45 protein-coding genes, 1 tRNA gene and 6 pseudogenes (1 of these 52 cut by a window edge) are annotated in these 57,270 nt (G+C 70.7%); 29 read left to right on the top strand and 23 right to left on the bottom strand.

The features are described from left to right. Positions 1-299: 299 nt before the first annotated feature. The 5 genes and pseudogenes from ACFVV1_RS34570 to ACFVV1_RS34590 form a co-directional block, all read right to left on the bottom strand. On the bottom strand, positions 300-1,076 hold the full coding sequence (locus tag ACFVV1_RS34570; RefSeq protein WP_389997723.1) for a GNAT family N-acetyltransferase: 777 nt from the start codon (positions 1,074-1,076) through the stop codon (positions 300-302). Between the two features lie 119 nt (positions 1,077-1,195). After that, positions 1,196-1,393: a hypothetical protein gene (locus tag ACFVV1_RS34575; RefSeq protein WP_389997887.1), complete on the bottom strand. Its 198-nt coding sequence runs from the start codon at positions 1,391-1,393 to the stop codon at positions 1,196-1,198. Between the two features lie 81 nt (positions 1,394-1,474). Then, positions 1,475-1,808 (bottom strand): annotated as a pseudogene (locus tag ACFVV1_RS34580) (recombinase family protein); the annotation flags it as partial. 4 nt (positions 1,809-1,812) lie between these two features. Continuing rightward, positions 1,813-2,787: pseudogene (locus ACFVV1_RS34585) on the bottom strand (Tn3 family transposase). Between the two features lie 74 nt (positions 2,788-2,861). Beyond that, positions 2,862-3,098, bottom strand: coding sequence for a hypothetical protein (locus ACFVV1_RS34590; RefSeq protein ID WP_389997726.1), 237 nt, complete (start codon positions 3,096-3,098; stop codon positions 2,862-2,864). A 226-nt stretch (positions 3,099-3,324) separates the two neighbouring features. On the opposite strand from ACFVV1_RS34590, the pseudogene ACFVV1_RS34595 reads away from it, so the two are divergent. The 4 genes and pseudogenes from ACFVV1_RS34595 to ACFVV1_RS34610 form a co-directional block, all read left to right on the top strand. Then, positions 3,325-3,495: pseudogene (locus ACFVV1_RS34595) on the top strand (globin); the annotation flags it as partial. A gap of 159 nt (positions 3,496-3,654) precedes the next feature. Continuing rightward, positions 3,655-6,957 (top strand): FtsX-like permease family protein, encoded by a 3,303-nt coding sequence (locus ACFVV1_RS34600; RefSeq protein ID WP_389997729.1) that lies wholly within the window; start codon positions 3,655-3,657, stop codon positions 6,955-6,957. Between the two features lies 1 nt (position 6,958). Continuing rightward, the gene (locus tag ACFVV1_RS34605; protein ID WP_389997731.1) at positions 6,959-9,718 is read left to right on the top strand and encodes an FtsX-like permease family protein; all 2,760 of its coding nucleotides are present in this window, start codon (positions 6,959-6,961) and stop codon (positions 9,716-9,718) included. A gap of 247 nt (positions 9,719-9,965) precedes the next feature. After that, entirely contained in the window at positions 9,966-10,922 is a 957-nt protein-coding gene (locus ACFVV1_RS34610) for an ABC transporter ATP-binding protein (RefSeq protein WP_389997734.1), read from the top strand. A gap of 54 nt (positions 10,923-10,976) precedes the next feature. Here ACFVV1_RS34610 and ACFVV1_RS34615 read toward each other — a convergent pair. Both ACFVV1_RS34615 and ACFVV1_RS34620 read right to left on the bottom strand, forming a co-directional pair. Beyond that, positions 10,977-11,338 (bottom strand): annotated as a pseudogene (locus ACFVV1_RS34615) (response regulator transcription factor); the annotation flags it as partial. A gap of 59 nt (positions 11,339-11,397) precedes the next feature. After that, positions 11,398-12,099 (bottom strand): ABC transporter ATP-binding protein, encoded by a 702-nt coding sequence (locus ACFVV1_RS34620; RefSeq protein WP_389997737.1) that lies wholly within the window; start codon positions 12,097-12,099, stop codon positions 11,398-11,400. 744 nt (positions 12,100-12,843) lie between these two features. Here ACFVV1_RS34620 and ACFVV1_RS34625 point away from each other — a divergent pair. The 4 genes from ACFVV1_RS34625 to ACFVV1_RS34640 are packed head-to-tail and all read left to right on the top strand — an operon-like array spanning position 12,844 to position 16,296. Further along, positions 12,844-13,182 (top strand): antibiotic biosynthesis monooxygenase family protein, encoded by a 339-nt coding sequence (locus ACFVV1_RS34625; protein WP_389997740.1) that lies wholly within the window; start codon positions 12,844-12,846, stop codon positions 13,180-13,182. Continuing rightward, complete coding sequence (locus ACFVV1_RS34630) at positions 13,179-14,066, top strand: NAD(P)-dependent oxidoreductase (protein ID WP_389997743.1); 888 nt, start codon at positions 13,179-13,181, stop codon at positions 14,064-14,066. Before ACFVV1_RS34625 ends, ACFVV1_RS34630 begins: the two co-directional genes overlap by 4 nt. Further along, a complete protein-coding gene (locus ACFVV1_RS34635; RefSeq protein ID WP_389997746.1) occupies positions 14,063-15,055 on the top strand; it encodes an amidohydrolase family protein in 993 nt (330 codons plus the stop codon). Before ACFVV1_RS34630 ends, ACFVV1_RS34635 begins: the two co-directional genes overlap by 4 nt. Beyond that, positions 15,052-16,296: a cytochrome P450 gene (locus ACFVV1_RS34640; protein WP_389997749.1), complete on the top strand. Its 1,245-nt coding sequence runs from the start codon at positions 15,052-15,054 to the stop codon at positions 16,294-16,296. Before ACFVV1_RS34635 ends, ACFVV1_RS34640 begins: the two co-directional genes overlap by 4 nt. A 137-nt stretch (positions 16,297-16,433) precedes the next feature. Here ACFVV1_RS34640 and ACFVV1_RS34645 read toward each other — a convergent pair whose 3' ends face one another. Both ACFVV1_RS34645 and ACFVV1_RS34650 read right to left on the bottom strand, forming a co-directional pair. Beyond that, entirely contained in the window at positions 16,434-17,201 is a 768-nt protein-coding gene (locus ACFVV1_RS34645; protein WP_389997752.1) for an SDR family NAD(P)-dependent oxidoreductase, read from the bottom strand. Between the two features lie 403 nt (positions 17,202-17,604). Continuing rightward, on the bottom strand, positions 17,605-19,065 hold the full coding sequence (locus ACFVV1_RS34650; protein WP_389997755.1) for a multicopper oxidase family protein: 1,461 nt from the start codon (positions 19,063-19,065) through the stop codon (positions 17,605-17,607). Positions 19,066-19,978: 913 nt separating this feature from the next. Between ACFVV1_RS34650 and ACFVV1_RS34655 the strand changes: the two genes are divergently transcribed. Further along, positions 19,979-20,425: a Crp/Fnr family transcriptional regulator gene (locus tag ACFVV1_RS34655; RefSeq protein ID WP_389997758.1), complete on the top strand. Its 447-nt coding sequence runs from the start codon at positions 19,979-19,981 to the stop codon at positions 20,423-20,425. Between the two features lie 111 nt (positions 20,426-20,536). Here the strand turns inward: ACFVV1_RS34655 and ACFVV1_RS34660 are convergent, their stop codons facing one another. Together ACFVV1_RS34660 and ACFVV1_RS34665 are read right to left on the bottom strand one after the other, a co-directional pair. Beyond that, entirely contained in the window at positions 20,537-21,310 is a 774-nt protein-coding gene (locus ACFVV1_RS34660; RefSeq protein ID WP_389997761.1) for a VOC family protein, read from the bottom strand. 61 nt (positions 21,311-21,371) lie between these two features. Next, complete coding sequence (locus ACFVV1_RS34665; RefSeq protein ID WP_389997764.1) at positions 21,372-21,935, bottom strand: hemerythrin domain-containing protein; 564 nt, start codon at positions 21,933-21,935, stop codon at positions 21,372-21,374. A gap of 401 nt (positions 21,936-22,336) precedes the next feature. Between ACFVV1_RS34665 and dnaK the strand changes: the two genes are divergently transcribed. From dnaK to ACFVV1_RS34685, 4 genes are all read left to right on the top strand, one after another. Next, positions 22,337-24,208: a molecular chaperone DnaK gene (dnaK, locus tag ACFVV1_RS34670; RefSeq protein WP_389997767.1), complete on the top strand. Its 1,872-nt coding sequence runs from the start codon at positions 22,337-22,339 to the stop codon at positions 24,206-24,208. A 161-nt stretch (positions 24,209-24,369) separates the two neighbouring features. Then, positions 24,370-24,810 carry a nucleotide exchange factor GrpE gene (grpE, locus tag ACFVV1_RS34675; RefSeq protein ID WP_389997770.1) on the top strand — a complete coding sequence of 147 codons (441 nt, stop codon included), beginning with the start codon at positions 24,370-24,372 and terminating at the stop codon, positions 24,808-24,810. Between the two features lie 34 nt (positions 24,811-24,844). Beyond that, the gene (locus ACFVV1_RS34680; protein ID WP_389997773.1) at positions 24,845-26,920 is read left to right on the top strand and encodes a SpoIIE family protein phosphatase; all 2,076 of its coding nucleotides are present in this window, start codon (positions 24,845-24,847) and stop codon (positions 26,918-26,920) included. Between the two features lie 219 nt (positions 26,921-27,139). Continuing rightward, on the top strand, positions 27,140-28,756 hold the full coding sequence (locus ACFVV1_RS34685; RefSeq protein ID WP_389997776.1) for a chitobiase/beta-hexosaminidase C-terminal domain-containing protein: 1,617 nt from the start codon (positions 27,140-27,142) through the stop codon (positions 28,754-28,756). A 91-nt stretch (positions 28,757-28,847) separates the two neighbouring features. On the opposite strand, the gene ACFVV1_RS34690 is transcribed toward ACFVV1_RS34685, so the two are convergent. Further along, entirely contained in the window at positions 28,848-29,375 is a 528-nt protein-coding gene (locus tag ACFVV1_RS34690) for a DoxX family protein (RefSeq protein WP_389997779.1), read from the bottom strand. A gap of 265 nt (positions 29,376-29,640) precedes the next feature. On the opposite strand from ACFVV1_RS34690, the gene ACFVV1_RS34695 reads away from it, so the two are divergent. Together ACFVV1_RS34695 and ACFVV1_RS34700 are read left to right on the top strand one after the other, a co-directional pair. Next, positions 29,641-31,656 (top strand): FAD-dependent oxidoreductase, encoded by a 2,016-nt coding sequence (locus ACFVV1_RS34695; protein ID WP_389997782.1) that lies wholly within the window; start codon positions 29,641-29,643, stop codon positions 31,654-31,656. 90 nt (positions 31,657-31,746) lie between these two features. Beyond that, entirely contained in the window at positions 31,747-32,307 is a 561-nt protein-coding gene (locus tag ACFVV1_RS34700; RefSeq protein WP_389997785.1) for a PadR family transcriptional regulator, read from the top strand. Positions 32,308-32,483: 176 nt separating this feature from the next. Here the strand turns inward: ACFVV1_RS34700 and ACFVV1_RS34705 are convergent, their stop codons facing one another. The 3 genes from ACFVV1_RS34705 to ACFVV1_RS34715 form a co-directional block, all read right to left on the bottom strand. Continuing rightward, complete coding sequence (locus tag ACFVV1_RS34705) at positions 32,484-33,671, bottom strand: pyridoxal-phosphate dependent enzyme (protein WP_389997883.1); 1,188 nt, start codon at positions 33,669-33,671, stop codon at positions 32,484-32,486. A gap of 213 nt (positions 33,672-33,884) precedes the next feature. Further along, complete coding sequence (locus tag ACFVV1_RS34710; RefSeq protein ID WP_389997788.1) at positions 33,885-34,850, bottom strand: DMT family transporter; 966 nt, start codon at positions 34,848-34,850, stop codon at positions 33,885-33,887. Beyond that, positions 34,847-35,728, bottom strand: coding sequence for a phosphatase PAP2 family protein (locus tag ACFVV1_RS34715; RefSeq protein WP_389997791.1), 882 nt, complete (start codon positions 35,726-35,728; stop codon positions 34,847-34,849). The genes ACFVV1_RS34710 and ACFVV1_RS34715 overlap by 4 nt, the downstream gene beginning before the upstream one ends. Before the next feature lie 162 nt (positions 35,729-35,890). On the opposite strand from ACFVV1_RS34715, the gene ACFVV1_RS34720 reads away from it, so the two are divergent. From ACFVV1_RS34720 to ACFVV1_RS34740, 5 genes and pseudogenes are all read left to right on the top strand, one after another. After that, entirely contained in the window at positions 35,891-36,514 is a 624-nt protein-coding gene (locus ACFVV1_RS34720; RefSeq protein WP_389997794.1) for a TetR/AcrR family transcriptional regulator, read from the top strand. Between the two features lie 446 nt (positions 36,515-36,960). Next, positions 36,961-37,974: an SPFH domain-containing protein gene (locus ACFVV1_RS34725; RefSeq protein ID WP_389997797.1), complete on the top strand. Its 1,014-nt coding sequence runs from the start codon at positions 36,961-36,963 to the stop codon at positions 37,972-37,974. Beyond that, positions 37,971-38,873: a hypothetical protein gene (locus tag ACFVV1_RS34730; protein WP_389997800.1), complete on the top strand. Its 903-nt coding sequence runs from the start codon at positions 37,971-37,973 to the stop codon at positions 38,871-38,873. Before ACFVV1_RS34725 ends, ACFVV1_RS34730 begins: the two co-directional genes overlap by 4 nt. A 174-nt stretch (positions 38,874-39,047) precedes the next feature. Next, positions 39,048-39,248 (top strand): annotated as a pseudogene (locus ACFVV1_RS34735) (NUDIX domain-containing protein); the annotation flags it as partial. Positions 39,249-39,447: 199 nt separating this feature from the next. Beyond that, entirely contained in the window at positions 39,448-40,098 is a 651-nt protein-coding gene (locus tag ACFVV1_RS34740; RefSeq protein ID WP_389997803.1) for a formylglycine-generating enzyme family protein, read from the top strand. A 46-nt stretch (positions 40,099-40,144) separates the two neighbouring features. On the opposite strand, the gene ACFVV1_RS34745 is transcribed toward ACFVV1_RS34740, so the two are convergent. The 3 genes from ACFVV1_RS34745 to ACFVV1_RS34755 form a co-directional block, all read right to left on the bottom strand. Further along, positions 40,145-41,374 carry a cytochrome P450 gene (locus ACFVV1_RS34745; RefSeq protein ID WP_389997806.1) on the bottom strand — a complete coding sequence of 410 codons (1,230 nt, stop codon included), beginning with the start codon at positions 41,372-41,374 and terminating at the stop codon, positions 40,145-40,147. Positions 41,375-41,598: 224 nt separating this feature from the next. Continuing rightward, positions 41,599-41,757 (bottom strand): hypothetical protein, encoded by a 159-nt coding sequence (locus ACFVV1_RS34750; RefSeq protein ID WP_389997809.1) that lies wholly within the window; start codon positions 41,755-41,757, stop codon positions 41,599-41,601. Between the two features lie 318 nt (positions 41,758-42,075). Further along, positions 42,076-42,657, bottom strand: coding sequence for a TetR/AcrR family transcriptional regulator (locus ACFVV1_RS34755; RefSeq protein WP_389997812.1), 582 nt, complete (start codon positions 42,655-42,657; stop codon positions 42,076-42,078). A gap of 107 nt (positions 42,658-42,764) precedes the next feature. Between ACFVV1_RS34755 and ACFVV1_RS34760 the strand changes: the two genes are divergently transcribed. Further along, positions 42,765-43,625: an enoyl-CoA hydratase/isomerase family protein gene (locus ACFVV1_RS34760; RefSeq protein WP_389997815.1), complete on the top strand. Its 861-nt coding sequence runs from the start codon at positions 42,765-42,767 to the stop codon at positions 43,623-43,625. Between the two features lie 7 nt (positions 43,626-43,632). Here ACFVV1_RS34760 and ACFVV1_RS34765 read toward each other — a convergent pair. Then, positions 43,633-44,197: pseudogene (locus tag ACFVV1_RS34765) on the bottom strand (hypothetical protein). Positions 44,198-44,459: 262 nt separating this feature from the next. Between ACFVV1_RS34765 and ACFVV1_RS34770 the strand changes: the two are divergent. After that, complete coding sequence (locus ACFVV1_RS34770) at positions 44,460-46,697, top strand: MMPL family transporter (RefSeq protein WP_389997818.1); 2,238 nt, start codon at positions 44,460-44,462, stop codon at positions 46,695-46,697. 152 nt (positions 46,698-46,849) lie between these two features. Here ACFVV1_RS34770 and ACFVV1_RS34775 read toward each other — a convergent pair whose 3' ends face one another. Beyond that, positions 46,850-47,773 carry an SDR family NAD(P)-dependent oxidoreductase gene (locus ACFVV1_RS34775; protein WP_389997821.1) on the bottom strand — a complete coding sequence of 308 codons (924 nt, stop codon included), beginning with the start codon at positions 47,771-47,773 and terminating at the stop codon, positions 46,850-46,852. 148 nt (positions 47,774-47,921) lie between these two features. Between ACFVV1_RS34775 and ACFVV1_RS34780 the strand changes: the two genes are divergently transcribed. Beyond that, positions 47,922-48,788 (top strand): helix-turn-helix transcriptional regulator, encoded by an 867-nt coding sequence (locus ACFVV1_RS34780; RefSeq protein ID WP_389997824.1) that lies wholly within the window; start codon positions 47,922-47,924, stop codon positions 48,786-48,788. Positions 48,789-49,016: 228 nt separating this feature from the next. Here ACFVV1_RS34780 and ACFVV1_RS34785 read toward each other — a convergent pair. Further along, positions 49,017-49,090: transfer RNA gene (locus ACFVV1_RS34785), tRNA-Pro, on the bottom strand. Positions 49,091-49,140: 50 nt separating this feature from the next. Then, entirely contained in the window at positions 49,141-51,774 is a 2,634-nt protein-coding gene (locus ACFVV1_RS34790) for an ATP-binding protein (RefSeq protein ID WP_389997827.1), read from the bottom strand. 108 nt (positions 51,775-51,882) lie between these two features. Here ACFVV1_RS34790 and ACFVV1_RS34795 point away from each other — a divergent pair, with 108 nt between their 5' ends. Beyond that, complete coding sequence (locus ACFVV1_RS34795; protein ID WP_389997830.1) at positions 51,883-52,449, top strand: DUF309 domain-containing protein; 567 nt, start codon at positions 51,883-51,885, stop codon at positions 52,447-52,449. A 70-nt stretch (positions 52,450-52,519) separates the two neighbouring features. Then, positions 52,520-53,275, top strand: coding sequence for a precorrin-6A synthase (deacetylating) (cobF, locus tag ACFVV1_RS34800; protein ID WP_389997833.1), 756 nt, complete (start codon positions 52,520-52,522; stop codon positions 53,273-53,275). On the opposite strand, the gene ACFVV1_RS34805 is transcribed toward cobF, so the two are convergent. After that, positions 53,244-54,038 (bottom strand): cobalt-precorrin-6A reductase, encoded by a 795-nt coding sequence (locus tag ACFVV1_RS34805; RefSeq protein ID WP_389997836.1) that lies wholly within the window; start codon positions 54,036-54,038, stop codon positions 53,244-53,246. The two genes, cobF and ACFVV1_RS34805, sit on opposite strands and share 32 nt — an antisense overlap. Before the next feature lie 104 nt (positions 54,039-54,142). Between ACFVV1_RS34805 and ACFVV1_RS34810 the strand changes: the two genes are divergently transcribed. The 4 genes from ACFVV1_RS34810 to ACFVV1_RS34825 all read left to right on the top strand — a co-directional run. Then, entirely contained in the window at positions 54,143-54,589 is a 447-nt protein-coding gene (locus tag ACFVV1_RS34810; RefSeq protein WP_389997839.1) for a hypothetical protein, read from the top strand. A gap of 523 nt (positions 54,590-55,112) precedes the next feature. After that, positions 55,113-56,279, top strand: coding sequence for a substrate-binding domain-containing protein (locus ACFVV1_RS34815; RefSeq protein WP_389997841.1), 1,167 nt, complete (start codon positions 55,113-55,115; stop codon positions 56,277-56,279). Between the two features lie 129 nt (positions 56,280-56,408). Then, a complete protein-coding gene (locus ACFVV1_RS34820; RefSeq protein WP_389997844.1) occupies positions 56,409-56,729 on the top strand; it encodes a hypothetical protein in 321 nt (106 codons plus the stop codon). Between the two features lie 67 nt (positions 56,730-56,796). Next, positions 56,797-57,270: the 5' end (the start) of a hydroxyacid dehydrogenase gene (locus tag ACFVV1_RS34825; protein WP_389997847.1), read on the top strand. 567 nt of this gene lie beyond the right edge of the window; 474 of the gene's 1,041 nt are visible here — the first part of the coding sequence; its start codon is at positions 56,797-56,799; its stop codon lies beyond the right edge, outside the window.

Raw genomic sequence — 57,270 nt, forward strand, 5'->3', positions numbered from 1 at the left:
GGCCTAACCCCTACCAACGGGCGGTCGGGGTGGGGGCCCCTGGGGGCCCGCCGATAGGGGCGCCACCACTGGTCCCCACAGCCGGTCCCACTTGCCTCACGTGCCTGAAGCCGCTGTATCCGGCCTGACCTGCGCGCAGTGGGTTCGAACCCTAGATAAAGCCGGCGGCCCAGGTATACCCCGAGGTCGTCGAGCGGGCTCACGCCGACTTTGCCGCCCGCCAGGCCCAGGAGGTTCCTCACCCTGCCCGGCCGAAGTGCTCCAGCCCGCGAGCGAGAAGCGTTGAGCAGAGGTACCGGCTACGGCTTGTACACGTACGGGGTCGTGGTGCTCAGAGCGGCAAAGCCGAGCCGCTGCAGGATCGGGCGGCTCTGGTCGGAGGCGTCCACCTGCAGGTAGCGGTAGCCGTGCTCGGCGGCGATCTCGGCGCGGTGCGCAACCAGCGCCCGGTAGATCCCCCGGCCGCGCCAAGCGGGTACGGTGCCGCCGCCCCAGAGGCTGGCGAACTCGGTGCCCGGGTGTAGTTCCATCCGCGCCCCGCAGACCGGCATGTCGCCGGCCATCGCGACGACCATGCTGACCGTCCCCGGGCTCTCGGCCACGATGTCGAGCAGGCTCGGCCGCAGCCAGTCCGCAGTCGTCTCGAACGCCCCCTCGTGCGCGGACAGCATGAGCTCCACGTCGGCCGGGGTGGTCACCGGGTGCAGCCGGACACCCTCGGGCAGTCCGCCGCCATCGGGCAGGTCGGCGATCCGGGCGATCATCAGGGCCTCGCCGGGCTCAGCATCGAACCCGGCCGCCAGCAGCAGCTCGCCGAGATCCTCCGGCTGGTCGTGCGAGTAGAGCTTCCACTCGAACTCACGGCCCAGCCCGGTGAAGTACTGCACCTGCTCGGCGATCGCCGGCCGCGCCGTGGCCTGGTCCAGGCCGGACCAGACGACCGCGCTCCAGCCGCCCTCGACGCCTATCTGCCGCACCACCTTGCCGACCCGCTCGACCCGGGCGCCGGGCGCGTCGGCGAGGGTATCCCGCCGCATCTGACGGTCGAAGAGGGCGAGTACTTCAGAAGTATCCATCCGCGCATTTCAGCACGGGCGAGAGGGCTCACCAAGCGGATTCCCACCCACCTGGAGGGGGGAGCCGGATCAGCGGCCGCAAGAACAACGGATATCGCTGACCTGGGGCGATGCCGTGGTTACTTTGCCGACTGCGCCGGGCGGGGCAGTGCGGCTGCCCCTGTCGGCTCGGCGAGCGCGAGTCGTCCACCCTTCAGCTCGGGCACGTACTTGTAGATCGTGTTGCGTAAGACGCCGAGGAACTTGGCGATCGAGGAGACGGTGTTCTCCGGGCGAGTGAGCAGGTCGCGGGCGTGGCATACCTGTTCCTCGGTCATGGCCGGCGGGCGCCCGAGCCGGGCACCGCGGGCGCGGGCGGCGTCCAGGCCCTCGTCAGTGCCCTGCACGATGAGTTCGCGGATGAACTCGGCGAGGGCGGCGAAGACGTGGAAGACCAGGCGCCCGCCGGGCGTGGTGGTGTCGAGCGCCTCGTGGAGTGAGGTGAAGCCGATGCCGGCGCAGGCCGGAGACGATGGCGATGAGGTCCTGGATGGAAGGGCCGAGCCGGTCGAGCGACGGGACGACGAGGGTGTCCCCGGGCCGGAGGTGGTCGAGCGCGGCCCGCAGTTCTTCGCGTTCGGCGTTCTTGCCGGACTTCTTGTCGGCGAAGATCCGGAGGCATCCCGTTTCGGCGAGTACGTGGATCTTTCGGTCGAGCAACTGCCCCTTTGTGGACACGCATGCGCATCCCACAAGATCACCGGTCCGTTGGGCCGGGACGGGGGCGAGAAGGTCGGCGGTGTCGTCGTCCAGAGGCGCCGTTGGAGGACTCCATGACGTTCAGGCCCTCCTCGATCTCCCGCTGGAGGTCCCGCAGCCGCAGGTAGCGGGCCACGAAGATGGTCTTCTGCGCACGGCCGACCTCCAGCATCGCCGCATAGGTGGGGTGGGAGGCGTTGCGGGTGAAGCGCCGCAGGATCGCCTCGGTGGACGCGGTCCGGGTACGGATCGCGGTCGCGTACTTGATCATCTGGTCGTACTGCTGGGTGATGAGTTCCCAGCGGATCGGGCGGGTCAGCGCCGGGGTCAGCTGCGGGTAGGCGTCCGGTTCGCCGGCCACCGGCCGGTACAGCTTCACTTTGTTGATCCGCTTGATACGCGGCAGCAGGTCGAAGTTCAGCAGCCTCGTGATGCCGAACCCGATTTCCGACTGGCCATGGCTGTCTGTTTAGTTGGCCTCGACGTCCATGGTGGTGCCGTGCCGCATGGCGCCCTCGATCATCGCGGCGACCTCGGAGGCGGTGCAGTTGATCAGCTGTGAGTGGATGGCCAGGGACTTCTTCTCCACGTGCCAGTAGATGAGCACCCCGCGGCCGCCGTAGCGCGAGTGCCACTCGGTGAACAGGTTCTGGTCGTAGGCGCGCACATGGGTGGAGTCGGAGGCGACCGCGGTCGAGCCCTGGCCCCACAGCTCGGTGCTGCGGGCGGCGAAGGTGGCGTTCGCGATGTGCACGGCGATGGCGCGGGCGGCCTCGGCGGACAAATACCGTCGGCGCACGTACCGCAGCTCGTCCTCGGTGTGCCCGTGGCCGCCGGACGCCACCGCCTTGATCCCGGTGTTCGTGCCGTACGCGTAGATAACCAGCAGCAGGCGTTCGGCCAGCACCTCCGCCGAGAGGCTGCCGCCGCCGGAGACGGAGGTGACCGCGTCCAGACAGCCGGTCCGCAGCACCGCTTCCCGCCCATCGCCTTGTGGACCGGCACCGTCTCGCCCAGCGGGTAGTACGTCGCGTTCCCGGCGTTCGCCTACCGGGCCACCAGCGCCAGGGCCTCGATCACGGGCCGGTGGGCGTGGTTGCTGGAGCGGAACTCCAGCATGTCCAGCAACTTGATCAACCCGCGCCGGTAGTGGTCGGTGTACGACGCCTTCAACGTGGTCTGCACGGTGCGCCGGTAGACCGGACCGCGGGTCTTGAACTCGTGCACCAGCTCCCGCAGCGTCGCCTCGCCCCCGGACACCGCCGGGAAGAGCCCGCCGCTCATGGCGGATTTACGCTGATCGCTTGCTGAGTTTCCTGACAAGTCACCGGTCAGATATCGAAGACTCTTCATGGGCCTTCCACCTCACCCGGGACCGACAAGTGTGAGGAATCCTCGGCGTGGGCGACCCCGCCGGCGACGTACGACTGCTGTGGGTGCGCGACATCCTGGGCGTCACCGGCCCGAAGCGGGGCTGCGGCATCAACGTCTGCAAGGCGTGCACGAGTGCCATCCCCGGCTGCGCATGCGGCACGCCCCCTTCGTGGTCGACCGGGCCGCGCACGACCCGTGGCTGCGGCACGCGCAGGTCGCCGTCAAGGAGCTCGGCCTGTCCGAGGAGCACGATGCGACGCTGTGGAACTACCTGACGTACGCGGCGGCGTCGTTGATCAACGCGCCGGAGTTTGCGCTCCACCGCCCGGATTCCGTTCATAGAACGCCGATTTCCGGTCACAATCCGATCAAGCCCCTTCAGCATCACTTACCCCGCCACATCCGGTCTGACAACATCATCGGGAGATCTGGGCAACGGTGACAACAGAGGCTTGGGGGAAGCCGAGTGACGACGCACGGGGGGCGTTTCGGGGGGCGTTCGGGGCGCGCCACGCTCGTCCTGGCGCGGGCGCAGGCGCATCGCCTGCTGATCACCGCTGCGCTCGTCACCGTCCTGCTGACCACGTCCGTACTGGCGGCCCTGGCCGCCTACTCGACCGCGATCGGCGACGCGGCCCTGCGCCACTCGCTGGCCGAGCCGCGCAACGCCGCCGATGCCGCGCTGGTCGTCAAGGCCGAGGTGGCGGCCGATCGTCGCCGGGCCACCGACACCGCCGTACGCGACGCAGCGCGCCGTACCTTCGACGGGCTGCCGGTGACCGTGCGGACGCTGGTGCGCTCCGGCCCGTACGCCCTGCCCGCAACCACCCGGGCCGCGGCCACCCGGCCCGGCGACAAGCCCGACCTCACGCACTTCGCGGCGCTCGACTCCACGCAGGTGCGGCTCAGCAAGGGGCGCCTGCCACGCGCGGGCGCGCCGGACGTCGAGGTGGCGATGCCCGAGACCGCCGCGCGGCGGCTGCGACTGGCGCCGGGCGCCCGCCTCACCGTCACCGACCGGCTCGACGGGCCGCCCGTGCGGATCCTCGTCACCGGCGTGTACCGGCCCGCTGAGCCGGCCTCCCCCTACTGGCTGCTGGACGAACTGGGCGGTCGGGGCGTACGGACGTCCGCCTTCACCACCTACGGCCCCCTGCTGACGACGCCCTCCGTCGTCACCGGCGGCCGGGTGAGCGACGGAGGGTCGGCGTGGCTCGCCTCCGCCGACTTCGCCCGCCTCACCGCCGACCGCATCGGCGCCCTGCGCACCTCCGCGCGCACCGGGCCGGCCGCCCTGCTCAAACTGTCCACCGGGGACGACAGCAAGGGCGGTACGGTCGGCGGGACGACCGCTCGCACCGCCCTCCCCGAGGTCCTCGACCGGGTCGAGCGCTCCCTGCTCGTCTCCCGCTCCACCCTCCTGATCGTCGCCCTCCAGCTCGCCCTGCTCGCGACCTGCGCGCTGCTGCTCGTGGCCCGGCTGCTCGCCGCCGAACGCACCGGCGAGACCCAGCTGCTGCGCGCCCGCGGCGCCTCCCGCGCCGCCCTCGCCGGCCTCGCCGCCCGGGAGGCGCTGCTGCTGGCCGGGCCCGCGCTGCTGATCGCCCCGCTGCTGGCAGGCCCGCTGGTCCGGCTGCTGGCCGGGCAGGGGGCGCTGGCCCGGCTCGGGCTGGAGCTGGAGGTGCCGGCCGGCGGACGGCTCGGGGTGTGGCTGACGGCGGCCGGCGTGGCGCTGGGGTGCGCGCTGGCGGTGACCCTGCCGGCGGTCGCGTCGGCCGGGTTCCGCACGTCCCGCGCCCGCGCCCTGCCCGCTCCGCTGCGGGCCGGGGCGGACCTGGGGCTGGTGGCGGTGGCCGGGGTCGCCTACTGGCAGCTGGCCCGCCGCACGTCGGGCGCGGTGAGCGCGGACACGACCGGCGCCCTGGGCGTCGACCCGCTGCTGGTCGCCGCGCCTGCCCTCGCGCTGCTGGCCGGCGCGGTCCTGACACTGCGTCTGCTGCCGTCGGCCGCCCGGCTCGCCGAGCGCCGGGCGACGGGCGGGCGCGGGCTGGCCGCGGCGCTGGCCGGCTGGCAGCTCAGCCGCCGCCCGGGGCGCGGTGCCGGTCCCGTACTGCTGCTCGTCCTGGCCGTCGCGCTCGGCGTACTGGCGATCGGCCAGGGCTCCTCCTGGGAGCGCTCGCAGGACGACCAGGCCGACTTCGCGGCGGGCGCGCCGGTGCGGGTCCTGGGCGCCGGCGGCGGCGAGCTCGGCCGCACGCAGGATTACGCGGCCGTGCCCCACGTGCGCGAGGCCGTCCCCGCCGTACGGACGACCCTGTCGCTGTCCGGCGGCCGCACGGCGACGGTGCTGACGCTGGACAGCGCGCACGCGGCGGACACCGTCCTGCTGCGCCCCGACCTGGCGCCCGCCCCGATGAAGCAGCTGCTGGCGGGGCTTGGTCCGTCGGGTGGGTCGGCGGGCGCGCGCGTGCCCGCCGGGGCGACCCGGCTGACGCTGACGGCGACCCTGCTCAGTTCGGTGCGGGGCACAAAGAGCGCGGCGACCGTGACCCAGACGCTGGAGGACGATCACGGCGTCCCCTACCCGTTGCCGTCCGGCGACCTCCCCGCCGACGGGCGCCCGCACACGCTGTCCATCGAACTGCCGAGTGACCACGGACCGTTGACGTTCACCGGGGTACAACTCGTGCTGCCCGTGCCGTCCTACCACGCCGAACAGCACACCCTGACCCTTGACGCCCTGACCGCGACAACCGCCGCCGGCACGGCAGAGCGAGTGCCCCTGCCGGCGTCCTGGACGGCGGTCTCCGGCACCAACGGGCAGGGCTCGGCCAACCCCAGAACCTCGCCGACCCGCGCGCGCGTCCGCCCCGCCACGCACCCGACCGTGGTGTACGGCACGGGCTACGTCTCATCCGACCAGCCCTGGCTCAGCCCGTCGATGACGCTGCGCATGCAGGTGACACAGCCCAAGACCACCGCGGTGGCCGCCCTCGTCACCGACCGCTTCCTCGCCTCCGTCGGCGCCCGCCCCGGTCAGACGATGGACATCGCCTTCGAGGGGCGGAACGTGCCCGTGCGGATCGTGCGCGCCGTACGGCAGCTGCCGACGGCCCAGGGCGGGGAGGGCGACGGCGGCGGCGTGCTCCTCGATCTGCACGCCGTGAACCGGGTCCTCCAGGCGCGCTACGGGGCCGCCCTCGCGCCCACCGAGTGGTGGCTGCGGCCGGACTCGCCCTCGAACAGCGCGGCTGTCGCCACCGCTCTGCGCGCCCGGCCCGACCTCGATCCCTGGCAGATCGTCGTGCGCGACGAGATCGCCGCCGAGCTGCGCGACGACCCGTTCGGGGCGGGCCCGGAGGCCGCGTTCACCGCGGCGGCCGGGGCGGCGGCGGTGCTGGCCGCGCTCGGGTTCGCGGTGAGCGCGGCCGGGGCGCTGCGGGAGCGGAACGCCGAGTTCGCGATCCTGCGTGCCCTGGGCGCCCCACGCCGCCGGCTGGCCCGTGCCGTCGCCGCCGAGCACGGCGTCCTGGTCGCGCTGGCGCTGGCCGTGGGCACGGGCCTGGGCATCGCCCTGACCCGCGCGGTGCTGCCGCTCATCGTCCTGACCGGCGAGGCCACCCGCCCGGTGCCGGATCTGCTGGTGGAACTGCCGCCGCTGCGGGTGGCCGCCCTGCTGACGGCCGTGGCCGCCGTCCCGGTCGTCGTCGTGGCGCTGCTGGCGGTGCGACAGGCCGATCCGGTACAGGTGTTGCGGGAGGGGGAGTGACATGGTGATCCCGTTCAGACGTGTGGAACGTGCCGCCGCCCCCTGGGTCCGGACCCGTCTGCGGTCGGCCCCCGGTGCCGCTCTCGCCTTCGCGCTGCTGGTGGCGGTGACCGCCTGCCTGGCCGCCGCGTTCCCGCGCGCGCTGGAGCGGTACGAGGACGCGGGCCTGCGCCGCTCCGTCGAACAGGTGCCCCACTTCCGGAGCGTCGTCGGTCTGTCCGCCCCGGCGACCCTGCCGGACCTGCCGCGGGACCAGCGCGAGCAAGCACTGCGCCCCGCCACCGTGAAGCGCCAGTACGACAGCATCCTCGGCACGGTCCGACGCCCCTTCGTCCCCGACCCCGGCCAGTCGTCGTACGGCGTGACCACTTCCGTCAACCAGGCGGTACTCGAACCCTGGCTGCCCCGGCCGAGCGGGCTGCCCGCCCGGGTCGCCCTCGTCGCTCAGGCAGGCCTGGCCGACCACGCCCGGCTGAGCGAGGGCCGTCTGCCACGCGCGTCCGGCACGGTCACCGCGACGACGCCCGAGGTGGAGGCGGCGGTCAGCGCGGAGACCGCCAAGAGCCTGCGCATCAAGGTGGGGTCGGTCCTGCACGTCCCCGGCGCGGGTCGGGACGCGCTCGCCATCCGGGTCACCGGCATCATCGCCCCGCGCGACCGGGACGGCGCCTACTGGGCGACGGACACCCTGCTTCGCACGCCCGCGCTGATGCGGGTCTCGCCCACCGACCCGGACTCGCCCCGGTACTGGCTCGGCGCCCTGCTGCTGCCATCCGAGGCCGCCCCCGCGCTCCTGGGCATCGAGGGACTGCCCTACCGCTACTGGCGGCTGGCCCCCGACACGAACACCCTGCACCACCGTGACCTGGGCGCGCTCAAGTCCGCGCTCGCCGCCCTGGAGTCGGGCCCCGACCTCCAGCAGGTGCGCACGGCCGTCGACCCCCTCACGGACGCCCAAACCGACCTCGACGACGTGCTCGCCTCCTACTCCCGCCTGCACTCCGGCGTCTCTGCGCCGATCTCGGTCGCGGCGTTCGGCAGCGGTACGGTCGCCGCCATCGTCCTGGCGATGGCGGGCGGCCTGACCGCCGAGCGCCGCCGCACCGAACTGGCCCTGCTGCGCGCCCGCGGCGCCTCGCTGCCGGGCCTCGCCGCCCGCCTGCTCGCGGAGACGGCGGTGGTCGCCGTCCCGGCCGGGGCGCTCGGCCTGGCCGTGGCAGTGTGGGTCCTCCCCGGCACCCGGGCCCTGCCCGCCGTACTGGCCGCCCTCGCGGTCACGGTCGTCGCCTGCGCCGCCCTCCCCCTGCGCGCGGCGGCCGCCCACCGGTTCGTCCGCATCCCCGCGCTCCGCCAGGACGTGACGTCCGTACGACCGTCCCGGCGACGTACGGTCGCGGAGCTGACGCTGGTGGCGGTGGCCGCCGGCGCGGTGGTGACCCTGCGCCGGCAGGGCACGTCCGGCGGGTCCGGCGATCAGCTGATCTCGGCGGCGCCCGTGCTGGTGGGGGTGATCGCCGCACTGCTGCTGGTCCGCCTCTACCCCCTTCCCCTGCGTGGCATGGCCGGCCCGGCCGGGCGGCTGCGCGGTGTGGTGAGCCATCTCTCCCTGGCCCGGGCCGGTCGCAGTTCCGCGTCCGCGGTACTGCCGCTGCTCGCCCTGCTCACCGCCCTCACCACGGCCTCGTTCGGCGGCTCGGTCCTGGCGGGCATCGCCGAAGCCCGGGACCACTCGGCGCTCCTCGCCGTCGGGGCCGACGCCCGGCTGGAGTCGATGGCGGATTCCCTGCCCGCGGGGCTCACCGACCGGGTGCGCCGGGTCTCCGGCGTGCGGGACGTGGCAGCGGTGAGCGTCGCGTACCGGGCGAAGCCGAACGACGGGCGCCAGGAGGTGCCGCTGGTGGGAGTGGATCCCGGCGGCTACGCGGAGCTGACGAGGCGGACGGGGCTCGGTGCCTTCTCCGAAGGAGTGCTGAAGAAGGGCCGGGGCGGCCTGGGGACCGGCGCCGTGCTGCCCGCCGTGGCCTCCCCGGGCGTGGCGGACGCCCACGGCTCGGCTCCGTTCCCCGTCAGCATGGAGGACGGCAGCAGTGTCACCGTCCGCATCGTCCTCGTCCGGGACGTCACTCCGGCCGTGATGAGCGCCGACTTCCTGGTGGTGGACCGCGCCGGCCTCGGCGCCACGGCGGCCAGGCCGACGACGCTGCTGGTGACGGGCCCGGAAGCTCACGGCCGTGCCCTGCGCAAGGCGGCCGGGGACGCGGTGTCGGTCCGCCTCCGCGCCGACGAGAGAGCCCGGTACGTCGACTCCCCCCTCCAGTCCGGCGTGGAGCACCTCTACACGGCGGCGGTGGCGGCAGGCGCCGGCTACGCCGTGCTCGCGCTGCTCCTGTCACTCCTGCGCGCCGCTCCCGAGCGCATCGCGCTGCTCGCCCGCCTCCGCACCATGGGCCTCACCCGTCCGCAGGGCCGCCGCCTGCTCGTCCTGGAGTCCCTGCCCCAGGCCGTGCTCGCCGCAGCGGGCGGCGTCCTGACCGGCTGGGCCGCGATCCGCCTGCTTTCCCCCGGCATGGACCTGACCGCAGTGGCCCTACCGCCCTCGGTCGCTCCCCTGGAGCGGACCCCGCTGCACACCGACGCCTGGTCGCTGACGGTGCCGGCGCTGGCCGTGGTGGCGCTGACGGTGGGAATCGCCGGCGTACAGGCGTGGTGGGCGGGGAGGAGAGGAGCGGTGCGGGAGTTGAGAGCAGGTGACACGAAGTGAGAAGGGCAGCGCACCCCGTCCCCGGCAGCCAAGGCGCCAGACCCCGGGGGCTCCGGCGCCTCCGGTCACGGCACCAGTCCCCAGGGGCTCCGGTGGCTCCGGCCCCTGACCCCGGCGGACTCGGCGGCCCCGGCCCCGGGCTTCGGCGGCCTCGGCGGCCCCTGCCCCACCCTGGCGGCCTCGCCCGCACGCGGCAGCCCCGGCGCGCACCCGGCCGGCCGCGGCCCCCCATTGACCAAGGAGCCCGATGACGACGAATCCCACCCTCGCCGAACTGGCCGACAAGGCGACCGCCACCCGCGCTCGGCCCGCCTACGGCCACGACGCCCTCATCACCTGCGACCGTCTGGTCCGTATCTTCTCGGCGGACGGCGTGGAGGTGCAGGCCCTGCAGGGCCTCGACCTGCTCGTCCGCGAGGGCGAACTCATGGCCCTGGTGGGCGCTTCGGGCAGCGGCAAGTCCACCCTGATGAACATCCTGGCCGGCCTGGACACCCCCTCCGCCGGGGCGGCCCAGGTGGCCGGCCACAACCTGCTGGCCATGACCGCGAAGGACCGCCTGCACTACCGGCGCAAGGTGGTCGGCTTTATCTGGCAGCAGACCTCCCGCAACCTGCTGCCGTATCTCACCGCGGCCCAGAACGTCGCCCTGCCCCTCCAGCTGGCGGGCGGGCGACGCCGCTCCCGGGCCCGCGCCGGACGTGCCCTGGAACTGATGGAGTTGCTCCAGGTCGCCGACTGCCGGGACCGCCGCCCGCATGAGATGTCCGGCGGTCAGCAGCAGCGGGTCGCGATCGCCGTGGCCCTCGCCTGCGACCCGGCGGTGCTGTTCGCCGACGAACCCACCGGCGAGCTCGACTCCCACACCGCCCAGCAGATCTTCGCCGCCTTCCGCACGGCGAACGAGGAGCTGGGCACCACAATCGTCATCGTCACCCACGACCGCGCCGTGGCCACCGAGGTCCGCCGCACGGTCGCCATTCGCGACGGCCGCACCTCCACGGAGGTCCTGCGCCGCAGCGAGGTCGACGAGACCACTGGCCACGAGACGCTGGTGGCCCGCGAGTACGCAATGCTCGACCGGGCCGGCCGCCTCCAGCTGCCCGCCGAGTACACGAGGGCGCTGGGCATGCGCGACCGGGTGGCGCTGGATCTGGAGGAGGACCACATCACCGTATGGCCGGACGACAGCAGGCACAGCTGATCGCCGGCCGTGACCGAACAGCAGGTGCGCGGGCCGCTCGCCACATCAACGCGCCTCGGCAGCCAGGTCGACGGTGAACCCGTCGGTCTCGACCAGCACGTCGTCCTCTCCGCCGCCGGCCGGCTCGGCCCGGTGCACGGCGGCCCGCAGGCGGTCCGGCAGCTCGTCCATGCCGAACGACTTGGTGACGTAGTCGTCGGCGCCCGCGCCCAGCGCCTCCACCTTCTCGTCCGAGGAGTGTCCGGCAGCCCCAGGTCGAGGACGACCACGTCCGGGTGGCGGGCGGCCGCGAGCCGGAGCGCGTCGGCACCGTCGTGCGCAACGTCCGCCTCGAACTTTCGCTCCTTGCCCCCAACTGTCTTCCGGTCCCCGCTGCTTACATGGCATCGACCTTGCGGCCAACGATCCCGACCTATGTGACGAGGAGCAGGTCGGGGGACGTCTTTGACGCAATCCTGACAGGCGACGGCTTGGCCTACTCCCCCGTCTCGTCCCGTATCTCCCCGTCGCGCAGTTCCAGCACCCGGTCGGCCAGGTCGAGCAGCGTCGCGTCATGCGTGGCCACCAGGGCGGTGACCTGTTCGCTGCGAACGACCGCCCGCAGCAGTTCCATCACGGCATGGCCGGTTTCCGCGTCCAGCTGGCCGGTGGGCTCGTCGGCAATCAGCAACAAGGGATTGTTGGCCAGGGCACGGGCGATGGCGACCCGCTGCTGCTGGCCGCCGGAGAGCTCGCCGGGCCGCTGGGCCGCGTGGTCGGCGAGGCCCACCAGGGACAGCAGCAGCTCGACTCGCTCCTCGCGCTCCCGTACGTCGGCCCGGCGCATGCGCATCGGCACGCCCACGTTCTCCGCGGCCGTCAGGATCGGGATGAGGCCGAAGGACTGGAAGACGAAGCCGATCCGGTCCCGGCGCAGCGCCAGCAGGCCGTCCTCGCCGAGCTCCGACAGGTCCAGGCCGTCCACGGTGACCCGGCCCCGGTCCGGTGCATCGAGCCCACCGACGACGTTCAGCAGGGTGGTCTTCCCGGAGCCCGAGCGCCCTTTGAGCGCAACGAGTTCACCGCGGGGGATGTCGAAGGAGACGCCTCGCAGGGCATGGACGGCGGCGGCTCCCTGACCGTACGACTTGTGGACGTTCTCGACGCGCACCATGGTCCCCGCGACAACCTGGCTCATGTGTCCTCCCTTGATCACCCGTGGGCCGGTCGCCAGTATCGCGGCTTTCCGCCCGGCCCTCAATGCTTCTACGGCCCTTCACTCGACGCGGGAACCGATCTCCGCCGGGAGATGCATCGGCCGGGGCCACGGAGTTCCGTCGGTGCTCCATGTCCTCCCAACGGCATAGATGGACGGCTTCGTGGAGATCGAGCAGGAGACCGAGAAGCTACTTGGTGTCGTGCCGGCGGTGAATCTGCCGACAGCCGGCGACTACCAGGGGGCCTGGAAGGCCCGCGAGTGGCGGCGCCTGGAGCCGAACGGCCAGGAATCAGGCGGGGCCCGGACGGTGCGTCCGGGCCCCGCACCGCGTCAGTATTCCGCTGACGAGAGTGGTTCAGCGTCCGAAGGAGGGACCTGAGCGGTCCTGGGTCGGCGGCTGGTACCGGTACTCGCTCTGTGCGCGCCGGGCGTTCTCCCGGACGTGGCGCCCCGGCCCCGGACTGCCGCTCTCCGGGACGAGCCGGCGTCGCAGCAGCGTGGCCGCATCCGATTGCCGAGGGGCAGCCGGTTCCCCGTCGATGTGATGTGAGGCATCCAGGACCACGCCCGAGCAGGCCCTTCGGTCCTCACCCGACCGGGCCACGAATCGCGGGGGCTCCCTCTCTCTCCGTTGGGCTGTCTCCCACACGGAGTTGCGGACCCACGGGCGCCATGAGTTTGTGGGAGTCGTGCTCTGCCAGATTTCGACTTTCAGGAGGAGACATGCGCACTGCGCAGAACGGCGACCCGGCCGACAGGCTGTCCGTGGTGTACACGGTCCGCGTCGTCGAGGGCGGTGAGCAGGGCTTTCTGGACGCGTACGAGCGGATAAGGGAGTCCGTCGCCAGCGTCCCCGGACACATCATCGACCGGCTGGGAGAACCCATCGACGACTCCCGGCAGTGGGTGATCGCCAGCGAGTGGGAGACGCCCGAGCACTTCTTCGCCTGGCAACAGGGTGAGGACCACCGACAACTGCTGGCTCCGCTGCGCGACTGGGTCGACCAGACCCAGTCGCTGCGGTACCGGGTCATTCAGGAGACCGTGGGGGCGCCGTCATGACGCACCCCACCACAGGACCGGTCGCCGTCCTCGGTCTCGGCACGATGGGCACCGGCCTGGCCACTCGCCTTCTCGACCAGGGCGTTCAGGTACGTGTCTGGAACCGCACCGCGGAGCGGACTGAGCCGCTCGCCCGGGCCGGCGCCGTCGCCGCCGCGCATCCGGCCGATGCCGTCGAGGGTACGAGCGCCGCCATCTGTACCGTGACCGACGGCGAAGCCCTTGCCGCCGTGCTGCACGGACCGGACGGGATCCTGACCGGGGGCTCGTACCCCGGCGCCCTGGTCTGCGCCAGCACGGTCTCCCCCGAAGAGGTCGTCCGCCTCACCGGCGACGCGCACTCCGTTCTGGACGTCGGCATGCTGGGCAACCGGGAGCACGCCCGCAGCGGTGACCTGCGGCTGTTCGTCGGCGGCGAGGAGCGCGTCTTCACCGCGGGGCGGCCGCTGCTCGAACTACTGGGCAAGGAGGTCGTCCACCTCGGCGAACTCGGTTCCGGCATGCGGATGAAGCTGCTCCTCAACCTGCTGATGGGGATCGAGGTGCAGGCGCTGGCCGAGGCCGTCGAGTTGGCGGCCGCCACCGGACTCGACCGGAAGCTCGTCCTCGGCACGATCGCGGGCAGCGGCTTCGCCTCGCCCGTCATGGCGTTCAAGTCCAAGCGGCTGGCGGCCGGGCGCTTCGACAAGCCCGACTTCCGGCTGAGACTGATGGCCAAGGACCTCCTGCTCGCCGCGGACCAGGCGGCGGCAGCCGGGCTGCGACTTCCTCTCGTCGCCGCAGCCGCGCAGACCCACGTCCGCGCCACCGACCAGGGACACGGCGACGAGGACTGCGTCGCGGTCGCCCACGCACTCACACCGAACCCGGGAACTCACACGTGATCATCGACATCCACGGACATCTGTCCCCACCGGAGGCCGCCCGACGCTTCCCCATGCCTCCCAGTCTCACCGACGTCGACGGAATGCTCGCCGCCCGCGCTCAGGCCGGGATCGACCTCACCATCATCGGCAGTCCGGTCGGCGCCGGCGCCATGGCGCGAGTCCCGGGCGTCGACAACTACGCGCAACCGCGTGACCGGCTCCGAGGCTTCCATGCCTGGATGTCGGGGCTGATCTCCTCTTTCCCGGACCAGCTGCGCGGGTACGTGTACGCCAACCCGTTCGGCGACGACGACCACCTGGAAGGGGTCCGGGAGACGCTGGCGGACCCCGCCTTCGTCGGCCTGATCACCACCTCCAGCGTCCACGGCGAACTGCTCGGCTCTCCGCGGGCCGACTCCTTCTTCGCGCTGGCGGCCGAGGCGGGAGTGCCGGTTCTGGTGCACGCCCCGGCCGAACCGATCGGCACGGACCGGGTCGACGACCTCGGCTTCGTCGAGCAGATCGGCCGGTTCGGCGACGTCACCATGGGCATGGCCATGATCGCGTTCGCGGGATGGCTGGACAAGTATCCCGGCCTGCGACTGATCGGTGCGACGGGCGGCGGCGCGCTGGCGCTCCTGCCGGAACGCCTGCAGACGGCGGCACGTCCCCGGCACTGGGGCGGGGGCCCGCCGTCGGCACCGTCCTCGGCTCCGTCGCCGTCCTCCGTCCCGGCGTCGTCCTCCGGACGGGCGGTGGCCGACCCGGCCGGGGCGCTGCAGCGCATGTACGTCGACACCAGCACGTTCAGCCCGGCGCACCTGGGCCTCAACACGGAGGTGCTGGGGCCGGAGCGGATGCTGTTCGGCACTGACTCGCCGCCGATGTCCGTGCCCCTGGAGGAATTCATGCACATGATCGAGAAGCTGCCGATCGACAAGGCCTCCCAGCAGCTCATCCTCGGCGGCAACGCCGAGACCCTCTTCGACCTCAGGAGCCGTCCGTGACCACAGTGGACGATCCGGTCGCCACAGCCGAGCGGTGCACCCCCGAGTTCCGACGGAACCCGCACCCGGTCTACGCGAACCTCAGGGACACGGCACCCGTCTGCCCCATGCGGCCGCCGCACGGCATCGACACGTACCTGATCACGCGGTACCAGGACGCGAGGACGGCCCTGACGGACCCGCGGCTGAGCAAGGACATGTACGGGGCCATGGATGCCTACCGAAGGATCTTCGGTGACTCGTCCGTGGCTCTGGACGATCACATGCTCAACTCCGACCCGCCCAAGCACACCCGGCTGCGCAAGTTCGTCGGCTCCACGTTCACCCCGCGTCGCGTGGAGTCGTTGCGGCCGCAGATCCAGGACATCGTCGAGACACTGCTGGACGGCTGCGCAACCCGGGAACCGGTGGACTTGCTGTCCGCGTTCGCATTCCCGCTGCCGATCACCGTGATCTGTGAACTGCTCGGTGTGCCGCCGGACGAACGGTCGGTGCTGCAGGGCCTGTCCACCACCGTGGCGCACACAGGCTTCAGCAAGGAATCCAAGCAGGCCCAGCAGAGGGCCGAGGAGGACCTGCACACGTACTTCGCGGATCTCCTCGCGCGCAAGCGCAGCCGCCCGGGAGAGGACCTGCTCAGCGCGCTCATCGCAGCCCGGGACGACAACGGCGGGCTCACCGAGCAGGAGCTGGTCTCGACGGCGTTTCTGCTGATGTTCGCGGGTCACAAGACGACCGCCTACCTCATCGGTAACGCGGTACACCATCTCCTCACCCACCCTGCGCAGCTTCGTGCCGTGCGGGAGAACCCGGAGCTGATCGGGCGGGCGGTGGAAGAGCTGCTGCGTTACGACGGCTCGGTGGAGAGCGCGACGTTCCGTTTCGCGACCGAGGACGTACAGATCGCCGGGACGCTGATTCCGAGGGGATCCCTGGTTCAGATCGCGCTCAGTTCGGCCAACCGCGACCCGCGGAAATTCGACGCTCCGGACGAGTTCGATGTGACGCGGCCGGCGAACGCGCAAAGTGCCCATCTGGGGTTCGGGTACGGCATCCACTACTGCCTGGGAGCACCTCTGGCCAGACTGGAGACGCAACTCGCTCTCACCGGTCTGTTCAGTCGTTTCCCGAAGGTGGCTTCGGCCGACCCCGCGCGTGAGGCCCCCTGGATGGAGGTTCCGTTCCCGGCCTTCCGCGGCCTCGCGGAGCTGCCCGTCGTGCTGGAGCCTGCCGTGCCGTGACCGACAGCGGGAGAGCGTCGTCCCCGGGCGTCCGGGCCGCTCCGGACGCCCGGGGACGGCCAGGACCCCCGGCAAGACGTTGTGATGCCACCCCGACCACCTGATACTCCCTGGCGCCGGCCCTGCCCTCCCTGAGTTCAGAACCAGCCGCCGTCGGCCTGGATGGTCCGGCCGGTGATGAACGAGGCATCGTCCGATACCAGGAACGAGACCACCGCGGCGATTTCGGAGGGCTGGGCCATCCGCCCGAGCGAACTGGCGGTGCGAATGAGGTCGTGGAAATCAGTGTCGACGTCGGGATGGACGTAGTGGGAAGCCGCGTGAGCGGACATGTCGGTGACGGTTCCCCCGGGCGCGATGGCGTTGATGGTGATGCCGCGCCGGCCGAGTTCGGGGCTGAGGTTGAGCGCGATGCATTCGACGGCGGCCTTACTCGACGCATAAAGGGCGTGGTAGAAAACCGCCTTGTGGGCACTCTGCGATGACGTCAGTACGATCCTCCCTCCCTCGCCCATATGCCGTACCGCGTTCTGCACGGCGAAGAACTGGGCTCGTGTGTTGATGGCGAAGACACGGTCGAAGTCGGCGGGGGTGACATCGTCCAGCTTGCCGAAGTACTCAATTCCGGCGTTGCTGGCGAGAATGTCCAGTCCACCAAGAGCCTCGGCGGCCTGATCGGCCAGCCGACGGATCTCGTCCGGATCGCTGACGTCCGCCTTGATCGCGACCACGCGGCGGCCCTCGGCGGTGATCTCGGCGGCGAGTGCTTCGGCCGCGTCGCCGCTGCTCCGGTAGTTGATCGCCACGTCGGCTCCGTCAGCGGCGAGCCTGCGGGCCACAGCCGCGCCGATCCCTCGTGCGCCGCCGGTGATCAAGGCCTTCCTGCCTGTCAGCTTTCCGCTCATCGGTCCTCTCCCGTCCACGGGAATCCGGCGGTCATGCTGCATGCGGGTAACACGGTCCCAGAACTCACGGCAGCAGATGACTTTCCTCGTCCCCATGGGCACGTCCTCGTTCACCGCTGGGCCGTCTCCACCAGAATCGCCCCGGCCTGGGCACCGACGCCACTCGGAGCGAAGTCCGGCCCCGAGGGGCACACCTGCTGCTCCGGTACCGCTTCGCCCCGCCTCCGGCCAGGACAACCCGTCCGCAATCGACGCCCGAGTACACCGCGCCAACGGAAACGTTCAGCCCCGCCGACCGGAGCGCCGGCTGACCCGCCCCAAAGGCGATGGGGCGTCCATCCTGCGAGTGCGTACCCCGCATTCGAACATGTGCGCCATTAGGATGGTGCTGCGGGCGTCGGCGCTACTTGACGATCTCCAGCACCGCCATCATGCCCGCGTCCTCGTGATTGAGGATGTGGCAGTGATAGACGGTCTTGCCGGTGTAATTTCTGAAGCGGATCCGGACGACGAGCTGCCCCTTGGCGGGCACGCTCGCCGTGTCCTGCAGGCCGTGGCCGTGGTGCGGTCGGCCGTTGATGCTCATCAACTGGAATTTGTTGACGTGCACGTGGAACGAGTGTTCTTCGTTGCTGTTGTTGCGCACGGTCCACTCCTCGACCGTGTTCAGCTTGGACCGGATGTCCACCCGGTTCGGGTCGAACTGTTTGCCGTTGATGTAGTCCTTGCTGCCGTCCTTGTTCTCGGACAACACGATGGTGCGCCGGGCGGCGATCGCCGAGTGGCTCAGGTCCACGACCGGCGCGAAGGCCGAGGGCAGGGCCGCAGGTTGTGCGGAAGGTCCTTCGGACACCAAGGTCGCCAGGGTCGCCTGCGGGAACTTGTTACCGGCCGGGCCTGTGTTGTACGGGAGCGTCTGCAGCTGGGTACGGCCGGCCGGACCGCCTTGCACGAGCACGTCGAAGCGGGCGCCCGCCGCGAGGAGGAGCGAGTCGGCCGTCCAGATCCGGTCGACAGGAGTGCCGTCGTGGGCGATCACACGGAGCCGCTGACCCTGGAGGTGGACGTTGTAGTAGACGTTGGCGCTGATGTTGGCCAGCCGCCACAGCTGGGTCTCACCGGGCCGGATGTGGATGGTCGGGTTCAGCTGGCCGTTGACGGTGCGGTTGGTGGGAGCGCTGATGTGCAGGTTCTGGGTCTTGACCGCATCACCCTGGACCTGGAAGTCCTTGAGCCCGATGACGTGCTCGGTGATGTGGCGCAATTTCGCCGGCATGTACTCCTGCAGCCCGTCGACGATCAGGACGCCCGACATGCCCCCGGCGACCTGCGGTGCCGAAATCGAGTGCGCATGTGAGTGGTACCAGTAGGTGCCGGGCCGCAGGGTGTTCGGAAACCGGTAGGCGTAGTGAAACGTCTGGCCGGGATGAATGTGGACGAAGATGTTGTCGGAGTTGCCGCTCGGCGACACATGCAGTCCGTGAACATGCAGATTGGTGAACTCGTTCAGCGAGTTCTTCATCGACAGGTCCACCTTGTCCCCCGGCCGGATCCGCAGCGTGGGGGGCATGTAACTGCCGTTGTAGGTGAGAGCCCACAGCTTGCGGCCACCCACCTCCACCTTCCGCCTCTCCACCACGAGTTCCACCCGCAGGACCCCGTTGCGGCTCACCATCTGCGCCGGCTCCTTCAGCGGGGCGCCCTGCTCAACCGTCGGCGACTGCAGGGGGACAGCCGCCGACGGCGCCTCAGCCTGCGCCGGTTCCCGCTCCGGTGGCTGCTCGCCGGCACAGCCACCGACCAGGAGGGCGATGACGACCACGACGGCAGTGGCCAGTTCGGGCAGCTTGGACCGAGACCGCATTACATCTCCACTCCTGGGACCCCCGCATGGCACGTATAGCTCACTACCAGCAAGCACACGGCCCAGCCTGTGCGCTACCCCGGTGGAGCGTTCGCGCGACACGGCCACCCGCTTCAGGGCGCTCAGCGGCCGAGTGGGCGCGGCCGCTTCCACGCCGGAGTGGTATTCGAGGGCGTCGAGCGGGCTGGGCGCCGCCGAATACGCCGGCGCCCGGGACCTGGATGCCCGGCCGAGCGGGCGATGGACGCGCTTGCGCTGCCGATGTGCTCACCCCGGGCAGCTCGAGCCCTCGGCGGGACCAGCACCAGGCATCTCGCCGCGGAACACGGCGAGACCCTGACCGGCCGAGGTGGGCAGACCCGGTCCAGGAACCCGGCAGATCGCCCGCGGGCCCGCCGGGTGAACGTGCCGGACCGGCCGTCCGCGGCCTGGCCCACGGCCGGTCCGATACCCGCCACGCACCGTGACGGAGCCGTGCGACGCGAGCGCTGCAGCGGTACAGGACGGCGACGATTCCCGTATCCGTGCGTCGCCGGACGAACTGCCGGCCGGCCGAGGCCGAAGCCTTGGTGCTGCTGGGCCGGCGCCTGGACGACGGACTCGACCGGACGGGCTCACGCGTCCGGGGTCATCGGGCTTCTGACCGTGGCGGCCCAGGCGTAGCCTGCTCCTCTTGCCGTCGGCCGTTCGCCGGCCATGGCCTCGCGGACGGCCGGTCGCGTACTTCTGCCGTGATGGGGAACAACTCCTCTACGAGAGGTCGGCAGAACCTCGTGGCCGCACGAGCCGACACGCTCGGGCCATGTCCATCGCACGCCGCGTCCCGCGGGCTCATGCGATGCCATGCCGGGCACGCCGTACGGCAGCAGGAGGTTCCGCCCTCCGCAGAGCCGCTCCTCGGAGGAGTTCTCCGATGACCACCACATACAAAGTCACGTCTCTGTCGCCCGCACACCGCGACCATCTCCTGAGCCTTGCCGACAACGTATTTTTCCCCGCCGGACACCGGCTCTTCGAGGAACACACGGCTGCCGACCACTTCTGGATCATGAAGACGGGCACCGTGACCCTCGACTCACAGCTTCCGCGGCGGCGTCGCGCGGAAATCGAGTCACTGGGGCCGGGCGAGCTGATCGGGCTGTCCTGGCTCTTCCCGCCCTTCGAGTGGGAACTCGGAGCCGAGACGGTGAGCCCCGTCCGCGCGTACCAATTCGACGCATCCCAGATCCGCGCACTCTGCCGGTCGGACCCCGAGTTCGGATTCGCGATCAGCCAATGGGTCGGTCTCGTACTCACCCAACGGCTGCACGCGACGCGCGGCCGGCTGCTCGACCTCTACGAATCCGCCGCGCGGGCCTGAGGGGCTCGATCCCGAGGGTCTCGATGTACTGCCCGTGGTCGGGCCGGGGCACTGCGGGAGTACGTCGGACGGCCGTCCGGGGGCGGGACCGGGAGTCGGTGTCCCGCCCCGTCAGTCGTCGGACACGGTGAAGAGGCTGCCGTCCGGGTCGCGGACGACGAAGGCGTCCTTCGCGGGACCGGCGAGTGAGGGAACCGGTGAGGATTCGCCCCCGGCGGCGATGGCGGCCGCGGCGGCCTTTTTGCTGTCCTGGACGTGGAAGTCGACGATCCACCGAGGCCTGATCTTCGGGTCCGGGGCGGTTTCGATGCCTCCGCCGTGCAGGGTGGCGACGGTGTGTCCCGCGAGCTGGACGAGGACGTGGTCCTGCGCGTATTCGACCGTGCAGCCGCCCGGCTGTTGGGCCCAGTCGAAGACCTCGGCGTAGAAGATGGCGGCCTCGAACGCGTGGCGGGTCTGCAGGTCGAGCCGGGCGGGTGCACTGCCCCGCCCCACCGCCCAGGCCAGGGCCGGGCCCTCCCAGAAACCGAAGACGGCCCCGTCACGGTCGGCCGCGAAAGCGGCGCGCCCCGCGCCGAGCTTCAGCGGACCGATCGCGAGCGTGGCGCCGCGTTCCCGGACCCGGTCGGCCGTCTCGTCGGCGTCGCGGACGGCGAAGGACGGGGTCCAGACGGCGGTAGGGCCGCCGGGTGAACAGGCTCCGATTCCGGCGACGGGTTCGCCGTGCGCCATGGCGACGGAGAAGTTGCTCCCGAGGTTGCTGGCACGGAATTCCCAGTCCATGACCTCGGTGTAGAAGGACTGCGCCGCGTGCAGATCGCGTGCCATCAGGTTCACCCAGCAGGGCGCCCCGGCGACCGGCATGATCCGTTCGAGGGCCGGCATTCGATGCTCCTTCCGGTGAACCAGTCGTCCGGGTGATGGGTGGCGAGGCGTGGCCGGGCCTTCAGGCTTTGGTGGTGCGGCCGCTCAGCAGGTCGCGTACGCGGTCCACCAGCCCTGCGCCGGGGGCGAACAGTTTGTTGGCGGGCGGAGTGTCGGGGAGCAAGGGGTGCGGGCGGGTAGGAGCCGTCTCCTTGGACCGGCGCACCAGCTCTCCCAGCTCGTCCAGCTTCTCGGGGGAACAGGACGCCGCGAGCTTCGGGAACAGGTCGTGCTCCTCCTCGTCGATGTGGGAGGCGACCTCGGACTTCAGCTTCGCGACGGTGTCATCGAACTCCGGATCATTGGCGTGCAGTCCTTCGAGGTCCTTGAGCATCTGCTCGACCTGGGCGTGTTCGGCGAGTTCCTCGGCCGCCAGCCCTTTCCCGTCGCGGACGTTTTTGCGAACAGTCGGATACAGATGCAACTCCTCGGCCACCGAGTGCCGCACCAGCTCCGCCGTCAGCCGGTTCGCCAGTACACGCCGCTGCGGATGATCGACCGGCTGTGCCTCGATCCGGGCGAAGAGCTCCTCCACCTCACGGTGATCGGCCGTGAGCTCAGCGATCACGTTGCCGCCGTGAACCATGACGGTCCCTTTCTCAGGTCCCTCGGCGTGGGGTGCGGGTGCTTCGGCCCATTCCCGTAACCGACCGTGCGCCTTCGCCACTCGGCCGACGAGGGACTGTGGAGGACGATCGGCGGGTCGGGCTCATGCCGTCAGCGTGTACCCGGCGGAACATCACCGCACTCCGGAGCCGCTGTGTCCACGCCCGATCCCGCATTGCCCGCCCGCACGCCGGAGCCACCGGCTCGACACCCTGTTGACGTCAACCGAATGACGGGAGCCGCCCGCCGCCTCGCCCGCACCGAGAACATCGTCACCGCCTCGATCTGCCGATGCGCTTCAGCTCCATCCGGTTGTAAAATGTCGTCCAAAGGATGACAAGTGCGATGTCATGCGGACGATGACGCGCAAAGGAGGCAGCGATGGCGCGGGCAGTGGGCATTGACCTGGGAACGACGAACTCCGTGGTGTCCGCGCTCGAGGCCGGCGAGCCGACGGTCATCGCGAACACCGAGGGCGCGCGGACCACTCCATCGGTGGTCGCCTTCGCGAAGAACGGCGAGGTGCTGGTCGGCGAGGTGGCCAAGCGGCAGGCGGTGACGAACGTCGAGCGCACCGCGCGGTCGGTCAAGCGGCATATGGGGGACGCTCATTGGCGTTTCCCCGAGTCCGGCGACATCGACGGCAAGCGGTACACCGCGCAGGAAATCTCCGCTCGGGTGCTGCAGAAGCTGAAGCGGGATGCCGAGGCGCATCTCGGGGAGGACGTCACCGACGCGGTGATCACCGTCCCGGCGTACTTCAACGACGCTCAGCGCACCGCGACCAAGGAGGCGGGACAGATCGCGGGCCTGAAAGTGCTGCGGATCATCAACGAGCCGACGTCCGCGGCGCTGGCCTACGGCCTGGACAAGGAGAACGACCAGACGATCCTCGTGTTCGACCTCGGTGGCGGCACGTTCGACGTATCGCTGCTGGAGATCGGCGAGGGCCTGGTGGAGGTGAAGGCGACCAACGGTGACACCCACCTCGGTGGTGACGACTGGGACCAGTGCGTCGTCGACCACCTGGTGAAGCAGTTCAAGAACGGCTACGGCGTGGACCTGTCCAAGGACAAGATGGCGCTCCAGCGTCTGCGCGAGGCCGCGGAGAAGGCGAAGATCGAGCTGTCGTCGGCGACCGAGACGACGATCAACCTGCCCTACATCTCGGCGTCGGCCGAGGGCCCGCTGCATCTGGACGAGAAGCTGTCGCGTGCACAGTTCGAGCAGCTCACGGCGCCTCTGCTGGAGCGCTGCAAGGGTCCGTTCCACAACGCGGTCAAGGATGCCGGGATCAAGTTGTCGGACATCGATCACGTGATTCTGGTGGGCGGTTCGACGCGGATGCCGGCGGTGACCGAGCTGGTGAGGGAGCTGACCGGCAAGGACCCGCACAAGGGTGTGAACCCGGACGAGGTCGTCGCCATCGGTGCCTCGCTCCAGGCCGGTGTCCTCAAGGGCGAGGTCAAGGACGTCCTGCTGCTCGACGTCACCCCGCTGTCCCTCGGTATCGAGACCAAGGGCGGCATCATGACGAAGCTCATCGAGCGCAACACCACGATCCCGACCAAGCGTTCCGAGATCTTCACGACGGCCGAGGACAATCAGCCGTCCGTCCAGATCCAGGTCTACCAGGGCGAGCGCGAGATCGCGGCGTACAACAAGAAGCTCGGCATGTTCGAGCTGACCGGCCTGCCGCCGGCCCCGCGCGGCGTCCCGCAGATCGAGGTCGCGTTCGACATCGACGCGAACGGCATCATGCACGTCACCGCCAAGGACCTCGGCACCGGCAAGGAGCAGAAGATGACCGTCACCGGCGGCTCCTCGCTGCCGAAGAACGACATCGACCGCATGGTGCGCGAGGCCGAGCAGCACGCGGAGGAGGACCGTCGGCGCAAGGAGGCCGCCGAGACCCGCAACCAGGCGGAGGGCCTCGTCTACCAGACCGAGCGACTGCTGCGGGACAACGCCGACAAAATCCCGGCGGATGTGCGTTCCGAGACCGAGGCCGCCCTGGCCGAGGTCAAGGAGAAACTCAAGGGCGACGACACGGCCGAGATCCGGACCGCCACCGAGAAGGCGGCGGCGGCCGCGCAGCGGATCGGCACCGCCCTGTACGCGCAGGCGCAGGGCGGCCAATCCGCTGGAGGCGGTACGGCCGGCAGCGGCACACCCGGAGGCACGGGCACCGGTGAGGAGGAGGTCGTCGATGCGGAGATCGTCGACGACGAGCAGAAGGGAAGCACCGGATGAACGAGAACCCGCACCTCCGGCATCAGGGCGAGCGGCCACTTGTGCTGGTGCGCGACTGGCGCGGGCCCGCCCCGGTCACCCTCCCGTCCCGGCGCCGCCGGGACGCGGGGGACGATCGGGCGCAAGCGGGAGCCGAAGGTGCACGACCGCATGATGCACGGATGCATGAAGCACGACTGCCTGAGCAGGTCGCGGAGTTGACCGCGGACCTGCAGCGGCTGAAAGCCGAGTACGACAACTACCGCAAGCGGGTGCGCCGCGACCGCCTGGCGATACGGGAGATCGCCGTGGCCAACGTCCTCACCGGTCTGCTTCCGGTCCTGGACGTCGTGGAAGAGGTCCGCCGGCAGGGCGACGACCACGGCGCAGCGGCGGTTCTCTCCGGCACACTCCAGGACCGGCTCGCGGCGCTGGGCCTGCGGACCGTCGGTGCGGTGGGTGAACCCTTCGACCCGCACACGCACGAGGCGATCACCTATTGTGCCTGCGGCGCGGCTCATGAGGCCGTATGCACCGAGGTGCTGCGGCATGGCTACCGGGTCGGCGACCATCTCCTGAGGCCGGCCCAGGTGGCGGTGACGGGGCCCACCTCCACCGCGTAGCCGCGCGTGCCGGCAGACGAAAGGAGCGCTCGGGATGAGCCAAGCGGAATCCTTCGGCGCCGACAACGACGCACCCGACGCCCGACTGGAGCAGCCGACCGGCGTACTGGATGCGGTCCGTGTGGCGGTGGTGGCGCTGGACGCCGCCGGGCGGATCGTGTTGTGGGGCCCGCAGGCCGAGGAACTGGTCGGCTACTCCGCGCAGGAGATACGGGGCCGCAACGCGGCACAGCTGCTGGTCCATGACTCGTACATGGATCTGGTGGCCGGCAAGTGCCGGCAGATGGTGGAGACCGGCGAGGGCTGGGCCGGTGTCTTTCCCGTCCGGCACAAGGGCGGCGGTACGCGGCCGGTCGAATTCCGCTGTACACGACTGCCGGTAGGACAGGGGGAGTTCTACACGCTGGGCATCGTCACGGACGCGTCGAAGCTGCGTGAAGTGGAACGGGACGTGGCGTTGTCCACGCAGCTGATCGCCCAGTCGCCGATCGGGTTGGAGGTTCTGGACACCGATCTACGGTATGTCGCTGTCAATCCGGCGATGGAGCGGATGCATGGCCTGTCCGCCGAGGACCACCTCGGCCGGGGTTTCCGCGAGGTCCTGCCCTCCGTCAGTGTCGACGCGTCCGAGGCGGCGGTCAGGGAAGTGCTCAAGACCGGAATTCCGCAAGTCGACAAGTACACCATCGGCCGCACCCCGGCCGACCCCGACACCGATCGTGCCTGGTCCATCTCCGTCTACCGGCTGGAGGATCCCCATGGTGAGGTGCTGGGTGTCGCCACGTCGGTGGTGGAAGTCACCGATCGGTACGGCGCGATCGCGGCGGCGGCCCAGGCCCGGCAGCGCCTGGCCCTGATCGCCGCGGGCTCCGCCCGTATCGGCACCAGCCTGGAGATGGAACAGACGGCCCGCGAGCTGGCCGATGTCGCGGTGCCCGAACTCGCCGACGTCGCGGTCGTGGACGTACTCGACTCGGCCCTGGACGATCGCCGCCCCGCGACACCTGCCAACGGCCCGGCGCTCTTTCGCACCCTCGCCGTGGAGGCCGGCTGCCTCACCGAGGCGGCCGCCGCCGTGGGGAGAGCCGACGACCTGGTCAGCTACGACGCCAATCGGCTGCCCACCCGGTGTGTACGGACCGGTCGCCCCGTCATCGTGAAGCACGTCGACGAATGGGATCTGGCGCGCATCGCCCGTGACGCCGGATCCGCCGCTGTCCTGGCCAGCGCCGGTATCCATTCGTATCTCGCGACACCGCTGGCCACCCTGGGCGGGGCGTTCGGCGTCCTGAGCCTGATGCGCGGCCGCAATCCGGCCTCCTTCACCGAGGACGACGTCACTCTGGCGGGCGAGCTGGCCGGCCGGACCGCGGTGTCCCTCGACAACGCACGCCTGTACCAGAGCGTCCGCAACACCGCGGTGACGCTCCAGCGCAGTCTGCTGCCGCAGCCGGCGCCGCCCGAGCTTCTGGAGGTCGCCACCCGCTACGAACCGGCCGGAACCTCCACGGAGGTCGGCGGCGACTGGTTCGACGTCATTCCCCTCGCGGGGGACAGGACCGCGCTCGTGGTGGGCGACGTGATGGGCAGCGGCATCGACGCGGCCGCCGCGATGGGCCGTCTGCGCACCGCCACCGCCACTCTGGCCGGCCTCGACCTGCCGCCCGCCGAGGTGTTGCAGCACCTCGACAGGATCACCGCGGGCCTGGAGCCGTACATCGCCACCTGCGTCTACGCGGAATACGACCCGCACAGCGACCGGTGCCACATTGCCGCGGCCGGACACCTGCCCCCCGCGCTGACCCGCACCGGTCAGCGCCCCGAGCTGCTCGACCTGCCCACGGGTGCGCCCCTCGGGGTCGGCGGCGTCCCCTTCGAGGCGGCCACCATCCCCCTGCGCCCCGGTGATCAACTGGTTCTCTATACCGATGGGTTGGTCGAAAGACGCCGCGTTGCCATCGACGAGCGCCTGAACGTCCTCCTCGACGTGCTCGACGGCCCCGATCGCTCGTTGGACGAAACCTGCGACCGGCTCCTGGACTCGCTGCGCGATCCGGACGATCACGACGACGTGGCCATACTCATCGCCCGTCCCCGACCGCGCCCCTGACGAAGACGGCCGGAGGGACCGAGCCGACCGCTGCGCGCGGAAGGACACCCGAGCGACACCGACCGGACATTCATGATCACTTCACCGGGAAGTCGGCCGGAGCGCACCGCCCCCTGACTCACGGCACCTAACGTCCTTGGTTCAGACCGGTTATGCACCCGTTATGAAACCGGACCACACAACCCGGATCAGAACCCGGGCCAGAGAACAGGGATCCCCGTGAGACTCGCCCCTCTCCTCATCGCCGCGACGTCCGTCGCGCTCGTCTCCCCGACCGTCGCACAGGCCGAGTCCTCCGACACCCGTACCCCGGCCTCCCCCGGTGTCAGCGTTCCGGGCGGGCGTTACGAGCACGCGGTCGATCTCAAGCTCCAGGCCGAGCGCGGGACCACCGTCCGCTACACGCTGGACGGTACGACCCCGACCCGCGACAGCCACGTCTACTCCCCGGGCCACCCGTTGCGGATCGAGAAGGACACCAACGTCACGGCAGTCGCCTTCCATGGCAAGCAGAGCAGCGTCCCGGTGTCGTACGGCTATCTGATCAAGTCCCGGGAGAAGCCGCTCGCCCGCCTCGTCGTCATGTCCGATGTGCACGTGGGCAGCCATGCGAGCGCCGACAAGAAGTACGAGAGCTTCTTCGACACCATCGGGTCGATCTTCCCCGAACCGGACGCGATCCTGTCCAACGGCGACATGATCAACGACAACGGTGACGGCAAGGGGCCCGATCACAGGATCGTCTCCGAGATCTTCCAGGCCAACCTGGCCCGCAAGGGCATGAACGACACGCAGTTGCTGATCTCCAACGGCAACCACGACGCGAGCCTCGCCGCGATACGGGCCGGATACCCCAGGGCGTGGTTCCCCGACGCGGGCGGCGGCTACTACGAGTCCGAGGTGAAGGGCCTGCACATCCTCACGGTCAACACCGAGACGTACAACTCGGACACCGCCCAGCGCACCTGGCTCAAGGAGCGGCTCGCCGCGATCACCGCCGACCCGGCGTACGCGGGCAAGCCCGTCCTGGTCCAGGGACACCGGCCCACCACGGGCACGACCATGGACGGTCAGCAGGCGTCCAACCCACGGCTCGCCGAGGATCTGAGCGCCTTCCCGCAGGCCATCCTCTTCTCCGGCCACTCGCACCTGAACATCAATGACGACCGCTCGATCCACCAGCGCGACTTCACCTCGGTCAACGACGGTTCGATGTCGTACGTCGAGATCGACCACGGCTACCAGATGGTCACCGAGCAAGGCCTCGCCAACCGTTTCGAGTCGCCGACCGCACAGGCGCTCTTCGTCGAGGTCTACAAGGACCGCACGGAGATCGCGCGGGTGAACATGGCCGCGGACAAGCACGACATCTACACCGGTGGCCAGTGGTCGGCGAGCTGGCAGCCGCCGTACGCCAGCGCGGGCACCCTGAGCGGTGCCACCTGGACCGTACGTCTGAAGGGTTCGACGAACCAGCAGATCAAGGACAACTTCCGCTACACGGACGCCGAACGCAACACCGTGGCACCGGAGTTCACCACCCGTGAGCCGCTGTCCCGGGTATCCGACGCCGAGGGCGGCACGGCGCTGCGGATCGCGCAGGCCAAGGACGACCAGATGGTGCACCACTACGACGTCGACATCACGGACGCGTCGACGGGTGCCTCGGTCGTCTCGTCCAAGGTCCTCTCGGACTTCTACTTCACGCCCCTCCCCAACACCCTCGGCATCCCGGTGCCGGGCGCGGTCGCGGGCAAGCGGTACGTGGCGCGGGTCGTCGCCGTCGACGCGTACGGGAACACTTCCCCGGCCGCGTCGCTGACGTTCGGCAAGTAGTGCGACCGGGACCGATGTTCCGCAAGTAGTGCGGTCGGGACCGGGCGGCTCCCTCCCTGGGGTGCCGTCCGGTCCCTGTCCTGTTGGGTGGTCAGGTCGTGTCGGGGTCGACCACGGCCCGGCCCTTGGCGCGCCTGCCGACCACGGCCGCAGCCGCGACCGCGCTGCCCGCGAAGGCGAGGGCGACCATCCATGGCTTGTTGAAGACGTGCCGGGTGGCGTGGTCGACGGAGTACCGGCCGGGTCCGATCAGGCCGATCGCCGCGGCGGTGAAGCCGAGGAAGGCCGGGTACTCGTAGCCGCCGCCCTGGGCGAAGAATCCGGCGGGCGCGTGGACGGCCACGGCACCCGCCATGGCGCCGGCCGCGGCAGCGCCGGCCGCCGGGGTGGCGAGGCCGAGTGCCAGCAGTGCGCCGCCGCCCGCCTCGCCGAGCCCGGCGGCGACCGCGCTGTGCTTCGGCGGGTGGAAGCCCATGGCCTCCATCGCGGCGGTGGTTCCTTCGATGCCTCCGCCGCCGAACCAGCCGGCCAGCTTCTGGGTGCCGTGCGCGGCCAGTACCGCGCCGGTGCCGACGCGCAGGACGAGCAGGCCGAGGTCACGCCGGTCGAGGCAGGCCATGGGGGTCTCCGCGGGGGTTCGGGGCCGAGTGGGGCAAGGGTCCGGGGCCCTGCATGGGCCCGGACACGCCACCCGATGTGCTGTGGCGGGCGGGTGCCGCGGTTCCACTCTCCGTGACGCGAGGCGCCGGCGTGTCCTGGTGTTACGCCGTCCGGGGGACGACCGCACGCGCGGCTCTGCGACGAAGACCATTATGCAACTTGTTGCACAATGGTCTGCCACTCGTCTACAACTGGCACAACGACCCTGCGTGAGGAGCCGCTGCATGAGCCCGTACCCGAATCTGCTGAGCCCGCTCGACCTCGGGTTCACCACTCTCCCCAACCGGGTGCTGATGGGGTCGATGCACATCGGTCTGGAGGAGGTCGAGCGCGGCTTCGAGCGGATGGCCGCCTTCTACGCGGAACGTGCGCGGGGCGGCGTCGGCCTGATGGTCACCGGCGGGATCGCCCCGAACGCCCGGGCCTGCTCCTTTCCCGGCGGCGCCGAGATGACCACCGAGGCGGAGGCCGAGCAGCATGCGCAGGTCACCGCCGCCGTGCATGAGGCGGGCGGCCGGATCGCCATGCAGATCCTGCATTTCGGCCGGTACGCGCACCATCCCGACCTGGTCGCGCCCAGCGCGATCCAGGCGCCGATCAGCGCCTTCACTCCGCACGCCCTTGACGACGACGAGGTCGAGGAGACCATCGAGGACTTCGCCAGGGCTGCCGAGCTCGCGCAACGTGCCGGGTACGACGGTGTCGAGATCATGGGCTCCGAGGGCTATCTGATCAATGAGTTCATCGCCGCTGCCACCAATCGGCGCACCGACCGCTGGGGCGGCTCGTACGAGAACCGCATCCGGTTCCCCGTCGAGATCGTGCGCCGCGTCCGTGAGCGGGTCGGCAGCGATTTCATCCTGATCTACCGGCTCTCCATGCTGGATCTGGTGCCCGGCGGTTCTTCGCTGGAGGAGGTCGTGCGGCTCGCCCGCGAGATCGAAGCCGCCGGCGCGACGATCATCAATACGGGGATCGGCTGGCACGAGGCCCGTATCCCCACCATCGCCACCTCCGTGCCGCGCGGCGCCTACACCTGGGTCACCGAGCGGGTACGCGGTGCCGTCTCCATACCGCTGGTGACGAGCAACCGCATCAACACACCCGAGGTCGCCGAGGAGATCCTCGCGTCGGGCCGGGCGGACATGGTGTCGATGGCCCGGCCTTTCCTCGCCGACCCGGACTTCGTCGTCAAGGCGGCCGGTGGCCGTGCCGACGCGATCAACACCTGCATCGGCTGCAACCAGGCCTGCCTGGACCACGTCTTCAGCGGCCGGGTCACCTCCTGTCTGGTCAATCCACGCGCCTGCCACGAGACCGAACTCACCCTGTCACCGACCCGCACCGTCAAGCGGGTCGCGGTCGTGGGCGCCGGCCCCGCCGGTCTCGCGTGTGCCGTATCGGCGTCCGAGCGCGGGCACGAGGTGACCCTCTTCGACGCGGCCGAGGAGATCGGCGGCCAGCTGAACGTGGCGCGCAGGGTTCCCGGCAAGGAGGAGTTCAACGAGACGCTGCGCTACTTCCGTACCCGGCTCGCGGAGGAGAACGTCGAGTTGCGGCTCGGCACGCGGGCCACGGTGGATGTCCTCGCAGGCTTCGACGAGGTCGTCCTCGCCACCGGTGTCACGCCCCGCTCCCCCGCGATCCCGGGCCTGGACCACCCCAGCGTGGTCAGCTACCTCGACGTCCTGCACGGCGGGGCGCAGGTCGGTGACCGGGTCGCGATCATCGGGGCGGGCGGGATCGGCTTCGACGTGGCCGAATTCCTGACCGATTCGGGCGATGCGGCGAGCCTCGACCCCGAGGTGTTCTTCCGGCAGTGGGGCGTCGACACCCGCTACCGCGACCGGGGCGGTCTTCGCGCCCCGGAGCGTCCGAAGACGTCGCGCACCGTCCACCTGATCCAGCGCAAGACCGGCAAGGTCGGAGCAGGGCTGGGGAAGACGACCGGCTGGATCCACCGCACCGAGCTGCGGCACCGCGGCGTGACGATGATCGCGGGCGCCGCCTACGACCGGATCGACGACGACGGACTGCACCTCACGGTCGACGGCGAACAGCATCTCCTGCCGGTCGACACGGTGGTGCTCTGCGCGGGCCAGGAACCGCGCCGCGAGCTCCACGAGGAGCTGCTCACGGCGGGGCGTCCCGCCCATCTGATCGGCGGCGCCGATGTGGCCGCCGAGCTGGATGCCAAGCGCGCGATCCGCCAGGGCACGGAGCTCGCGGCTTCGCTGTGACGGAACCGTGAACCCCCCGCCCGGGGGTTCACCGCCGGCCCGGCCCCTCCGTCATGGGGCCACTGCCCGGCCGTCCCTAGGATGCACCCCATGTCACTGCCGTATGCGATCCTCACCGCCCTGCTCGAAAAGCCGTCGTCGGGGCTGGAGCTGACCCGCAGGTTCGACCGGTCGATCGGCTATTTCTGGTCCGCCACGCATCAGCAGATCTACCGCGAGCTGGGGAAGCTGGAGCAGGCCGGGCAGATCCGGGTACTGCCCTCGAAGCAGCCCGCCCGTGGGCAGAAGAAGGAGTACGAGGTGCTGCCCGCGGGCCGGGAGGCGCTGTCCGCATGGGTGGCCCGCTCAGAGGACCCCAAGCAGATCCGGGATCCGCTGCTGCTGCGCATGCGGGCGGCAGCGGTCGTCGGCGCGCCCGGGCTGAACGCGGAGCTGCTCCGGCATCTGGGACTGCACCGTCGTCAACTGGCGGAGTATCGGGAGATCGAGCAGCGGGACTTCCCTCCTGAGCGGAACTCCGAGGAGGACCGGCTGCGGCATCTCGTGCTGCGTGGCGGCATCGATCTGGAGAACTTCTGGATCGGCTGGCTGACGCGGGCACTGGCCGAGAATGAGACCGAGGCAGAAAAGCCGAGCTCGCCGGGCTGTTGAGGACGGCACCGCCGGTCCGGCGGGTGAGCAGGTGGGGGTTCGCACGGCTCGGGTCAGCGGGTGGGTTGTTTATGTACGTGACACTTCGGCCGGTGAGTGTCACGTCTTCGCGAAACGTCTCCGGAGGCTTCCCTGGGGGCAGCAGGAGCAAGACGCCAGGAGTACTTGGGCTGGAGTCAGTCGCGGATACCTGCTTCGTGCAGCTGGCGGCGCACTTCATCCCATTTTGGGGCGATCATTTCGGTTGTACGGGTGCCCACAATGCGGTCTTTGAACCCGCTGGAAGTTGATACGCAGACCACCGGCTCGCTGATGTCATCGATGCTGCGCATGCCTGCGAGGCCGGCGGCGCTGGAGAGTTCGGTCCAGAGACCAGCACCGGCCGATTCCCTGCGGGCGGCACCGAGTTGTTTGTCGCTGAGTTCCAGCACTCGGCCGCCACTGTCCTGAACGGCAACCACTCCGCGATAGCTGCTGACAGCGGAGACGACCGAGTACGCATCAGTGGGTCCCACGGCGACCTGAACCGCGGGCAGGCCCTGCCGCATCGCCTCGGCCAGAGGAGCGGCAGCGGCCGGCTCGCAGGCGAAGATGCGTGGCAGCCGCTCGGCCGGACCGAGCCGTCGCAGCTCGGTGAATCCCTTCCAGATGCCGAAGAGGAGTTCGCCGTAGCCGGTGGGAACGAAGACAGCTCCTGGAACGCCCATGTCCAGGAAGATCTCGTATGCGATGGTCTTGTACCCCTCAGGGCCGAAGGCGTGACCGGTGTGCGCGGTGGTGAGGTTGCTGACCGGGTGCAGACCCATGTGATCAACGACCCGTTGCATCAGCGGCCACCGCGCGGCCCAGGGCACCGGCAGAACCACCGCGTTGTAGGCGTTGAGGAACGCATCAACCGCCGGAGGCATGTCCGGGCCCGCGAATACGACGCACTGCAAGCCCGCACGGGCGGCAAAGGCAGCGGCCGAGGCCCCGTGGTTACCGGAAGAGGCGACCACGACTCCCGGCGCGCCGACACTCACGGCGGCACTGGTGGTACAGCGATTGAGGCGATCCTTGTGGCTCCATGTGGGATTGCGCGACTCGTCCTTGATGAAGACCCCGGGCCCGAGTTCGATCAGTGGCGTACCACCTTCACCCAGGCCCGGCGCGACCAGCGGCGGGAGCAACGGTGCCCACCGATCCAGCCCGCCACTCCGCCCTGTGCTGCCGGCCGAGGAGAAAATGGCGGCCTGTACCTGGTCGTAGTTGTAGTCGACCTCGACGGGGTAGGAGATGCGGCTGGTGCTGGTCCGGGGACAGCCTCTGGTCAGCGGAGGCCACAGCGGGTACCTGATGCTCGGATCGCCGAGTGATCGCTGCATGGTTGCCAGAGAGCCGCCTGTCGTCACGCGTAGAGCGTGTCGACACTCCCATCAACCAAGATCTTGCTCTGCAGATGCCCGCAGATCAGCAACGGCAGACGCCGCTCCCGCACGCCACACGTCTGCAGGCGGGTTGCTTGTGAACGTGACACTTCGACCATCGAACGTCACGTCTTCGCGAAACGTCTCCGGGCCAGGCGTCGCCTCCACGCCTTACGGCCCGCCCACCGGGGCCCGGACCGATTCCGGGTGCAGCGTCGGCTGGTCCAACGGCCCCCGGCTCCCGATCACGACCCGTGTCGGTGAACCGGTCCCCCGCTCGGGCTCGGCCACGGTCCGGTCGGTGGCGGCCGGGGCCCCCGCCTGTGCGCGGCTGAGCAGGATCACGCCCCGTACCGCCGCAGCCGTTCCCAGTAGCGCCAGGACCTGGCTGATCGTGCCGCCCTGGAGCCGTTCGCCGAGCAGGGCCAGGCCTATGGCCGCCGCGGCGACCGGATTGGCGAGGGTGACGACGGCCAGCGGCGCGCCCAGGCCGCCCCGGTAGGCGGTCTGGGCGAGCAGCAGCCCGCTCATCGCGAACGCGGAGACCAGGACCGCGACGATCACCACACTCCAGCTGAGCAGCGGGCCGGTGTGGTCGGTGACGGACACGGTAAGGGTCTGAGTGAGCGCGGAGGCGACACCGGAGGTGATGCCGGACGCCGCCGCGTGCCGCAGACCGGGGCGTGCTCCCGGGCGACTGAGTCCGGCGACGACGGCCATGGTCCCGGCTCCGACGGCCAGTGCTTCGGGGAGGCTGAGTGTCTCGTGCGGGGCGGTGCCGCCCGCGGTCATCAGCAGGGCGCCGAGACCCAGCAGGGTGAGGATCGTGCCGCGCCATTCGATCCGGGTGACCCGGCGTCCGGCGGCCCTGGCTCCCAGCGGGACGGCGGCGACCAGGGTGAGGGCACCGAGCGGCTGGACGAGCGTGAGCGGGCCGTACTTGAGTGCCGCGACGTGCAGCAGCGCACCACCCGCATTCAGACCGACCGACCACCACCAGGCGCCGCGCCCGAGCAGCCTCAGGAACCCTGCGCCGGGCTCGGTGCGCTCGGCAAGGCGGGCCTGCGCCACCGCGGCCGAGGCGTACGCGGCGGCGGAGACGAGGGACAGCGCGACGGCGACCAGGGTGGCGTTCATTGCCGGGCCCCGGACGAGGCGTACGAGGAAGCGGGGTGGGCCCGCGGTGCGGCGTAGGCGGTCGACGCGACGGGCTCGGCGGGCCGGGGCACAGCCGCCGGCGCGGGCGCATTCCCCGAGGACGGCCACGGAAGGTGTGCGCGTACCGGCTCTGTGCGCCGGAGCGGCAACGCCACGAACGCCAGAGCGAGGAGCACGGCGACCACGATCGAGTCGAGCCAGTAGTGGTTGGCCGTGCCGACTATCACCAGCAGGGTGGCAAGCGGATGCAGCAGCCACAGCCAGCGCCACCGGGTGCGGGTGGCGACGATCAGCCCCACGGCGACCATCACGGCCCAGCCGAAGTGCAGCGAGGGCATCGCGGCGAACTGGTTCGCCATCGAGTCGGTCGCCGGCGTCGCTCCGTACACCGTCGGCCCGTACACCTGACCGGTGTCGACAAGTCCGGCGGCGGCCAGCAGCCGCGGCGGGGCGAGCGGGAACAGCAGATGGAGGGCGAGCGCGGCACCGGTGAGCGCGGCAAGGATACGGCGCGACCAGACGTAGTGGTGCGGGCGGCGCCAGTAGAGCCACACGAGGAAGAGCAGCGTGGCCGGGAAGTGCACGGTCGCGTAGTAGGTGTTCGCGAGGTGGATCAGCGTCTCGTTGTGCAGCAGCAGGCTCTGTACCGCGCCCTCGCCCGGCAGGTGCACGGACCGTTCGAAGTCCCAGACATTTCCGGCGTTGCGGTAGGCCTCCTCGACGTGACCGGTCGCGGCCTGTCGGCCGAGCTTGTAGATCACGAAGAGTCCCACGACGAGAAGCAGCTCGCGGACGAGGGGCGGTCGGGCAGAACTGTCCGGCTCCCGATCTGCGGGCTCGCTACCGGCGTACCTCATCCGGTGCCCCTTTGCTGACGAAGCGGTGTTGCGGTGGCACGGTCCAGCCCATGCCATATCGATACGACAGTGTACCGATACGCGAACGTATCGGTACACGCTCGTTTCGGTACACTGGCGTATCGATGGACCTCATCGCAGAGTCGCTGAGAGGGAAAGCACATGTCGCCGCAGAAAGCCGCGCAGGAACAGGCACACATGCCCCGCCGCTCGAAGATCACGCCTGAGCGGGCGCAGGAGCTCTACGCGGCCGTGCTCGACATCCTGAGAGAGTGCGGTTACGAGGCCCTCACCATGGAGGGGGTCGCCTCGCGGACGCGCTGCGGCAAGTCCACGCTCTACCGGCAGTGGGGCTCGAAGCCCGAACTGGTCGTGGCTGCGCTGCACGGCACCCGGCGAGTACTGCTGCCGGGCATCGACACCGGCACGCTGGCGGGGGATCTGCGCGAGGCGGCCCAGGCCATCGGTACGGCCGCGCGCCGCGACACCCCGCTGATGCACGCGCTCAGCCATGCCGCGCTACAGAGCCCCGAGCTGCTGTGCGCGCTGCGCGAGGCACTGATCGTGCCGGAGATCGCGGCGATCGAAGCGATGATCCGGCGCGGCGCGGCACGCGGCGAGATTCCGGCGGACACCCCTGCGGCGGAGTTCGTCTCCGCACAGCTGCTGGGCGTGATGCGCGCCAGGCCGCTGCTGGAGGGGAAGTACGCGGATGAGGCATATCTCACCCGCTTCGTGGAGAGCGCCGTCCTTCCCGCACTTGGACTGGACGCGCCCGCGTCGTAGTCCCGAGAAACGTGGGTCGCCGTCCGAGCGGATGACGACGACCCGCTCGCGCCGCACCGTGGGGACGGGGGCGGCGTACCACCCGGGCGGCCGGTGACTCCTTCGAGAGCCACCGGCCGTCCGCGTTTCGTTGCCGTCGCAATGAATCGGCCCACCCCTGACCACTGCGACAGAGGCGGACCACGGGCATCGGCAATCCCATCGACTTCGCCGACATCGACAGCGCCTCCACGCCCGCCCCGCAGCACGCCCGCCTGTACGGCAGCGAGGCGGGGCCGCTGGGACCGGCCCCGAAGTGGGCGGCGGCAGCCGAGGTCAGCCATGACGCGCGATGCGGCGACGGGGCGCCGAAGACGGGAGACGCACAAGCGATCATTCTCGTCCCCTTGACGATATTGACCGACTCCCCTTATCGTCCCCATGACGAGAACAAGGGGGATCCCGGCATGGCCGACATCACCAGGCGCTTCGGCTGGCGCCATCTGCGCTCCGCACCCACCGCCCACATCCGCCACCACAAGCGCGGCCGACTCGCCCACGACGGACCGGGACTGAGCTTCTGGTACCGGTCACTGACTGCCGCGCTCTCCGAAGTACCGGTCAACGACCGTGAGTTGGCGATGGCCTTCCACGCCCGTACGTCCGACTTCCAGGACGTCACCGTGCAGGCCACCGTGACGTACCGGATCAGCGACCCGGCCGAGGCCGCCGCCCGCATCGACTTCTCCGTGGACCCGGACACCGGGGTCTGGCGCGGCGCGCCGCTGGAGCAGATCGCCACGCTGCTCACCGAGACCGCCCAGCAGCACACGCTGGACGTGCTGGCCCGGACGGCGCTGGCCGAGGCACTGGTCGACGGTGTCGCATCGGTACGTGACCGGGTCGCGACGGGGCTCGCCGCCGAACCCCGGCTGCCCGCCACCGGCATCGACGTGGTCGCGGTGCGGGTCGTCGCCATCCGCCCCGAGGCCGAGGTGGAGCGGGCCCTGCGCACCCCCGCCCGTGAGCAGATCCAGCAGGAGGCCGACCGGGCCACCTACGAGCGCCGTGCCGTGGCCGTGGAGCGGGAACGGGCCATCGCCGAGAACGAGTTGGCCAGCCAGATCGAACTGGCGCGCCGCGAGGAGCAGTTGGTCGAGCAGCGCGGCACCAATACCCGCCGCGAGGCCGAGGAGAACGCGGCGGCCGACGGGGTGCGCGCCGAGGCCGAGGCGGCCCGCAAGGTACGGCTGGCCCGGGCCGAGGCCGAAGCGGCACGCGAGGTCGGCGCCGCACGCGCGGAGTCCCAGGCGGCCTGGCTGCGGGTGCACGGCGATGTGGACGCCGCGACCCTGCACGCCCTGGCAGCGACCGCACTGGCCGAGAACCTGCCGCGCATCGACAGCCTCACCGTCTCCCCCGACGTCCTCACGGGCCTGCTCAGCAAGCTCGGCCAGGCCGCCCCGGAGCCCCGGGCATGAGCCTCGCCCCGCGCGCGGTCCTGGTCCACCGCACCACGGAGTACGAGGAGTTGCTGGCCCGGCACGGCACCCACGGCCAGGCCGCGTTCTTCCTCTCCAGCCGCGGCCGGTCCATCGACGAGGTGGCCCGGCGGCACCAACACACCCGGCAGGCGCTCGCCGATGTCGCGGCAGCCGTACCGCTCCAGTGGCGGCAGTCTCGGGTGGAGCGCGCCGATCTCGACCGATTCCTGTTCGCGCCCGAGGATGTGGTGGTCGTCGTCGGACAGGACGGGCTGGTCGCCAACGCCGCCAAGTATCTGTCCGGCCAGCCCGTCGTCGGCATCGATACCGACCCCGGACGCAATCCGGGCGTGCTCGTACGCCACCGGCCGTCCGACGCGGCCGCCCTGCTCCGGGCGGCCGCGTCCCCCGGCGGCGCGGCGGACGAACTCACCATGGTCGAGGCCGTCGCCGACGACACCCAGCGCCTCCTCGCCCTCAACGAGATCTACCTCGGCCCGCCCGGCCACCAGACCGCTCGCTACCGGCTCGGCCCCGACGCACCCGATGATGCCCCCGCCGAACCGCAGGCCTCGTCGGGCGTCCTGGTCGGCACGGGCACCGGCGCCACGGGCTGGCTCCGCTCACTGTGGCAGGAACGCCACAGCAATGTGCGACTCCCGGCCCCCACCGACCCGCGACTGCTCTGGTTCGTCCGCGAGGCCTGGCCGTCGCCCGCGACCGGCACCTCGCTGGTCGCGGGCGAACTGCGGCACGGACAAGGGCTGAGACTCGTCGTCGAGTCCGACCGGTTGGTGGCCTTCGGCGATGGAATGGAGGCGGACGCACTGGACCTGACATGGGGCCAGACCGTACGGCTCGGCATCTCCGCGACCTCGCTGCGGCTGACCGCCTGACGGCCGAGGTGGAAGGCGAGGCAGCCGTGACGTCGACCGTGGGTGGGTGCCATGGCGATGGCGGCAGCCGACCGGCCGCAGCGAAGAACCGACCGTACGTAGGCCTTCCCCGCGTACACCGGACTGCCGAGGCCCCGCGCCCACAGCACCCCACGCCCACCCGCAAGGAGCACCATGGACACCACCCCCACGGACACCCTCTCCCGCAACGCCCGTCCGCCGTCGGCGCAGGCGGCGCTCGGCGTGGGCGTCATCGTGCAGGACCCTCAGGGACGCGTACTGCTGGGCAGGCACCGCGGCGGGACCTGGGAGCTTCCCGGTGGCAAGGTCGACCCGACCCATGAGTCGATCGCCGCGGCGGCGGTGCGGTCGCTGCTGATTCTGCCGTTGGTCAGCATGGCCGGACCCGGGTACGCCCATGGGCATAATCGTCACCTGTCCGAAAGTCCAGCGGCATGGACCGACCGACCTCCGGTGCTACTGACGGGTCAGCAGAGTCGGCCTGATGCGCTGGAGCACATGAGGAGCTGCGATGAACCCTGATTCCTTACTCCGAGAACCGAGTACCGAGGGCATGAGGGACATCCCTGCCGGGGAGATCGTCCTGCGGGACGAGGGCACGAGGACGAACTGGAAGGTCGAGGTCGGGACCTTCCGGCTGGCGCCGTATCCCGTGACCCGTGAGCTGTATCGCGCTGTACGGGGCGAGGCGCCCGTGGACTCGGCGGGGCCGCGGACGCCGGTGACGGAGGTCTCCTGGAAGGACGCCGTTCAATTCTGCAATCTGCTCTCGCAGGCGACGGGACTCGAACCCTGCTACTCGGTCGGTGACGACGCCGACGCGCAGGACGTGGTCTGCGACTGGGCGGCCGACGGCTACCGCCTCCCGTCCGAGGCGGAGTGGGAGTACGCGTGCCGGGCCGGGACCTCCGGCGATCGCTACGGAGAGCTGGACGAGATCGCCTGGCACCGCGGGAACTCCGGCGGCGCGGTGCATGACGTCGCGACCAGGGCGCCGAACGCGTGGGGTCTCTACGACATGATCGGCAACGTGTGGGAGTGGTGCTGGGACGTCTACGATCCCGCGGTCTACGGCCCGTACCGCGTGTTCCGTGGTGGCGGCGGCTACGACCGCCCCCGAGGCTGCCGGGCCTCGTGCCGCCGCAAGAGTCACCCGACCTTCCGCATCGACGACCTCGGATTCCGGCTCGCCCGATCGCGGTGAGCGGGGCGGCGCCGGCGCACGACGCCGTCGGCGCCGACGGTGTGCGCTAACGGTCCTGGGCGCCTGCGGTGAAGGTGACCGGCAGGTGTTCGGGGCCGCGCAGCCCGCCTGGCCGCCACCGCAGTTCCTCGGGCGGCACGGCCAGGGTGAGACGGGGCAGCCGGCGCAGGGCGGTGCCGATGGCGATCTGGCCCTCCAGCCGGGCCAGCGGCGCACCCAGGCAGTAGTGGATGCCGTGCCCGAAGGCGAGGTGGGCGTTGTCCTGCCGGGTGATGTCGAGGCGGTCGGGCTCGGGAAAGTGTTCCGGGTCGCGGTCGGCGATGGCCGAGGCCACCAGCACGGTGGCGCCGCGCGGGATGTCCACCCCGGCGATGGTGACGTCCTCGCGCGCGAACCGGGCGATGCCGGGGTTGACCGGTCCGTCGTAGCGCAGGAACTCCTCGATCGCGCCCGGCAGCAGCGCCGGATCGCCGCGCAGCATCCGCAGCTGGTCGGGGTGGGCGAGCAGTGCGGCGATGCCGCTGCCGATCAGGTTGACCGTGGTGATGTATCCGGCGACGAGCAGCAGGAAGGCCATGGCGATCAGCTCGTTCTCGTCCAGCCGCTGCTCCTCGTCCCGGGCGACGATCAGCGCGCCGAGCAGGTCGTCACCGGGGTGGGCCCGCTTGGTCTCCAGGAGTCCGGTCAGGTAGGCGTGCATGTGCCGCCACGCTCCGTCCACCCGGGCCCGGTCCGGTGGCTCGGCCCCCTGGAGGATCATGTCGTCGGTCCACCGCTGGAAGTCGTGCCGGTCGGTCACGGGCACCCCGAGCAGTTCGCTGATCACGGTGACCGGGAGCGGCAGCGCGAAGCTCTCGACGAGGTCGGCACGGCCGGCCGGCACGATCTCGTCGAGCAGTCGGTCGGCGATCTCCTGGACCCGGGGCCGCAGCTCCGCCACCCTGTGCGCGGTGAACGCCTTGGAGACCAGGCGGCGCAGGCGGGTGTGGTCGGGCGGGTCGGTACGCAGCATGTTGCGCAGCACGGACTCCCGGTCGGCGGAGGGCAGCCGCTCGATGAGCCGGGGATCCGACGCATCGCGGACGTCGCTGCTCAGCTGCGGGTGGGACAGCGCCATGAGACCGTCTTCGTACCGCGTGACCACCCAGGCTTCCAGCCCTCCCGCGATGACGGCGCGCCGTACCGGGCCGTCCTCACGCAGTTGTCGGTAGAGCGGAAAGGGATCCGCCACGAAGGCCGGGTCGGCATAGGGCAGGAGGACCGGTCGCTGGCTCATCATGCCTCCCATGGGGCATCGCACCTCTTCGTACGTATTTGAGCTATTCAAGGGGGTGTGTCCCAGCGTAGAGGGATGGAGGCGCCATCGGAGGGACGACGGCCCGAGCCCCACTCAGCGGGTCGTGTATGGCGGTCCGTCGATCGGGATCGCTCTCGGACGGCACCCCGGAGCAACCGTTCCTGCTCCGCGAGGCCGGCCACCATGCGCGCGAAGGCATCGGCCTACTGCCACCGCTTGGCCAGCGTGCGCAGAGCATGACGCAGCGCGTCCTCGGGGCCCTCCAGTTGCCGAGGACGCAGGCCCGCCAGATGCCGGGCCAGGGCGATCTGCGTTTTGCCCGCGGTCTCGTTCCGCAAGGGATCTGGGGCGTGGACAAGCATCGCCTTCATGGTGACCGTCGCCGCTGTGCGCTGTTCAACGGCCTGGAGTCCGGCCTTCACACCGACCGCACTCCGACGCCGTCACGAGTCCGGTCCTGAGCGCTCGCCCTGGGGACAGCAGCACCTGCTGGACGGGGGCCGGCACTTTCACCGACCTGACGGTGCGTGAGATCGCGAAGGATCTCGACATCCCGGAAGGCGCCGCCACTGGCCGATGCCGGCTACCGAGGACGATGCTCGTGGGACAGGTCCCCGCAACTCGTGCTTCCACCTGTCGGGCTGTGGGGTTGTCGGCGTTGGGTGATGCCCTCGGGCCGGTCAACCCGGGCCGGGGGACGGGGCCGCACCCTCCCGGAGCGGCCAGGCCCGGTCCACGTACCGCGCCGCGCTCAGCAACTGCGCGCGCTCGACGCCGTCCCGGGCCTGGGCGGCCATACCGGTCAGCACGGTGTCGACGAACGCCGCAACTTCGTCGGCCTCGGCGGTCGAGGAGAACTCTCCGTCGGCGGCAGCCCGGCGCACGCGCGCGCGGATCGCCGAGCGCGTCCTGTCGCGCCGCTCGGCGAGTCGCGGCTCGCCCATGACCAGGCACCCCGGAGGCGACCCGGGCGCGGTGAAGTGCTCGGCCGAGGACCTCAGCAGGCGCTCGATCGCCTCGCGTGCAGTTGGCGCCGACAGATCGCGCTCCAGACTCTCGTCCAGGTGCTCGGTGTACAGCGCGCTCGCCTCCTCGAACAGGGCGTGCTTGTCGCCGAAGGCGGCGTAGAGACTCGGTGCCGCGATCCCGGCCTCGGCGCACAACTGCGCGACGCTCACCCCGTCGTACCCGCGCTCCCAGAACGCGCGCATCGCCATCCGGAGCACCGCGTCCCGGTCGAATGTCCTTCGTCTACCAGCCACAACAAAACTATAGCGCACGTTAAACAATGTGATACGTTCATTCTGTAACGCTGACTAAACAATGAGGCCGGACGCCTCCAGGTCGTCGGGCCGAAGGGAGAGCAGTGATGAGCTACAGCGGCTACAAGTCCCTCGTGGTCCGCGCAGAGGACCGGGTGGCCTGGGTGACGATCGGCAACCCGCCGGTGAACACCGTCGACGCCACGCTGGCCGGCGACCTCAAGGCGTTCGCAACCGAGGTGGCTTCCGACGACGGCATCGCCGTGATCGTCCTCCAGTCCGCCGACCCCGAATTCTTCTCCGCCCACGCGGACTTCGAGTGGTCCTTCGACCCCAGCACCCTCATGGCCCTGGCCGATCCCGAGGCCGACACGTCCCTCAACCCCTTGCAGCAGCTCAACGAACGACTGCGCACCCTGCCGCAGGTGACGATCGCGAAGCTCCGCGGATACGCGCGCGCCGGCGGCGTCGAGCTGGCCATGGCCGCGGACATGCGGTTCGCGGCGGCGGACCGGACCTGGCTTTCGCAGCCGGAGACGCTGATGGGCATCTTCCCCGGCGGCGGGGGCACCCAGTACCTCAACCGGCTGGTCGGCCGTGCCCGCGCCCTCGAAATCGTGCTGGGCGCGGAACTGTTCGACACCTCGCTCGCCGAGCGCTACGGATGGATCAACCGGGCGGTCCCGGACGAGCACCTCGACGCGTTCGTCGACTCCCTCGCACGGCGCATAGCGGGGCTGCCCCCGGGCGTGGCCGCCGCGGCGAAAGAGGCGCAGAACGCCGCCGAGGCCAGTGGCCCCGTCCCGAACCTCGCAGAGGAGGCAGCCGCCCACGCGAAGGTCTACCCCTCCCCGCCCGAGGTCGTCGACCGGCTCCGGGTGGTGATGGACCACGGCGGGCAGACGCGTGAGGGCGAAGTCGGCCTCGAGCGGCTCCTCAAGGGCATCCCCTGGGCGCACCGGTCCTGACCGGCACCTACTGCGGACCGGGCCGTTCACACTTACGCGGGTCCGGTCCGGCCGCGGCCGGACCGGACGCCGGAATTCGGCTGCGCACGTCCTCCACCATGTTCTCCATCGCCGTGCGGAAGATCTCGGCCCGGTGGTCACCGGGGAACGTGGTGTGCCCGAACACCTCCAGCATGACGAGGCCGTGCATGTGCCCCCCGCTCAGCAGGAGAGCGGCGCCGGAGGGCGGCAGAGCCCCGAGACCGTCCGGTGGCAGGTACGTCGGATACTCCCGGAACGCGGACGAGAGCGCAGGCGTCTCGGCGGCGTCCAGCCGCGCCAGGGTCACCCCATCGAACATCTCCCGCTGGAAGATCGCGCTCATCCGGCGTACCGCCTGTGTGGTGGGACCTTCGGCCGGCGCTTCGTAGTGGCGCAACGGCGCTCCTCCGGGCGACCGCTCGCAGGGACAGGGCGTGAGGTCCGTGTTCGGCGATATGGCACTCAGCGGTGCCGAGGATCTCTTGCACTGCGACGGCCCGGCGCCGCTGGCGCAGGGAGGGCACGGCCGGTACGGCTTCGACTGGGGGCATGCGACGACCGTACGACGGTGGTTCTGTCACGGCTTCAAAAAGCGTGACCTGTGAGGAAAATCTGACACTGCCAAATATTGCTCCGCCTCACTGCTGTCGTTCACGGCGACGAGGAGTGCGACATCGCACCTCTTCGCCACGACCCCGCGCCGGCACTTCAGCCTCTCTGGCGCGGCAAGGACGCGTGGCTTCCCACCCTCATCAAGCCACCTCTGACCTTTTTCATGTTGTTTCGACCGTAAAAATACGAAGGAGAAAGTGCGTGTTTGAACGCATAGCCGAACTGGCAATTCGCCGGTCCCGGCTCGTACTTGTGGTCGCAGCCCTGGCGGTGGCGCTCATGGCCGCTGTGGGCGTCGGCGCGTTCGGCAAGCTGGCGGGAGGCGGCTTCGACGATCCGTCCTCCGAGTCCACCCGGGCAGCGCAGGTCATCGAGGAGAAATTCGGTGGGGAGACGAACCTGGTCCTGCTGGTCCGCGCCCCCGAAGGCGGCATCGACTCCCCCACCGCCAAGCGGAACGGTCAGGCCCTGGTGGCCGACCTCAAGAAGGAACAGACGCTCCAGAACGTGATCTCGTACTGGGACACGGGCAGCCCCGACCTCCGCTCCAAGGACGGCCGCGAGACCATGGTGCTCACCCATGTGACGGGTGACAAAACCGAGCAGGCGGAGAACGTCCAGGACATCCTCGATGCCTACACCGGAGCGTACGGGGACGGGCTCACCATCCGGGCCGGAGGGGCCACCGCCGTACAGAACGAGCTGTCGGCACAGGTGGTCGACGACCTCGTCCTGGCCGAGATGATCGCAGTGCCCCTGACGCTCGTACTGCTCCTGATCGTCTTCGGCAGCGTGGTCGCGGCCCTGCTGCCGCTGGTCCTCGGCGTCATCGCGATCCTGGGTACGTTCGCTGAACTCGCCCTCATCGGCAGCATCACCGATGTCTCCGTCTTCGCGACCAACCTGACCACGGCCCTGGGCCTCGGACTGGGCATCGACTACGCCCTGCTGATGATCAGCCGGTTCCGGGAGCACCTCGCGTCCGGGGCGGACGTGGACGACGCCGTCCGGCACACCGTGCACACCGCGGGCCGTACGGTCGCGTTCTCCGCCGCCACAGTGGCCGCCGCGCTCGCAGCGCTGCTGGTCTTCCCGCAGTTCTTCCTCCGCTCGTTCGCCTACGCCGGGGTCGGCGTCATCGTCATCGCCGCAGCCAGTGCCCTGTTCGTGATGCCCGCCCTGCTCGCTGTCCTGGGTCACCGGGTCAACAGCGGGCGGATGCCGTGGGCGAAGTCCGGGCGCTCCGGCGGTCGGGTGCCCCTGTGGGGGCGGCTGGCCGGCACCGTCATGCGACGTCCCGCGCTCACCGCGATACCGGTGCTCGCCGTGCTGCTGCTGGCTGCGAGCCCGCTGCTGGGCATCAGCTTCGGTACGGCGGACGAACGGGTACTGCCCGAGGACGCCGAGAGCCGCCAGGTCTCCACCGCGCTGCGGGAGAACTTCAACGGCAACGACGCCGCAGCCATCCACATCGTCATCGACGAGTCCGTGAGCACAGCCGAGTTGGACTCGTACGCGACCGAACTGTCAAAGCAGAAGAACATCGTCCGCGTCGCGGCCTCCACAGGAACCTACATCGAAGGAAAGTCCACGAAGGCGGGCCCCGGCAACACCGGCCTCGGCCGCCCCGACGCCCAGCGGATCAACGTGGTCAGCGCACTGCCGCCGAAGTCGGACGAGGCCCGGAGCCTGGTCGAGGAAGTGCGCTCGGTCTCACCTCCCGCCGGGTCGGACCCCCTGGTGGCCGGACTCGACGCCGAGCTGGTGGACTCCAAGGGCTCCATCGCCGACCGGCTCCCGGCCGCCGTGACCCTGATCGCCCTCACCACCTTCCTCCTCCTCTTCCTGTTCACCGGAAGCATCGTGCAGCCGCTGCGTGCGCTGGTCCTCAACATGGTCAGCCTCGGAGCGGCCCTCGGCGTCATGACGTGGATCTTCCAAGACGGCAACCTCGCCTCCCAACTCGGCTTCACACCACAGCCGATGGACACGTCAATGACGGTGCTGATGTTCTGCATCGCCTTCGGCCTCTCGATGGACTACGAGGTGTTCGTCCTCAGCCGGATCAAGGAACTCCACGATCTGGGCGAGGACACCGAGTCCACGGTGGTCAACGGCCTCGGACACACGGGACGCATCGTCAGCGCGGCAGCCGCTCTGCTCGCGGTGAGCTTCTTCGCGTTCGGGACGGCCAATGTCAGCTTCATGCAGATGTTCGGCCTGGGCAGCGCGCTTGCCATCCTCATCGATGCCGTCGCCGTACGCGGCATCCTCGTACCCGCCGCCATGCGCCTGCTCGGTCGCACGGCCTGGTACGCGCCACCCCTGCTGCGGAAGTTCCACGCACGATTCGGCCTCAGCGAAAGCGGCCCCGCTCCGGCGGCCTCACCGGCGCCCGTAGTTGACACGTCGCCCGAGAAGGACTCAACGGGAGTCTGACCACAACCCGAGAGCGCACTGCGCAGCTGTGTCCGCCTCCGGTGCAGCGGAGGCGGACACAGCTGCGCAGTGACTGCCCGGGCGCCCGGCCGGATTCTCCTTCGGCCGTGCTGCTGCCGCTGCCCGGCCGGGGGCGCTGGACAGCGATGGCGTCAGGCGGCGTGGACGACGGTGAGCCGTTCGGCGGTGTCCCACAGTTCGCGTTCGCGCCGGGGGTCGTAGGACTCCTGCGAGGACGGGGCCGGGCGGCTGCGGTCTACGTAGGAGCCGGTCGGTGCCTGCGTCGTGCCGAGGACGAGGTCGGCAAGGTATCGCCCGGCGGCGGTGCGGCTGGTGGCGAACGGCGTAAGGGTCATCACCGGCATGATGCGTCGCATCGCGAACCGGGAGACCGGGCCGGCGTTGCGGGTGAGGCCGGTGCCGGGAACGAACCCCGGGTTGTAGGCCACGGCATCGATCCCGGCCGGCAGCCTGCGCGCGTACTCGTGAACCAGGTAGATCGCGGCCAGCTTGCTCGTCGAGTACGCGGTACGCCCAGCGGTCGTGGTGTCCGGCTCGGGAAAGGCGCCGGTGCGGGCAAGGACGTCCGGGGACTGCCAGGCCGGTCCTGGCACCATGCCCATGTTGTGCTTGAAGTCACCGAAATGCGTGTCGCTGACGGTGATCACGATCCGGGCGGGAGAGACGAAGTGGTCTTCGAGCAGTCGAACGAGCGCATGGTTGGCGAGCACGTTGATCGCGAAGGTGGACTCGAACCCGTCGGGTCCCTCGGTCAGCGCGTTCGTGTACTGCATGCCCGCGTTGCCCACGAAGCCGCGCAGTGGCGGCAGTTCACCGCGGTCGAGCCGGTCGCTGATCTCGGTGGCGGCCGACCGGACGCTGTCCAGCGAACCGAGATCCGCCGCGACAGGCGTGACCGCGTGGCCGTTCGCACCCAGCTCCGCGGCCAGCTGTGCGCCGGAGGAACCACGGGCGACGACGACGAGGTGCACGTCCGGCGACCGGCGCAGGATGTGATCCGCGGCGATGCGGCCGATACCGCGGCTCGCACCGGTCATGACGACAGTGTGCTGCATGGGAGGCTCCTTGACTGGTCAACCGATGGGCGCCCGGCTGGACGCGGTACCAGATTCGCCGCCTGCGCCGACGACAACCAGTGCCGTCCCCGTCACCAGGACTGGCAGTACCCAGGCTCACCGGGCGCCGGTCGGCGACAATGGGCCCATGGTTTCCTCCCGCTCTCCCTTCGGCGCACTTCTGCGCGCCTGGCGCGACCGCCTCTCTCCGGCCGACGCCGGGCTCACGGCGGCGGCCGGCCGTCGCGCCCCGGGGCTGCGCCGCGAGGAGCTCGCGCAGTTGTCCGGGATCTCGGTCGACTATGTCCTGCGCCTGGAGCAGTCACGCGCGAAGAACCCCTCGGAACAGGTCGTCGGCGCCCTTGCCCGGACGCTTCAGCTCACCCGGGCCGAGCGTGACCAGCTGTACCGAAGCGCCGGACTCCTGCCGCCGCAGGACGGCACGGTCAGCACCCATGTACCCGCGAGCATCCAACGGCTCGCCGCGCGCCTGGGCGACGTCCCGATCGGGGTGTTCACCGCCGACTGGACCCTCGTGTGGTGGAACACCACCTGGTGCGCCCTGCACGGCGACCCCGCCCTGCTCCCGACCGCCGAACGGAACCTCGCCCGCGCACTGTTCGGCAACGGCGCAGCCCACGCGACGATGCATCCCATGCAGTCCGAGCGCGGACAGGACGCCTTCGAGACATCGATCGTCGCCGACCTCAAGGACGCCGCTATCCGCTATCCCGCGGACGTCCACCTCCATCGCCTCGTACAGGACCTGCGGACAGAGTCCAACGCCTTCGCCCAGCACTGGTCCACGCAGACGGCAGCCACCCAGCACACGACCGACCGAAAGACGATCCGGCATCCCGAGGTCGGCGACATCCTGCTCGACTGCGACGTCCTCATCGTCCCGGGCGCCGACCTGCGCCTGGTCACCTACACGGCAGCGGCCAAAAGCAGCGACGCGGGAAAGCTCGACCTTCTCCGCGTCACCGGTACTCGTATCGCCCCTGCGCTCCCCTGACCGGCGACTGCCAGGTCTGTGCCCTGTACTCCCGTCGCGACGACTACGTTGTATCTGCACCCCGACGTACACAAGATCACCGCCGCCGGAGCCTCACTCTTCGCCGAACCCGACCGTGGTCGCCCCCTGAAACGGCCAAGGGAGTTGGTCCCCGACTGGTCCCCAAAAACGATCAAGGGGCCGTTTCAGATTGCTCTGAAACGGCCCCTGACCTCCGACTTTCACAAGTCGGGACGACAGGATTTGAACCTGCGACCCCTTGACCCCCAGTCAAGTGCGCTACCAAGCTGCGCCACGTCCCGATGCGATTCCTCCCGGTGTTCCCGGGTGGCCGCGCAGGACAAACATTACCTCACTCCGCGGACCGGATCGACGCCCGTGCCTGGTGGGCGCGGTTTGCCAGGGATTCGGCGCCGCATGCCGTGGCCAGTTTGTGGGCCCTGGCGAGTTCGCGCGTTGAGCGGATCGCGATGCCGTAGTCGACGAGGGCCAGGGCGTGTTCGTACGCGGACGGGGACGCCTCCAGATGGCGGACCGACTCGGCGAGCAGATGCGTGGCGTCCTCGGGGCGGGCGAACAGGGCGACACAGCGCAGAGCCTCGCCGATTGCGGTGTCCGTACCGAAGCGTTCGGCATGTGCCCGGGCCGTGGAGGCGAGTTGGGCGGCGCGGTCCGGGTCCTCGTCGGCCAGGGCGCGGGCGAGGTCGCCCGCCCAGGGAGCCCATACGCCGTTGAACCTGCCGCGGGGTTCGAGGGCCTGACCGGCCGCTTCGAGTTCGGTGACCGCTTCCTTCGTACGGCCTTCGGCCAGCAGCAGCCGGCCGCGTACGCACGGGGCGTCGGGCAGCACCATCGCGCTGGGGTAGGGCGAGCCGAAGTCGTAGCGGTCGGCGATCTGGCGGGCCTCGGTGACCCGGCCGCGGGCGATCAGGGTGTCGATGAGCAGGCAGGCCGCGTCCCAGTGGACGGGCAGTCCGCTGCCGACACGGTCGGCGAGGCGCAGTCCTTCGCGGAGGAAGCCCTCCGCCTCGGCGAGCCGGCCGCGACGACGGTGGACCAGCCCGAGCAGGGTGTGCGCGAACGCCAGGTGCGCACCGCTCCAGCCGGAGATCTCGAAGGCGCGGACGGCCTCGCCGAACAGTTCCTCGGCCCGGTCGATCTGGTCGGTGAAGGCGTAGGTGATGCCGACGAGCGTCGGGAGTTCGAAGCCCCACTCCGTATCGGTCCAGCCGAGCCCGCGTGCGGGATGGCCGTCGACCAGGGCGCGTTCGCAGAGGTTGACGACGAGCTGGGCGTTCTCGCCGCGCATCATGGCGTCGAAGGCGCGGATGGTGAGCAGGGCGCGCTCGGCGTTGTCGCGGCCGGACAGATGGTCGGCGTTCCGGGCGAGCCGGTCGGAACGGGCGGGTCCGTCGTCCTCGGACGCCTGCATGCCCTCCCAGAGGAAGTGGGCGGCCTGGAGCCGCATCAGGCCGGGGCCCGGGGCGGTGCGCGCGGCCTCTGCGGCAAGGGCGCGCGCCGCTTCCTTCAGCTGGTTGTTGTGCGAATGCGCGGCGGCGAGCCGGTAGGTGGCGTCGACGCGCTGGTCGTCGGAGAGTCCGGGCATGCCGAGGGCGGCGCGCAGATGCTGGACGGTGGTGGCGGGCGAGCTGAGGAGGGTGGCGCAGCCCAGTTCGTACAGCAGGGTGGCCTTGACGCGCTGGCTCGGTGGTTCTTCCAGGGCGCGTTCGAGGCAGCGGCGGGCGGCCTCCGAGGCGCCGACCGCGAGGTGTTGTCCGGCTGCTTCGCGGAGTTGCCCGACCAGTTCCTGATCGTTGTCCGGGTGCACTTCGAGGAGGTGGCGGGAGGCCGCCGCAGGGCCGAGTCCCGCGCGGGTGATCGCCCACGCCGCCCGGCCGTGGAAGGCGGTGCGGGTGGCCGGCGGGATGGAGCGGTATGCCGCGGTGGCGATCAGCGGGTGGACGAACTCCAGCGGGTCGAAGCCGGTGACGATACGGGCTTCGCGCAGCCGTGCCGTGCAGTCGGCGGCCTCGGCGGGGCTCATTCCGGCGAGGGTGGCGGCGAGATCCTGCGAGATGTCCGTGCCGAGGACGGCGGCGGCCCAGGCGAACCGGGTGGCATGGGTGCCGAGCCGTTCGAGCCGGGCGACGAGGCCGCTGCCGCGGGCGGATGCGCCGAGTTCGCGCAGCAGTCCGGCCGACTCCTCCAGCGGCACCAGTTCGCGGTCCTGGACCTTGGCGACGAGTTCGACCGCCTCGTAGGGGTTGCCTCCGGTGACGGCCCACACCTCGCGGCAGAACGGGTCGTCGGCGTGTTCGCCGAGGGCCGCGCGGACCAGTTCCGCGGTGGCGTCCGGGGTGAGGGCGCGCAGGGCCACCCGGACCTGGGAGGGGTTGCCTCCGCCCGATCCGCTCTCCTTCTGCCGCGCCGCCAGTTCTTCCGGCCGGTGGGCCTGGACGACCAGGACGGGCAGTTCGCCGAGGCGGGTGGTGAACGAGGCGAGCCAGGCGAGGGATTCGCCGTCCGCCCAGTGCGCGTCGTCGATGACGAGCAGCAGCGGGCGGTGGCTCAGCCGGGACGCGAGCCGGGAGACGACGAAGTCGAGGCCGTCCCGTACACCTTGCGGATCCGGCTGGGGACCGCTCGGTTCGGCGAGTCCGAGCGCGGGCGCAGCGATCTCGAACCAGGGCCCGAACAGGGTCCGCACCTCGTCGGGCGGGAACTGGTCGAGGGCGGGCTGGAGCAGTTGGCGTACGACGTGGAACGGCACGGATGTGACCGTTTCGCCGCCGCGTGCGGACCAGACCGTACAGCGGTCGGCGGCCATCGACCGGATCTCGGCGAGCAGCGCCGTTTTGCCGATGCCCGCCTCGCCGCTGAAGATCAGCAGTCCGCCGACTGCCTGGGCGTCGCACAGGGCGGCCACGGCTTGTGCGGCAGCGGCGAGTTCCGGTTCGCGCTCGTACAGCGGCCGGGACTGCTTCATCCCTACCCTCCCCAAAGTGGTGCAGATGCCTGTCGACACTAGTCGTGCGCGGGGGTCCACGGACAGTGGTTCGGGCAGTTCGCCGCAGGTGCGGGGCACAATCGAGGGGTGGACGAGACTCGCAGGGATCGCGACGCGGAGGGCCGGGCGCGCAACGCTCGTCCCCGTGACGGGCTGGGACGCCCGCTGCCGTACGGGACACCGGGCGTGGAGCGGCAGCCGGAGGGGGTGGTCCGTACCCCCGAGGAGACCTTGCGGGAGGCGCAACGACTGCTGGACGCCGGGATGCCGTTCCACGCGCACGAGGTGTTCGAGGACGCGTGGAAATCGGGGCCGGTGGCGGAACGGGAGTTGTGGCGCGGGCTCGCGCAGCTGGCCGTCGGGCTGACGCATGCGTCCCGGGGCAATGCGACGGGCGGGGCCCGGCTGTTGCGGCGGGGTGCGGCGGCGCTCACGGCGTTCGGTGCCACCCGGCCCCATGGGATCGGGGTCGACGGGCTGATCGACTGGGCCGGGGAGCTGGCGGCGCGGGTGGAGGAGCCCCGAGGTGGAAGTGCGGCCGACGGACCGGTGGCAGGCGACGGGGGCGGGAGCGCGGCCGGCGGACCGGCGCCCGGTGTCCGGCCCGTCGACGCGGCCGGGGAGGCGCCCTGTCTGCGGCCCGGGGACCGGTAGGGCCGGTCCGCCCGACGGGGCCCTTGACCCCGGCGCCCGGGGCGGTGGGGCGTGCGGCAGACTCGGTACGGTGAGAAAGATCTATGTCATCGGCATCGGCGCGGGCGACCCCGACCATCTGACCTTGCAGGCCGTCAAGGCGCTGAACAGGGCGGATGCGTTCTTCATTCTCGACAAGGGTGAGGAGAAGTCCGATCTGACCGGGCTGCGGCGGGACATCCTCGATGCGCATGTGGAGAACACCGCGTACCGCCTCGTCGAGGCGCGGGATCCGGAGCGGGACCGCAGGACGTCGGACTACTCACCCGCGGTGGACGACTGGCGCAGGCGCCGCGCGGATCTGTACGAGCGGTTCATCGCGGAGGATCTCGGCGAGGACGAGTGCGGGGCGTTCCTGGTGTGGGGCGATCCCGCACTGTACGACTCCACGCTCGGCATCCTCGAAGAGATCCTCGACCGGGGTGCGGTCGCCTTCGACCACGAGGTGGTTCCCGGGATCAGCAGCGTCTCCGCGCTGCTGGCCAAGCACCGGACGGGGCTGAACCGGGTGGCGCGTCCGGTGCAGATCACTACGGGCCGGCGGCTGGCCGAGGGCTGGCCCGAGGGGGTCGACGACGTGGTGGTGATGCTCGACGCGCGGCAGGCGTTCACCCGCCATCTCGACCAGGACCTCTTCATCTTCTGGGGCGCGTACGTGGGGACCGAGGACGAGATCCTGGTCTCCGGTCGCCTCGCCGAGGTGTCGGACCGGATCGAGGAGCTGCGGGCCGAGGCGCGCGCCCGCAAGGGCTGGATCATGGATACGTATCTGCTGCGTCGCGGCTGAATCGGCCGTCCCGGCCCAGCAGTTGGAGCGCGGACGGCACGTCGTGCACGACGGGCACACCGTCGGGCGGTGGCGGGCGGCGGACCACGACCACGGGCAGACCGAGGTTCCTGGCCGCGGTGAGTTTCGCCGCGGTGGCGGGGCCTCCGCTGTCCTTGGTGACGAGGACGTCGATGGCGTGGTCGCGCAGCAGCGCCGTCTCTCCTTCGACGGTGTACGGGCCGCGGTCGAGGAGTACGTCGGTGTGCCGGGGCAGCGGGGGCTCGGGGGGTTCCACGGATCGTACGAGGAAGTGGAGCCGGTCCGCTCCGGGCGCGGTGGCGAAGGCGGCCAGACCCAGGCGGCCGGTGGTGAGGAAGATCCGACGGCCCAGGGCGGGCAGTCGTACGGCGGCGTGCGTGAGGTCGTCGGCCGGGTGCCAGCGGTCGCCGGGGCCGGTCGTCCAGCCCGGGCGGCGCAGCGCGAACAACCGGGTACCGGTGGCCTTCGCGGCCATGGCGGCGTTGGCGCTGATGGTGTCGGCGAACGGGTGGGTGGCGTCGACGACGGTGTCCACGCCGTGGGTGCGCAGCCAGTCGGCGAGGCCCTCGGGGCCGCCGAAGCCGCCGACGCGTACGTCGCCGACGGGCATCCGGGGCCGGGCGACCCGGCCGGCCAGCGAGGTGGTGATGCGCGTCGTCGCGTCGCCGCCGGGCCCGGTCAGCTCCGCGGCGAGCTGTCGGGCTTCGGTCGTTCCGCCGAGGATCAGGAGGTGGCCGGGCATGCACCGAACCTACGTCACCGCCTCCGTCACCACCTACGTCGGTTTCACCACCGGACGTACGGAGCGGTGAACAGGGCCGCCCGCAGCCATTACGATCCGGCGTCATGAGCACTTCTGACCAGGACCAGGCCGTGGACACCCCGATAGCCGCTCCCAAGACGGCTTCCGAGACGGCTTCCGAGGCCGAGGGCGATACCGATATCCTCGCGGAGGCTGCCTCCGAGGCCGCCTCGGAGACCGAGCCCGCGACAGTTCCGGAGACCGTCCCCGAGGTCGTCTCCGAGGCCGAAGAACGACGGTTGACGCCGCGTCAGGCGAGACGGCTGCGCATCGTCCTCTCGTCGGTCGGCATGGCGGCGATGGCGGTCGTACTCGCGTTGCGGATCGCCAGCCGGTCGTCCGTGCTGGTGGTCGGGGTGTACGGACTCGCGCTGATCCTGTGCGGGATCGTGATCGAACTCAGCAGGAACGGCCGTACGCGGCTGGGCAGTTGGCTGCTGGGGATCGGCCTGCTGGCGGCGATCGGTTCCGACTGGCTACTTATTCCCTGACGTACGGTCAGCGCACCGCGATCCGCACGCTCGCACCGTGCGGATCGACCCGGTCGAGCCAGTCGGCGCTCAGCCGGACCGACGGCCCGGTACGGCCGACAGCAGCAGCCGCTGCCTGGAGCACCCGGCCGTCCTGGCGGACGACGAGCAGCGGCGCGTGGAGTCTCCGGGTGGTGCGCAGGCTGAAGCGCCCGCGGAGCGGGGCGTCCCCGCCGGGGCCGACGAGGTTCGGTGCGATTCATTGCAGTGGGGAGTCGACCGCGAGGGACGGCCGGCCCGTGGGCGGGTCGTCGGTCGTCGGGGTCCAGTGCATATGCCCCTCCCCTCCACTGCCGGTCTCAAGTTCGTTGACGTCAGGTGCCGTTGCGCAAGGCCGGCAACAGTGCCTTCTGGGATCGGTGGGGCGTACGGGACGGTTCCCGCACCTGTACAGCGGAGGGGTGATCGCTATGCTGCGCCCCAAGCGCTCACAGGAAGCGTTCAAACGCACAACGCGCGGCGGTACGGCGAGGGGGCCACAGCGATGCGGGAGCCGGTTGAGATCAGGCGACAGCGAATCCTGGCGGTGGTGGAGTCGCGCGGCGCCGTCAAGGTCAGTGCGCTCGCGGCCGAGCTGGACGTCTCGGTGGTCACGGTCCGGCGGGACGTCGAGGAACTGGCCCGGGCCGGACGGCTGCGGCGCGGGCACGGGGTGGCCCGGGCGCTGGGGGAGGCGCAGCCGGCCCCCGCGGTCCCGGCGCCGCGGGGCGACGAACCCGCCGGGAACGGCGGGGCGGTCGCCCTCGTCGTCCCGGATCGGCACACGTACCTGTACGAGACGTTGCACGGTGCCCGGACCGTCCTGGAGGAGTCCGGGATACGGATCGCGCTGCACATCGCGCACCAGTCGGCCGGCGCGGAACGTGCGCTGGTGGAGCGGGCGCTGGCGGACGGGGCGCGCGGGCTGCTGATCGCGCCCCGCTGGCGCAACGCGCGCTCGGAGGAGCTGGATTACGGCTGGCTGGCGGACGTGGGGGTGCCGACCGTGCTGATGGAACGGCGCCCGCGGCCGGGCAGCGCGCTGCACGCCCTGGACTCCGTGTGTTCCGATCACTGGTACGGGACGCATCTGGCCGTGGAGCATCTGGTGTCGCTGGGGCACCGGCGCATCGTGCTGGCCGCCCGCGACGACAGTCCGACGGCGCGCAGTATCCGTGCGGCGTTCGCCGAGATCGCCGCGGCCCGTCCGGAGGTGGAGGACTGGACGGTGGTGCTGAGCTCCCCGGACGCGGTGCCCGGCCCCGCCCCCGACGCGCCGGCTGCGGGAGCCGCCGTCCTGCCCGCTCCCGCGTCCGACGCCCGTACCGCCCTCGACCTCGCCGCTCTCCTGCGGGAGAGGGGCGCGACGGCGGCCCTGCTGCACGGCGACGTGGACGCGCTGATGCTGGTGCAACGGCTGGCGGAGAGCGGTGTCGACGTGCCGCGGGACTGCTCGGTGGTGGCGTACGACGACGTGGTCGCGGCACTCGGCAGCACACCGCTGACGGCTGTGGCGCCGCCGAAGGCGGCGATCGGGCGGGCCGCCGCCGAGCTGCTGCTCCACCGACTGTCCGGGGCCGCGGGAGCGAGCGGTCCGGTGCGCCGTACGGAGCTGCTGCCCACGCTCGAGGTGCGCGGATCCGCGCAGGTGCCGCCCTCTGCCACCGAGTGAGCGTTTGACCGCTTTGATTTTCTTCTGAGCGATCTATTGACCCGAACCGATCAGCCGATCAGGATTCCTCGTGACCCGATTCAGGAGCCGCGGGAGGCGTACATGCCCGGTCGACGGAGCCGTCGATCCGTGCTCGCCACGATCGTCGCCCTGCCTCTGACAGCCGCGCTCAGCGCCTGCGGCGGCAGCGGTGGGTCATCAGGATCGGGCAGCACGAGCATCATCAGCAGCACAGGCGACAAGGCCGGCAGGAACGCTACGCACATCACCTTCTGGTCCGCCCTGCGCGACAGCCAGGAGGTGGTGGACGCGTTCAACCGTACCCGCGACACCGTCCAGGTCGACCTCCAGCCGGACTCCGATTCCGCGCTCGGCACCCACGGCGGGTCCACCTTCGCGGTCACGGCGAGCAGCGAACACCCTGAGGCCGCCCCGGAGTTCATCGAATGACAGGGGCTCACCGCGGGCGCCGTCAAGTAGCCGGGCCACCACCCTCCACCCCCGTACCAGGAGAAAGATGCCCAGCACCGCCCCCACCGCCCCCGTCACCGGGAACCGGCCACGCGCGGCTGCCGCCATGAAGCCGGAGGCCGCGTCCGCGCTCCTCGACGCCCGGTCCCTGGCCGCGCTCGGCGAGGTGTGCGACCTCGCGCCGCTGCCCGTTCTCGACGACTTCGCCACCGACCGGGCCCGCGCCGTGCTGGCGGGGGTAGAAGTCCTGGTCACCGGCTGGGGCTGTCCGCCGCTCGACGCTGCCGCCCTGGACGCGGCGCCGCACCTGCGCGCCGTCGTCCACACCGCGGGCTCCATCCGCGGACACATCACCGAGGCCTGCTGGGAACGCGGCATCGAGGTGTCGTCGGCAGCCGCAGCGAACGCCCTGCCGGTGGCCGAGTACACCGTCGCGATGATCCTGCTCTCCGGCAAGCGTGCGCTGGAGCGGGCCCGCGGCTACCGGACAAAGCGCCGCCGCGACGACGCGCTCGCCACC

Source organism: Streptomyces sp. NPDC058092 (assembly GCF_042884935.1).
Lineage (GTDB): Bacteria > Actinomycetota > Actinomycetes > Streptomycetales > Streptomycetaceae > Streptomyces.

Excerpts from the sequence above, each read along its gene's own strand:
- ACFVV1_RS34705 (WP_389997883.1), bottom strand. The coding sequence starts at position 33,671 with ATGCAGCGATCACTCGGCGATCCGAGCATCAGGTACCCGCTGTGGCCT.
- ACFVV1_RS34590 (WP_389997726.1), bottom strand. The coding sequence starts at position 3,098 with ATGAGCGGCGGGCTCTTCCCGGCGGTGTCCGGGGGCGAGGCGACGCTG.
- ACFVV1_RS34725 (WP_389997797.1), top strand. The coding sequence starts at position 36,961 with ATGGCCGACATCACCAGGCGCTTCGGCTGGCGCCATCTGCGCTCCGCA.
- ACFVV1_RS34625 (WP_389997740.1), top strand. The coding sequence starts at position 12,844 with ATGCGCACTGCGCAGAACGGCGACCCGGCCGACAGGCTGTCCGTGGTG.
- ACFVV1_RS34610 (WP_389997734.1), top strand. The coding sequence starts at position 9,966 with ATGACGACGAATCCCACCCTCGCCGAACTGGCCGACAAGGCGACCGCC.
- ACFVV1_RS34815 (WP_389997841.1), top strand. The coding sequence starts at position 55,113 with ATGCGGGAGCCGGTTGAGATCAGGCGACAGCGAATCCTGGCGGTGGTG.
- ACFVV1_RS34760 (WP_389997815.1), top strand. The coding sequence starts at position 42,765 with ATGAGCTACAGCGGCTACAAGTCCCTCGTGGTCCGCGCAGAGGACCGG.
- grpE (WP_389997770.1), top strand. The coding sequence starts at position 24,370 with ATGCATGAAGCACGACTGCCTGAGCAGGTCGCGGAGTTGACCGCGGAC.
- ACFVV1_RS34805 (WP_389997836.1), bottom strand. The coding sequence starts at position 54,038 with ATGCCCGGCCACCTCCTGATCCTCGGCGGAACGACCGAAGCCCGACAG.
- ACFVV1_RS34680 (WP_389997773.1), top strand. The coding sequence starts at position 24,845 with ATGAGCCAAGCGGAATCCTTCGGCGCCGACAACGACGCACCCGACGCC.
- ACFVV1_RS34810 (WP_389997839.1), top strand. The coding sequence starts at position 54,143 with ATGAGCACTTCTGACCAGGACCAGGCCGTGGACACCCCGATAGCCGCT.
- ACFVV1_RS34710 (WP_389997788.1), bottom strand. The coding sequence starts at position 34,850 with ATGAACGCCACCCTGGTCGCCGTCGCGCTGTCCCTCGTCTCCGCCGCC.
- ACFVV1_RS34740 (WP_389997803.1), top strand. The coding sequence starts at position 39,448 with ATGAGGGACATCCCTGCCGGGGAGATCGTCCTGCGGGACGAGGGCACG.
- ACFVV1_RS34730 (WP_389997800.1), top strand. The coding sequence starts at position 37,971 with ATGAGCCTCGCCCCGCGCGCGGTCCTGGTCCACCGCACCACGGAGTAC.
- ACFVV1_RS34665 (WP_389997764.1), bottom strand. The coding sequence starts at position 21,935 with ATGGTTCACGGCGGCAACGTGATCGCTGAGCTCACGGCCGATCACCGT.
- ACFVV1_RS34720 (WP_389997794.1), top strand. The coding sequence starts at position 35,891 with ATGTCGCCGCAGAAAGCCGCGCAGGAACAGGCACACATGCCCCGCCGC.
- ACFVV1_RS34775 (WP_389997821.1), bottom strand. The coding sequence starts at position 47,773 with ATGCAGCACACTGTCGTCATGACCGGTGCGAGCCGCGGTATCGGCCGC.
- ACFVV1_RS34575 (WP_389997887.1), bottom strand. The coding sequence starts at position 1,393 with ATGACCGAGGAACAGGTATGCCACGCCCGCGACCTGCTCACTCGCCCG.
- ACFVV1_RS34650 (WP_389997755.1), bottom strand. The coding sequence starts at position 19,065 with ATGCGGTCTCGGTCCAAGCTGCCCGAACTGGCCACTGCCGTCGTGGTC.
- ACFVV1_RS34605 (WP_389997731.1), top strand. The coding sequence starts at position 6,959 with ATGGTGATCCCGTTCAGACGTGTGGAACGTGCCGCCGCCCCCTGGGTC.
- dnaK (WP_389997767.1), top strand. The coding sequence starts at position 22,337 with ATGGCGCGGGCAGTGGGCATTGACCTGGGAACGACGAACTCCGTGGTG.
- ACFVV1_RS34700 (WP_389997785.1), top strand. The coding sequence starts at position 31,747 with ATGTCACTGCCGTATGCGATCCTCACCGCCCTGCTCGAAAAGCCGTCG.
- ACFVV1_RS34660 (WP_389997761.1), bottom strand. The coding sequence starts at position 21,310 with ATGCCGGCCCTCGAACGGATCATGCCGGTCGCCGGGGCGCCCTGCTGG.
- ACFVV1_RS34690 (WP_389997779.1), bottom strand. The coding sequence starts at position 29,375 with ATGGCCTGCCTCGACCGGCGTGACCTCGGCCTGCTCGTCCTGCGCGTC.
- ACFVV1_RS34745 (WP_389997806.1), bottom strand. The coding sequence starts at position 41,374 with ATGAGCCAGCGACCGGTCCTCCTGCCCTATGCCGACCCGGCCTTCGTG.
- ACFVV1_RS34780 (WP_389997824.1), top strand. The coding sequence starts at position 47,922 with ATGGTTTCCTCCCGCTCTCCCTTCGGCGCACTTCTGCGCGCCTGGCGC.
- ACFVV1_RS34620 (WP_389997737.1), bottom strand. The coding sequence starts at position 12,099 with ATGAGCCAGGTTGTCGCGGGGACCATGGTGCGCGTCGAGAACGTCCAC.
- ACFVV1_RS34645 (WP_389997752.1), bottom strand. The coding sequence starts at position 17,201 with ATGAGCGGAAAGCTGACAGGCAGGAAGGCCTTGATCACCGGCGGCGCA.
- ACFVV1_RS34750 (WP_389997809.1), bottom strand. The coding sequence starts at position 41,757 with ATGCTTGTCCACGCCCCAGATCCCTTGCGGAACGAGACCGCGGGCAAA.
- ACFVV1_RS34715 (WP_389997791.1), bottom strand. The coding sequence starts at position 35,728 with ATGAGGTACGCCGGTAGCGAGCCCGCAGATCGGGAGCCGGACAGTTCT.
- ACFVV1_RS34655 (WP_389997758.1), top strand. The coding sequence starts at position 19,979 with ATGACCACCACATACAAAGTCACGTCTCTGTCGCCCGCACACCGCGAC.
- ACFVV1_RS34570 (WP_389997723.1), bottom strand. The coding sequence starts at position 1,076 with ATGGATACTTCTGAAGTACTCGCCCTCTTCGACCGTCAGATGCGGCGG.
- ACFVV1_RS34630 (WP_389997743.1), top strand. The coding sequence starts at position 13,179 with ATGACGCACCCCACCACAGGACCGGTCGCCGTCCTCGGTCTCGGCACG.
- ACFVV1_RS34695 (WP_389997782.1), top strand. The coding sequence starts at position 29,641 with ATGAGCCCGTACCCGAATCTGCTGAGCCCGCTCGACCTCGGGTTCACC.
- ACFVV1_RS34790 (WP_389997827.1), bottom strand. The coding sequence starts at position 51,774 with ATGAAGCAGTCCCGGCCGCTGTACGAGCGCGAACCGGAACTCGCCGCT.